The organism is Kitasatospora sp. NPDC023176 (genome assembly GCF_055560495.1).
In genome coordinates this window covers 92,287-146,506 of record NZ_JBVHIP010000020.1, presented here as the reverse complement: position 1 = coordinate 146,506, position 54,220 = coordinate 92,287, and the positions used below count along the sequence as shown (strand labels likewise).

Annotated in this window: 56 protein-coding genes and 2 pseudogenes (2 of these 58 running past the window's edge); 37 read left to right on the top strand and 21 right to left on the bottom strand. The window is 73.9% G+C overall.

From position 1 onward, the window contains the following. The 3 genes from ACZ3YL_RS25650 to ACZ3YL_RS25640 all read left to right on the top strand — a co-directional run. Positions 1-849, top strand: the 3' portion of a protein-coding gene (locus tag ACZ3YL_RS25650) for an MFS transporter (RefSeq protein ID WP_188305213.1). The gene continues 702 nt to the left of window position 1, outside the view; 849 of the gene's 1,551 nt are visible here — the last part of the coding sequence; the start codon falls outside the window, past its left edge; it ends in the stop codon at positions 847-849. A 256-nt stretch (positions 850-1,105) separates the two neighbouring features. After that, on the top strand, positions 1,106-2,719 hold the full coding sequence (gene qcrB, locus ACZ3YL_RS25645; protein WP_465659981.1) for a cytochrome bc1 complex cytochrome b subunit: 1,614 nt from the start codon (positions 1,106-1,108) through the stop codon (positions 2,717-2,719). A gap of 26 nt (positions 2,720-2,745) precedes the next feature. Next, complete coding sequence (locus tag ACZ3YL_RS25640; protein ID WP_188305211.1) at positions 2,746-3,186, top strand: PPOX class F420-dependent oxidoreductase; 441 nt, start codon at positions 2,746-2,748, stop codon at positions 3,184-3,186. A 126-nt stretch (positions 3,187-3,312) separates the two neighbouring features. Here ACZ3YL_RS25640 and ACZ3YL_RS25635 read toward each other — a convergent pair whose 3' ends face one another. Together ACZ3YL_RS25635 and ACZ3YL_RS25630 are read right to left on the bottom strand one after the other, a co-directional pair. After that, positions 3,313-3,516: a hypothetical protein gene (locus ACZ3YL_RS25635; RefSeq protein ID WP_465659980.1), complete on the bottom strand. Its 204-nt coding sequence runs from the start codon at positions 3,514-3,516 to the stop codon at positions 3,313-3,315. After that, on the bottom strand, positions 3,513-3,782 hold the full coding sequence (locus ACZ3YL_RS25630) for a DUF1876 domain-containing protein (RefSeq protein ID WP_188305209.1): 270 nt from the start codon (positions 3,780-3,782) through the stop codon (positions 3,513-3,515). The genes ACZ3YL_RS25635 and ACZ3YL_RS25630 overlap by 4 nt, the downstream gene beginning before the upstream one ends. Before the next feature lie 157 nt (positions 3,783-3,939). On the opposite strand from ACZ3YL_RS25630, the gene ACZ3YL_RS25625 reads away from it, so the two are divergent. From ACZ3YL_RS25625 to ACZ3YL_RS25610, 4 genes are read left to right on the top strand one after another with little or no spacing between them, the layout of a single operon-like run. After that, positions 3,940-4,779 carry a YndJ family protein gene (locus ACZ3YL_RS25625; protein WP_465659979.1) on the top strand — a complete coding sequence of 280 codons (840 nt, stop codon included), beginning with the start codon at positions 3,940-3,942 and terminating at the stop codon, positions 4,777-4,779. Continuing rightward, positions 4,776-5,288 carry a DUF1990 family protein gene (locus tag ACZ3YL_RS25620; RefSeq protein ID WP_188305207.1) on the top strand — a complete coding sequence of 171 codons (513 nt, stop codon included), beginning with the start codon at positions 4,776-4,778 and terminating at the stop codon, positions 5,286-5,288. The genes ACZ3YL_RS25625 and ACZ3YL_RS25620 overlap by 4 nt, the downstream gene beginning before the upstream one ends. 50 nt (positions 5,289-5,338) lie before the next feature. After that, positions 5,339-5,959 (top strand): hypothetical protein, encoded by a 621-nt coding sequence (locus ACZ3YL_RS25615; protein WP_223242351.1) that lies wholly within the window; start codon positions 5,339-5,341, stop codon positions 5,957-5,959. After that, positions 5,956-6,657, top strand: coding sequence for a hypothetical protein (locus ACZ3YL_RS25610; RefSeq protein WP_465659978.1), 702 nt, complete (start codon positions 5,956-5,958; stop codon positions 6,655-6,657). The genes ACZ3YL_RS25615 and ACZ3YL_RS25610 overlap by 4 nt, the downstream gene beginning before the upstream one ends. Positions 6,658-6,673: 16 nt before the next feature. Here ACZ3YL_RS25610 and ACZ3YL_RS25605 read toward each other — a convergent pair whose 3' ends face one another. From ACZ3YL_RS25605 to ACZ3YL_RS25595, 3 genes are all read right to left on the bottom strand, one after another. Further along, positions 6,674-7,426: an anti-sigma factor gene (locus tag ACZ3YL_RS25605; RefSeq protein ID WP_465659977.1), complete on the bottom strand. Its 753-nt coding sequence runs from the start codon at positions 7,424-7,426 to the stop codon at positions 6,674-6,676. Continuing rightward, entirely contained in the window at positions 7,423-7,980 is a 558-nt protein-coding gene (locus tag ACZ3YL_RS25600) for a sigma-70 family RNA polymerase sigma factor (RefSeq protein WP_317621099.1), read from the bottom strand. Before ACZ3YL_RS25600 ends, ACZ3YL_RS25605 begins: the two co-directional genes overlap by 4 nt. Before the next feature lie 74 nt (positions 7,981-8,054). Further along, complete coding sequence (locus ACZ3YL_RS25595) at positions 8,055-8,663, bottom strand: hypothetical protein (RefSeq protein WP_465659976.1); 609 nt, start codon at positions 8,661-8,663, stop codon at positions 8,055-8,057. 169 nt (positions 8,664-8,832) lie between these two features. On the opposite strand from ACZ3YL_RS25595, the gene ACZ3YL_RS25590 reads away from it, so the two are divergent. Then, positions 8,833-9,222, top strand: a complete 390-nt coding sequence (locus tag ACZ3YL_RS25590) for a thioredoxin family protein (protein ID WP_188305204.1) — start codon at positions 8,833-8,835, stop codon at positions 9,220-9,222. A gap of 148 nt (positions 9,223-9,370) precedes the next feature. On the opposite strand, the gene ACZ3YL_RS25585 is transcribed toward ACZ3YL_RS25590, so the two are convergent. Next, positions 9,371-10,333: a helix-turn-helix transcriptional regulator gene (locus tag ACZ3YL_RS25585; RefSeq protein ID WP_465659975.1), complete on the bottom strand. Its 963-nt coding sequence runs from the start codon at positions 10,331-10,333 to the stop codon at positions 9,371-9,373. A 102-nt stretch (positions 10,334-10,435) separates the two neighbouring features. Here ACZ3YL_RS25585 and ACZ3YL_RS25580 point away from each other — a divergent pair, with 102 nt between their 5' ends. From ACZ3YL_RS25580 to ACZ3YL_RS25560, 5 genes are all read left to right on the top strand, one after another. Next, complete coding sequence (locus ACZ3YL_RS25580) at positions 10,436-11,170, top strand: alpha/beta hydrolase (protein ID WP_465659974.1); 735 nt, start codon at positions 10,436-10,438, stop codon at positions 11,168-11,170. Positions 11,171-11,297: 127 nt separating this feature from the next. After that, positions 11,298-12,743, top strand: a complete 1,446-nt coding sequence (locus ACZ3YL_RS25575; protein ID WP_465659973.1) for a dihydrolipoyl dehydrogenase family protein — start codon at positions 11,298-11,300, stop codon at positions 12,741-12,743. Positions 12,744-12,877: 134 nt separating this feature from the next. Then, positions 12,878-13,972: a WD40/YVTN/BNR-like repeat-containing protein gene (locus ACZ3YL_RS25570; RefSeq protein WP_188305200.1), complete on the top strand. Its 1,095-nt coding sequence runs from the start codon at positions 12,878-12,880 to the stop codon at positions 13,970-13,972. Positions 13,973-14,113: 141 nt separating this feature from the next. Continuing rightward, complete coding sequence (locus ACZ3YL_RS25565) at positions 14,114-14,869, top strand: GNAT family N-acetyltransferase (RefSeq protein ID WP_317621094.1); 756 nt, start codon at positions 14,114-14,116, stop codon at positions 14,867-14,869. Positions 14,870-14,956: 87 nt separating this feature from the next. Continuing rightward, complete coding sequence (locus ACZ3YL_RS25560; RefSeq protein ID WP_188305198.1) at positions 14,957-15,094, top strand: hypothetical protein; 138 nt, start codon at positions 14,957-14,959, stop codon at positions 15,092-15,094. 17 nt (positions 15,095-15,111) lie between these two features. On the opposite strand, the gene ACZ3YL_RS25555 is transcribed toward ACZ3YL_RS25560, so the two are convergent. Continuing rightward, positions 15,112-16,065: a DUF4436 family protein gene (locus ACZ3YL_RS25555; protein WP_188305197.1), complete on the bottom strand. Its 954-nt coding sequence runs from the start codon at positions 16,063-16,065 to the stop codon at positions 15,112-15,114. Between the two features lie 155 nt (positions 16,066-16,220). On the opposite strand from ACZ3YL_RS25555, the gene ACZ3YL_RS25550 reads away from it, so the two are divergent. Further along, complete coding sequence (locus tag ACZ3YL_RS25550; RefSeq protein ID WP_188305196.1) at positions 16,221-17,255, top strand: LacI family DNA-binding transcriptional regulator; 1,035 nt, start codon at positions 16,221-16,223, stop codon at positions 17,253-17,255. Between the two features lie 8 nt (positions 17,256-17,263). Here the strand turns inward: ACZ3YL_RS25550 and ACZ3YL_RS25545 are convergent, their stop codons facing one another. Both ACZ3YL_RS25545 and ACZ3YL_RS25540 read right to left on the bottom strand, forming a co-directional pair. Further along, positions 17,264-18,301 carry a sphingomyelin phosphodiesterase gene (locus ACZ3YL_RS25545; RefSeq protein ID WP_465659972.1) on the bottom strand — a complete coding sequence of 346 codons (1,038 nt, stop codon included), beginning with the start codon at positions 18,299-18,301 and terminating at the stop codon, positions 17,264-17,266. A 232-nt stretch (positions 18,302-18,533) separates the two neighbouring features. Then, entirely contained in the window at positions 18,534-19,052 is a 519-nt protein-coding gene (locus ACZ3YL_RS25540; protein WP_188305194.1) for a GNAT family N-acetyltransferase, read from the bottom strand. A gap of 274 nt (positions 19,053-19,326) precedes the next feature. Between ACZ3YL_RS25540 and ACZ3YL_RS25535 the strand changes: the two genes are divergently transcribed. Continuing rightward, a complete protein-coding gene (locus ACZ3YL_RS25535; RefSeq protein ID WP_465659971.1) occupies positions 19,327-19,698 on the top strand; it encodes a YciI family protein in 372 nt (123 codons plus the stop codon). Positions 19,699-19,771: 73 nt separating this feature from the next. Further along, positions 19,772-21,025: an RNA polymerase sigma factor gene (locus ACZ3YL_RS25530; RefSeq protein WP_465659970.1), complete on the top strand. Its 1,254-nt coding sequence runs from the start codon at positions 19,772-19,774 to the stop codon at positions 21,023-21,025. 29 nt (positions 21,026-21,054) lie between these two features. Here ACZ3YL_RS25530 and ACZ3YL_RS25525 read toward each other — a convergent pair whose 3' ends face one another. Then, complete coding sequence (locus ACZ3YL_RS25525) at positions 21,055-21,522, bottom strand: MarR family winged helix-turn-helix transcriptional regulator (protein ID WP_188305229.1); 468 nt, start codon at positions 21,520-21,522, stop codon at positions 21,055-21,057. Positions 21,523-21,661: 139 nt separating this feature from the next. Between ACZ3YL_RS25525 and ACZ3YL_RS25520 the strand changes: the two genes are divergently transcribed. Beyond that, positions 21,662-22,444, top strand: coding sequence for a dioxygenase family protein (locus ACZ3YL_RS25520; protein ID WP_188305191.1), 783 nt, complete (start codon positions 21,662-21,664; stop codon positions 22,442-22,444). A 34-nt stretch (positions 22,445-22,478) separates the two neighbouring features. On the opposite strand, the gene ACZ3YL_RS25515 is transcribed toward ACZ3YL_RS25520, so the two are convergent. The 3 genes from ACZ3YL_RS25515 to ACZ3YL_RS25505 all read right to left on the bottom strand — a co-directional run bounded on the left by ACZ3YL_RS25515 (position 22,479) and on the right by ACZ3YL_RS25505 (position 24,257). After that, complete coding sequence (locus tag ACZ3YL_RS25515; protein WP_188305190.1) at positions 22,479-23,126, bottom strand: NAD(P)-dependent oxidoreductase; 648 nt, start codon at positions 23,124-23,126, stop codon at positions 22,479-22,481. A 155-nt stretch (positions 23,127-23,281) separates the two neighbouring features. Continuing rightward, positions 23,282-23,668, bottom strand: coding sequence for a VOC family protein (locus ACZ3YL_RS25510; protein ID WP_188305189.1), 387 nt, complete (start codon positions 23,666-23,668; stop codon positions 23,282-23,284). A gap of 4 nt (positions 23,669-23,672) precedes the next feature. Beyond that, positions 23,673-24,257: a GNAT family N-acetyltransferase gene (locus tag ACZ3YL_RS25505; RefSeq protein WP_465659969.1), complete on the bottom strand. Its 585-nt coding sequence runs from the start codon at positions 24,255-24,257 to the stop codon at positions 23,673-23,675. Positions 24,258-24,361: 104 nt separating this feature from the next. On the opposite strand from ACZ3YL_RS25505, the gene ACZ3YL_RS25500 reads away from it, so the two are divergent. The 3 genes from ACZ3YL_RS25500 to ACZ3YL_RS25490 are packed head-to-tail and all read left to right on the top strand — an operon-like array spanning position 24,362 to position 27,121. Further along, positions 24,362-25,129 (top strand): SDR family NAD(P)-dependent oxidoreductase, encoded by a 768-nt coding sequence (locus ACZ3YL_RS25500; RefSeq protein ID WP_188305188.1) that lies wholly within the window; start codon positions 24,362-24,364, stop codon positions 25,127-25,129. A 39-nt stretch (positions 25,130-25,168) separates the two neighbouring features. Further along, entirely contained in the window at positions 25,169-25,534 is a 366-nt protein-coding gene (locus tag ACZ3YL_RS25495) for a MerR family transcriptional regulator (protein WP_188305187.1), read from the top strand. 51 nt (positions 25,535-25,585) lie between these two features. Continuing rightward, the gene (locus tag ACZ3YL_RS25490; RefSeq protein WP_188305186.1) at positions 25,586-27,121 is read left to right on the top strand and encodes an AMP-binding protein; all 1,536 of its coding nucleotides are present in this window, start codon (positions 25,586-25,588) and stop codon (positions 27,119-27,121) included. A gap of 9 nt (positions 27,122-27,130) precedes the next feature. Here ACZ3YL_RS25490 and ACZ3YL_RS25485 read toward each other — a convergent pair whose 3' ends face one another. Then, positions 27,131-27,958, bottom strand: a complete 828-nt coding sequence (locus ACZ3YL_RS25485; RefSeq protein ID WP_188305185.1) for a helix-turn-helix transcriptional regulator — start codon at positions 27,956-27,958, stop codon at positions 27,131-27,133. 179 nt (positions 27,959-28,137) lie between these two features. On the opposite strand from ACZ3YL_RS25485, the gene ACZ3YL_RS25480 reads away from it, so the two are divergent. The 3 genes from ACZ3YL_RS25480 (at position 28,138) to ACZ3YL_RS25470 (ending at position 30,277) form a co-directional block, all read left to right on the top strand. After that, positions 28,138-28,989, top strand: a complete 852-nt coding sequence (locus tag ACZ3YL_RS25480) for a TIGR03084 family metal-binding protein (RefSeq protein WP_465659968.1) — start codon at positions 28,138-28,140, stop codon at positions 28,987-28,989. Positions 28,990-29,054: 65 nt separating this feature from the next. Then, entirely contained in the window at positions 29,055-29,612 is a 558-nt protein-coding gene (locus tag ACZ3YL_RS25475) for a Uma2 family endonuclease (RefSeq protein WP_465659967.1), read from the top strand. A 50-nt stretch (positions 29,613-29,662) separates the two neighbouring features. Further along, positions 29,663-30,277, top strand: a complete 615-nt coding sequence (locus tag ACZ3YL_RS25470; RefSeq protein ID WP_465659966.1) for a hypothetical protein — start codon at positions 29,663-29,665, stop codon at positions 30,275-30,277. A gap of 25 nt (positions 30,278-30,302) precedes the next feature. On the opposite strand, the gene ACZ3YL_RS25465 is transcribed toward ACZ3YL_RS25470, so the two are convergent. Genes ACZ3YL_RS25465 through ACZ3YL_RS25455 form a run of 3 tightly spaced genes read right to left on the bottom strand, consistent with a single transcriptional unit; the run spans position 30,303 to position 36,110 of the window. Further along, positions 30,303-33,602, bottom strand: a complete 3,300-nt coding sequence (locus ACZ3YL_RS25465; protein ID WP_465659965.1) for an error-prone DNA polymerase — start codon at positions 33,600-33,602, stop codon at positions 30,303-30,305. Positions 33,603-33,661: 59 nt separating this feature from the next. Further along, the gene (locus ACZ3YL_RS25460; RefSeq protein WP_465659964.1) at positions 33,662-35,368 is read right to left on the bottom strand and encodes a DNA polymerase Y family protein; all 1,707 of its coding nucleotides are present in this window, start codon (positions 35,366-35,368) and stop codon (positions 33,662-33,664) included. Position 35,369: 1 nt separating this feature from the next. Further along, a complete protein-coding gene (locus ACZ3YL_RS25455) occupies positions 35,370-36,110 on the bottom strand; it encodes a hypothetical protein (protein ID WP_188305179.1) in 741 nt (246 codons plus the stop codon). 167 nt (positions 36,111-36,277) lie between these two features. Here ACZ3YL_RS25455 and ACZ3YL_RS25450 point away from each other — a divergent pair, with 167 nt between their 5' ends. The 8 genes and pseudogenes from ACZ3YL_RS25450 to ACZ3YL_RS25415 form a co-directional block, all read left to right on the top strand. Continuing rightward, positions 36,278-37,009 carry an ArsR/SmtB family transcription factor gene (locus ACZ3YL_RS25450; protein WP_465659963.1) on the top strand — a complete coding sequence of 244 codons (732 nt, stop codon included), beginning with the start codon at positions 36,278-36,280 and terminating at the stop codon, positions 37,007-37,009. Beyond that, positions 37,006-37,743, top strand: coding sequence for an SRPBCC family protein (locus ACZ3YL_RS25445; RefSeq protein ID WP_188305177.1), 738 nt, complete (start codon positions 37,006-37,008; stop codon positions 37,741-37,743). The genes ACZ3YL_RS25450 and ACZ3YL_RS25445 overlap by 4 nt, the downstream gene beginning before the upstream one ends. A 154-nt stretch (positions 37,744-37,897) precedes the next feature. After that, complete coding sequence (locus tag ACZ3YL_RS25440; RefSeq protein ID WP_188305176.1) at positions 37,898-38,470, top strand: dihydrofolate reductase family protein; 573 nt, start codon at positions 37,898-37,900, stop codon at positions 38,468-38,470. Positions 38,471-38,668: 198 nt separating this feature from the next. Then, the gene (locus ACZ3YL_RS25435; protein ID WP_188305175.1) at positions 38,669-39,259 is read left to right on the top strand and encodes a DinB family protein; all 591 of its coding nucleotides are present in this window, start codon (positions 38,669-38,671) and stop codon (positions 39,257-39,259) included. A 432-nt stretch (positions 39,260-39,691) separates the two neighbouring features. Beyond that, positions 39,692-40,333: a hypothetical protein gene (locus ACZ3YL_RS25430; RefSeq protein ID WP_465659990.1), complete on the top strand. Its 642-nt coding sequence runs from the start codon at positions 39,692-39,694 to the stop codon at positions 40,331-40,333. A 197-nt stretch (positions 40,334-40,530) separates the two neighbouring features. Continuing rightward, positions 40,531-41,739 (top strand): SUKH-4 family immunity protein, encoded by a 1,209-nt coding sequence (locus ACZ3YL_RS25425; protein WP_465659962.1) that lies wholly within the window; start codon positions 40,531-40,533, stop codon positions 41,737-41,739. A gap of 124 nt (positions 41,740-41,863) precedes the next feature. Beyond that, positions 41,864-42,256, top strand: a complete 393-nt coding sequence (locus tag ACZ3YL_RS25420; RefSeq protein WP_188305173.1) for a hypothetical protein — start codon at positions 41,864-41,866, stop codon at positions 42,254-42,256. Positions 42,257-42,371: 115 nt separating this feature from the next. Beyond that, a pseudogene (locus ACZ3YL_RS25415) lies at positions 42,372-42,444 on the top strand (response regulator transcription factor); the annotation flags it as partial. A gap of 110 nt (positions 42,445-42,554) precedes the next feature. On the opposite strand, the pseudogene ACZ3YL_RS25410 reads toward ACZ3YL_RS25415, so the two are convergent. Beyond that, positions 42,555-42,827: pseudogene (locus ACZ3YL_RS25410) on the bottom strand (hypothetical protein); the annotation flags it as partial. 96 nt (positions 42,828-42,923) lie between these two features. Between ACZ3YL_RS25410 and ACZ3YL_RS25405 the strand changes: the two are divergent. Continuing rightward, a complete protein-coding gene (locus ACZ3YL_RS25405; protein WP_465659989.1) occupies positions 42,924-44,072 on the top strand; it encodes a DUF2332 domain-containing protein in 1,149 nt (382 codons plus the stop codon). A 215-nt stretch (positions 44,073-44,287) separates the two neighbouring features. After that, positions 44,288-45,049 (top strand): MerR family transcriptional regulator, encoded by a 762-nt coding sequence (locus ACZ3YL_RS25400; RefSeq protein WP_465659961.1) that lies wholly within the window; start codon positions 44,288-44,290, stop codon positions 45,047-45,049. 206 nt (positions 45,050-45,255) lie between these two features. Here the strand turns inward: ACZ3YL_RS25400 and ACZ3YL_RS25395 are convergent, their stop codons facing one another. Continuing rightward, positions 45,256-47,646, bottom strand: a complete 2,391-nt coding sequence (locus tag ACZ3YL_RS25395) for an FtsX-like permease family protein (protein WP_465659960.1) — start codon at positions 47,644-47,646, stop codon at positions 45,256-45,258. Positions 47,647-47,787: 141 nt separating this feature from the next. After that, positions 47,788-48,519: an ABC transporter ATP-binding protein gene (locus ACZ3YL_RS25390; RefSeq protein WP_317621431.1), complete on the bottom strand. Its 732-nt coding sequence runs from the start codon at positions 48,517-48,519 to the stop codon at positions 47,788-47,790. A gap of 273 nt (positions 48,520-48,792) precedes the next feature. Here ACZ3YL_RS25390 and ACZ3YL_RS25385 point away from each other — a divergent pair, with 273 nt between their 5' ends. The 4 genes from ACZ3YL_RS25385 to ACZ3YL_RS25370 all read left to right on the top strand — a co-directional run bounded on the left by ACZ3YL_RS25385 (position 48,793) and on the right by ACZ3YL_RS25370 (position 53,392). Next, the gene (locus ACZ3YL_RS25385) at positions 48,793-50,244 is read left to right on the top strand and encodes a sensor histidine kinase (RefSeq protein ID WP_465659959.1); all 1,452 of its coding nucleotides are present in this window, start codon (positions 48,793-48,795) and stop codon (positions 50,242-50,244) included. After that, the gene (locus tag ACZ3YL_RS25380; RefSeq protein ID WP_188309087.1) at positions 50,196-50,843 is read left to right on the top strand and encodes a response regulator; all 648 of its coding nucleotides are present in this window, start codon (positions 50,196-50,198) and stop codon (positions 50,841-50,843) included. The genes ACZ3YL_RS25385 and ACZ3YL_RS25380 overlap by 49 nt, the downstream gene beginning before the upstream one ends. A 353-nt stretch (positions 50,844-51,196) precedes the next feature. Further along, positions 51,197-52,279 carry an isopenicillin N synthase family dioxygenase gene (locus tag ACZ3YL_RS25375; protein ID WP_465659958.1) on the top strand — a complete coding sequence of 361 codons (1,083 nt, stop codon included), beginning with the start codon at positions 51,197-51,199 and terminating at the stop codon, positions 52,277-52,279. A gap of 276 nt (positions 52,280-52,555) precedes the next feature. Next, positions 52,556-53,392 (top strand): MerR family transcriptional regulator, encoded by an 837-nt coding sequence (locus ACZ3YL_RS25370; protein ID WP_465659957.1) that lies wholly within the window; start codon positions 52,556-52,558, stop codon positions 53,390-53,392. A gap of 105 nt (positions 53,393-53,497) precedes the next feature. Here the strand turns inward: ACZ3YL_RS25370 and ACZ3YL_RS25365 are convergent, their stop codons facing one another. Beyond that, on the bottom strand, positions 53,498-54,220 hold the 3' portion of the coding sequence (locus tag ACZ3YL_RS25365; RefSeq protein WP_465659956.1) for a 3-hydroxyacyl-CoA dehydrogenase NAD-binding domain-containing protein. Its footprint extends 1,509 nt past the window's final position; 723 of the gene's 2,232 nt are visible here — the last part of the coding sequence; its start codon lies beyond the right edge, outside the window — the gene reads right to left on this strand; its stop codon occupies positions 53,498-53,500.

Below are 54,220 nucleotides of genomic sequence, written 5' to 3'. Positions count from 1 at the left end.
TCCAGCGGCTGGACGGCCGGCAGCACCCTGGCGCTGTTCGCCGCGGCCGTCGTCCTGCTGGCCGCCTTCGTCCTGGTGGAGCTCAAGGTCAAGGCCCCGCTGCTGCCGCTGCGCGTGGTGCTGAACCGCAACCGCGGCGGGGTGTACCTGTCGCTGGGCATGGCCGTGATCGGCATGTTCGGTCTGTTCCTGTTCCTGACCTACTACCTGCAGGTCGTGCGCGGTTACAGCCCGGTGCTGACCGGTGTGGCCTTCCTGCCGATGGTGGCGGGCATGATCACCGGCTCCACCCAGATCGGTGCCCGGCTGATGACCCGGGTCCCGGCGCGCTACCTGATGGCGCCCGGCTTCCTGACCGCCTCGATCGGCATGTTCCTGCTGACCCACATCGGCCTGGACACCTCCTACCCGGCGCTGATCCTGCCCGGCCTGGTCCTGATGGGCCTCGGCATGGGCACCGCGTTCATGCCGGCCATGAGCCTGGCCACCCACGGCGTCCAGCCGCGGGACGCGGGCGTGGCCTCGGCCATGGTCAACACCTCGCAGCAGGTCGGCGGCGCCATCGGCACCGCGCTGCTGAACACCATCGCGGCCAGCGCCACCACCAGCTGGCTGACCTCGCACGCCGCCGCCGTGGCCACCGCCGCCACGCCGGAGGCCGCCAAGGCCCTGCAGTTCCAGGGCATGGTGCACGGCTTCTCGACCGCGATCTGGGTGTCCTTCGGGATCCTGGTGACGGCCTCCGCGGTCGCCTTCACCTTCATCAACGCCGGCCGTCCGGGCGCGGCGGGTGCGGGCTCGGACGCGGGCGCGGCGAAGGCCGACGAGGTGCCGGTGCTGGTGCACTGACCGCACGGCCCCCACGGGGTGCCGCCCGTTTCCGGGATCACGAGGGTGCGTACGCGGCCCGTCCGGTGTCTTCCACGACACCGGGCGGGCCGCTCGCGTTGTGCCACGGCTCGCACCACGGCAGTTCGCACCGCGGCGGCTCGCACCGCGGTGACCGCCACCCCTCCGATAGAAGTGGGGAGCACTCCCCGGTATGGTGATCCCAGCGTGAATCGGGGAACTATCCCCGTTTCCTTCGGACCCGAGGTGCGTGCACATGACGCGGAATCAGAACCCAGGGCGGGGGCGGCGGGCCGCCGACTGGGCGGACGGCCGGCTGGGGATCCAGACCCTGGCCAGGGCCAACCTGCGGAAGATCTTTCCGGACCACTGGTCCTTCATGCTGGGCGAGATCTGCCTCTACACCTTCGTGATCATCATCCTGACCGGCGTCTGGCTGACCCTGTTCTTCAAGCCCGGCATGGGCGAGGTGGTCTACGCCGGCTCGTACGTCCCGCTCAAGGGCGTCCGGATGTCCGAGGCCTACGCCTCCACCGTGGACATCGGCTTCGAGGTCCGCGGCGGGCTGCTGATCCGGCAGATCCACCACTGGGCGGCGATCGTCTTCGTCGCGGCCATGTTCGTGCACATGATGCGGGTGTTCTTCACCGGCGCGTTCCGCAAGCCGCGCGAGGTCAACTGGGTCTTCGGCTTCCTGCTGCTGTTCCTCGGCATGCTGGACGGCTTCTTCGGCTACTCGCTCCCCGACGACCTGCTCTCCGGCACCGGCATCCGGTTCATCGAGGGCGTGGTGCTGGCGGTGCCGCTGGTCGGCACGTACGTCCAGATGTTCCTGTTCGGCGGGGAGTTCCCCGGGCACGACATCATCCCGAGGTTCTTCACCATCCACGTGCTGCTGGTGCCCGGCATCATGCTCGGCCTGCTGGTGGCGCACCTGATCCTGGTCTTCCACCACAAGCACACCCAGCGGGCCGGGCCCGGCCGCACCGAGAGGAACGTGGTCGGGATGCCGCTGATGCCGGTCTACCTGGCCAAGGCCGGCGGGTTCTTCTTCCTGGTGTTCGGGACCATCGCGCTGATGGCCGCGGTCGCCACCGTCAACCCGATCTGGGCGTACGGCCCGTACCGCCCGGACCAGGTCTCCACCGATGCCCAGCCGGACTGGTACATGGGCTTCGCCGAGGGCCTGATCCGGGTGATGCCCGGCTGGGAGATCGGCCTGTGGGGGCACACCCTCAACCTCGGGGTGCTGATCCCGTTCACGCTGTTCCCGGTGATCCTCGGCGCGATCGCGGTCCATCCCTTCATCGAGGCCTGGGTGACCCAGGACGGGCGGGAGCGCCACCTGCTCGACCGGCCGCGCGACGCCCCCGTGCGCACCGCCCTCGGGGCGGCCTGGATCAGCGTCTACCTGGTGATGCTCGCGGGCGGCGGCAACGACCTCATCGCCACCCATCTGCACCTGTCGCTCAACGCGATCACCTACGCGGTGCGGATCGGCTTCTTCGTCGTCCCGGTGGCCGTCTTCGTCGTCACCAAGCGCTGGTGCCTGGGCCTGCAGCGACGGGACCGCGACAAGGTGCTGCACGGGCGGGAGACCGGCGTCATCAGGCGGCTTCCACACGGCGAGTTCACCGAGGTGCACGCCGGGCTCGCGCCCGCCGAACTGCACCGGCTCACCGCCCACGAGCAGCCCCGCCCCCTCGAACTGCCGCCCGCGGTGGATGAGAATGGAGTGGCCCGGCCGGCGGGCGCGCTCACCCGCACCCGCGTACGGCTGTCCCACGGATTCCACGGCGAGCACGCCCGGATCGACCGGCCCACCGCCGAGGAGTACCGCGAGATCACCGAGGGCCACGGTCACCACTGACCCGCCCCCGCCAGAGGGAGGAGATCATGCCCGACCGAACCGAGCAGCTCGCCGACAGCAGGTACCTCCTGCTGACCACCTTCGCCGACGACGGCAGCCGGCTGGACTCCCAGCTCTGGGTGGTGCCGGACGGCCCGGCGCTCGGCGTCTGGACCCCCGCCCACTCCGGCGAGGCCGAACGGATCCGCCGCCACCCCCGGGTGCTGATCGGCCCCTGCGACGCCCACGGGCGCCCGACCGGCCGCCGGCTCCCGGCCCGGGCACGGCTCTGCGACCCCGACGCGACGGCCCGCTACCGCACCTCGCTGATCAACAAGTACGGCCTGACCGCGTTGATCGTGCTGGCCCGCAGCCGGTTCCGGGTCGGACTGGCCGGGACGGTCGGGATCCGGATCACCCCGAACGAGCTGGAGCAGCGGCTGGTCGGGCCGGAGTGGCGGCCGCCGGGCACGTACTGCGTCAACTGACGTGCGCCGGGCGCCCGGGACCGTACGGCGGCCGCCCGGGGCCGTACGGCGGGGAGCCGGGGCCGTACGGCGGGGAGCCGGGGCCGTACGGCGGGGAGCCGGGGCCGTACGGCGGGGACTGACGGATCAGTCCCCGTCGTCGGGCGCCCGGGCCAGGTCCCCGGGCTCGCAGGCCTCCCGGCCCGTCCCCACGTGCACGACCTTCATCGCCCGTTCGGGGCCGCCGGGGACGACCTGCTGCTCGTGCCCGCAGCGCGGGCAGATCAGCGGGATGCGCGGGCGGCTCGGCTCCCGTCCGGCGTGGTCGCCGTCCGGACGCGGGGCGGTCACGAGAGCGGGTGGGTCGGGACCGGGCTGACGTCCTGGATCTCGGCGTGGGCCTTGGAGAGCAGCTGCGAGGCGAGGTCGTTGAGTGCGCGGGCGCCCGCGATCTCCTCGCCGACCCGCAGCTGTTCCGGGTCCGAGGGGTGGCGGCTGCTGTAGCCGTGGGCGCGCAGTTCACTCCCGTCACCGAGCCGGAGCAGGGCGGCCGCGGTCGTCCGCGGGCCGTCCTCGCGGAACTCCATGTCGATGTGCCAACCGACCAGAGTCTGCATGGCGGATCACCTCCATCGGTTACTCCTCCAGGGTGCGCCGCACCCAGCGTGAACACCAGGCCAGCCGGACCGGGGGCGAGTTGAACGCGTTCAAGTCGACGACGTAGAGTGGCGGACGTCAGGCAATTGAACGCGTTCAAGAGGAGGTGTGCCCGCCATGGGCAAGGGCACGACGGAACTGGTGAACCTCCTGGTCCTGCTCGGCATGGGCGCCGTCCTGCCGCTCGGCCTGGCACTCCTCGACGAACCCGGGCTCGCCCGGATCCGCCGGCTCTGGCCGGTCGCGGCCGTCCCCGGGGCGCTCTCGCTCTGGCTGCCGCGCGGCTCCCTCGCCACCGGCACCGCCGCCGTCTACGCCCTCGGCACGCTGGCCGTCGCCCTGCACGCACCACGACGACTGGCCCGGACCCGCTCCCTCGCCCCCGCCGAGATCGCCGTGCTCACCGCACTCGCCGCGCCCTCGGTGGCCGGGGTCGCGCTGGTCGCCGAACGCTCCGGCTACCCGCTGTTCGGCTTCGAACCGCACATCCTCGCGCTGACCGTCCCGCACTTCCACTACGCAGGATTCACCGCCGCGCTGATCGCCGGACTGGTCTGCCGCGCCGACCACGGCTCCCGGCCGGCCCGCTGCGCGGCGCTCAGCGTCCCCGCGGGCACCCTGCTGGTGCTCGCCGGGTACTTCCTCGGCAACTGGTGGCAGTTCGCCGGAGCCGTCGTCCTCAGCACCGGAATGTGGCTGGTCGGCCTGGTCAGCTGGCGCGAACTGCGCCCCCGCACGACCGACCGGACCACCGCCCGGCTGCTCGCCCTCTCCTCCGCCGTCCTGGCCCTCACCATGCTGCTCGCCCTGTGGTGGGCACTCGGCCGGGCCGCCGGACTCCCCCACCCCACCCTGGGCTGGATGGCCGCCACCCACGGCCTCGGCAACGCGCTCGGCTTCGCCCTCTGCGCGCTCCTCGCCTGGCGCCGGACCACCACCGCGAAGGACGTCCGATGAACGACTACAGCTACCCCGAACAGGGCGCCAGTCGCACCGGCGAACTACCCGCCGGTTACCGCCACCTGCGCCACCGGGCCCTCATCGGCCACGGACCCGCCGCCCTCGACGTCGCCGGGGCCGCCCTGCTCGGCTGGCGGATGCACCGCCTGGCCGGCGTCCGGATCGACGCGGAGGCCGAGGAGGCGGCCCCGGGCGTCGCCGTACACTGCGCGATCGGCGTCGGCCCGCTGCGGGCGGCCGCGCCCAACCGGGTGCTCGCCGCCGTCAACGGCCCGGACCGGTACGGCTTCACGTACGGGACCAGGCACGGGCACCTCAGCCGGGGCGAGGAGACCTTCCTGGTCGAACTAGCGCCCGACGGAGCGGTCTGGTTCAGCGTCACCGCGTTCAGCCGGCCGGTCGCCTGGTGGGCCCGGCTGGCCGGTCCGCTGTTCCCGCTCCTCCAGCACGCCTTCGCCCGGCGCTGCGGGCGGGTGCTGGCCTCGATCGCGGCGGACGCGGGGTAAATCCGCTGGTCGGCCAGGTGGGCCTGCGGCATCATCGCCGGGTGATAGCGATGCAGCCGGTCCTGGAGATCCGCACCCCCGACGACTTCACCCGGTGGCCCACGGGCACTCCCGGGCCGTGCGGATTCCTCGTGCTGGACGGGACGTTGACGCCGGAGGAAGTCGGCACGGCGGTCTGGCTGCTCGCCGACACCAATGACGTCGACCCGGACGAGGGCGAGGAACGCGGCCCGCGCCCGGACGACCCGCTGGGCGCCTTCCTGCACGGACTGCTCACCCTGGAGCACCTCTTCGCCCCCGGCGGCTTCCGGGTCACCGACTCCACCACCGGCGCCGTCTTCGAACCGGGCTGCTGCAACGGCCTGGAGGACTGGCGCGAGTGGCTGGACGTGCTCGACGGCTCGGTCGACACCTGGTTCGGACACGACCCCAGCGCACAGGCCACCCGCGTCGGCTCCGTGGCGCGGCTGACACCCGACCCCGACGCCGCCGACGGCCCGGTGATCGAACTCCCGGTGGACGAGCTGCGCCGGCTGCTCGCCGGGGCCGAACGGGATCTGCGGGACTTCGTCCGGCTGGCCGGGGGCTGGGCCGAGCGGCAACTGCCCGGGCACGCGGCCGCCGTCACCGCCGCGCTGACCCGGGCGCTGGCGCTGGAGCCCGCGCCGTGACCAGCTTCCTCACCCATCGGGCCCGCGTGCACGACACCACCCTCCCGGCGTACCGCCGCCACAGCGCGCTGCGGACCTGCGTGACCGAGTTCGCCCCGTACGGCTTCCGCGCCACCTACCACCACCTGACCCTCAGCGCCCGGATGCCCCGGCTGCTGGAGGCCGACCCGGAGTCGCTGGTGCGGGCGGTGGAGGAACTGCACGAGGCGCGGCAGCTGTGGCTGGCGCGGGCGGAGGAGTACGCGGCGCGGCGGCGGGCGGAGAAACGGGCCGGGCGGCGGTCGGTGGCGGAGCCGGCGTGGTGGAACCGGTCCTGGCAGCCCGACCATGTCTGGCTCCACGATCCCTTCCTGCACCCGACGTTGAGCCTGCCCGACTACGTCCGGCGGCAGAACGCGCTGATGGACGGGGCCGAGCTGCCGGGCTGCCCGGCCTGCGGGGAGGAGGGGCCCGTGGTGTGGGTGTCGACCGTCATCGACCGGGCCGGGCTGTGCCGCTCCTGCGCGCGGGTGCTGGTGCCATGCCCGTGCGTGCGGAGGCACAGGTTCGAACCGGAGCCGCGGGTCGGCTGGAGCCGCACCTGGCGGCGCGAGCACATGACCGGCGACGGCGGGCCCAACCCGCACTGGCCGGCCCACCTGGGCACGGCCCGCATCGAGCGGCTGACGGTGTACGACGGGCCGTACCCGCGGTTGTGAGCCGAGCCGCGCCGCGTCAGGCCTGGTGCGCGGGGACGGACACCAGCAGGGCGTCGGTGTTCTGCACCCGCACCTCGAAGTGGTCGATGTCGCCCGGCTGGAGGGCCGCGCCGCCGGTGGTGTGCAGCGTGTCCCGGTCGTCCGGCCCGCCGTAGCCGTCCGCCGGGACGCTCCAGGTGGTGACCGTCTGGTGGTCGCCGCCGTGTGAGACGGCGACCAGATGGCAGGTCAACGGGCCCTGGACGCCGGAGAGTCGCAGGCTGACCTGGCTGCCCCAGGTCCTGCCGTCGACGCCGACGGTGGCCTTGGCGCCGGTGGCCGGGTCGGTGGCGCTGAACTGTGCGGCGACGGCGACCACGGCGGGCGTGGTGTCCGCGGTGAGCACCGCGGCCGTGACGGCCGGGCCCGCCGCGACCATCGCGGTCGCGGCCAGGGCCAGCACCAGCCGCCGGATCCGGCCGCGCCGCCGGCCGGCCGTGACCTCGGCGACCAGCCGGTCCAGGAGGTGCCCGTCCGGGGTCGGCGCGGGTTCGGCCGGATCCAGCCCGGCGGCCGTCGCGGACGCCGCGTACTCGGCCAACAGCGGTTCGACGAAGCCGAGTTGTGCCATCTGCTCGGTGCACTGCGGGCAGTCCGCGAGGTGCCGTTCGAAGACGGCGCGCTCGGCGGGTTCCAGCACGCCGAGGACGTACGCCCCGACGTCCAGGTGCCCGGGGCCCACCGGCGGGCCGGTGGGCGGGCCGGGGTCGGGGGCGGGCCGGTCGGTCACGATGTCACTCCCCGTTCCTCCAGCGCGAGCCTGAGCGAGCGCAGTGCGTAGAACACCCGCGACCGGACGGTCCCGGCCGGGATGCCGAGTTCGACGGCCGCCTCCTTGGCGGTGCGGCCCTTGAGGTAGGTCTCGACGATGACCTCCCGGTGGGCGGGCGAGAGGTCGGCGAGCGCGTCGGCGACGGTCATCATCCGCAGCGCCCGGTCGATCTCGTCCTCGGCGGGCAGCTGCTCCAGGACCGCCGCGTCCACCTCGCGCGGGCGGGCGCCGGCGCTGCGGTGGTCGTCGATGACGATCCGGCGGGCGACGGTGACCAGCCAGGGCCGCAGCGAGCCGGCCCGCGGGTCGAGCCGGTGGATGTTGCGCCAGGCCCGGACCAGCGTCTCCTGGACGACGTCCTCGGCACGCTGCCGGTCCCCCGCGACCAGGTGGAGCACGAAGCCGAAGAGCGGACCGGCGTGCTCGCGGTACAGGGCCCGCATCAGCTCCTCGTCCGCGACCCCCGTCCCGTGCGCGGCCTGGCCGCCGGCGGGGTGCTCCTCGGTCACCACTTCATGGTTGCGCACCCGGGCCTCCCGGTCGAGGGCGGTGGTCGGCGGCGGTCAGCGGCCGGCGACGGTCGGTGTCAGTAGCCCGGCGCCGGCGTGCTGGGCCGGGGCGAGGGGTTGGCGGGCGCCGGCGTACTGGGCGTCGAGCTGGTGCCCGGCATCGCCTTGCCGCCGGTCGGGGTCACCGCGAACCAGCTGCCGGCCACGCCCTCGCCCTTGGTGTCACCGGGCTTGGCGTCCGGCGAGTAGCGGTAGACCGGCCAGCCGTTGACGGTGACCTGCTTGGTGCCGTCGTCCCGGGTGAAGCTGCCGACCAGCTTGCTGTCGATGCCCTTGACGGTGACGTCGCCGTCGGCGTGCTCGGGCGGCCAGAGAGTGGCGCAGTTACCGTTGCAGTAGGAGTCCGAGGGGTTGCTCTGGTCCTGGTCGAAGCGGTAGAGCGTGAAGCCCGCGCCGTCGGTGACGATGGCGCCGAGCCGGGGATCGTGGGCGGTCTGCAGGGTGACGGCGGCCGGGGCGCCGGAACCGCTCGGCGGACTGGGCGGGCTCGACGTCCCGGCCCCGGAGGACCCGGAGCCGGAGGACCCGGAGCCCGAGGACCCGCAGCCGGCGACCAGGGCCGCCGCGGCCAGGCCGGAGGCGGCGAGCACGACGGCCCGGCGGGTGCGGGGTGCGGTGCTGCGCATGGCGAGCCTCCCGCGTCGGTGATACGGACGGACTGGACACCCCTCTGTACGGACGGTGGCGGCCGGCTGCTCAATCCGGGCCGGGCTCGGAATACCCCGGCGGGCATCACCGTTGTGGCGGGCACGTGGTCTGTACCGCCACCACCTTCGGAAGGGAAGGATCCGCGAGATGAGCAACATGGTCGAGCTGACCAAGGAGAACTTCGACGACATCGTCCCGGGCCCGGAGGGCAAGGACTTCGTCTTCATCGACTTCTGGGCCGGATGGTGCGGGCCGTGCCGCCAGTTCGCCCCGGTGTACGAGAAGGCCGCGGAGCGCCACCCGGACCTGGTCTTCGCCAAGGTCGACACCGAGGCCCAGCAGGAGCTGGCCGCCGCGTTCGGCATCCAGTCGATCCCGACGCTGGCGATCATCCGCGAGGGCGTGCTCGTCTTCTCGCAGGCCGGCGCGCTGCCGGAGCCGGTGTTCGAGGACCTGATCGGGCAGGCCCGCGAGCTGGACATGACCGAGGTCAAGCGCAAGGTGGCGGAGGAGCAGGCGGCCGAGGGCCAGGCCTGAGCGTCCCGCTCCGGGGCCCGGGGAGTCGCACCTCCCCGGGCCTCCGTCATGAGGTCTCCGTCATGGGGTCTCCGGCGCGAGGCCTCCGTCGTGGGACATCCGCCGTGGGATCCCCGTCCGTCGTGGGATCCCCGCTCCGGGGCCGCCGTCAGGCCGGTTCCGCGCCCCAGTCGGCCAGCCGGGCCGCGAGCGCCCGCACCTGCGCCCGCAGTTCGGCGGGCTCGCGGACGGTGAACGGCCACCCCAGGCCGGCCAGCAGCACCGCGACGCCGTCCAGGTTCTGCGCCCGGGCGCGCAACAGCACCCGGTCCTCGGCGAGTTCGGTGAGCGTGCCGACGACGGGCGGCAGCCGGCGGCGGGCCTCGTCGAGGGAGACCCCCAGCTCCACCTCCACCCGGTGCCGCCAGGGCGCCCCGGCCAGCGACTCCACCACCCGCTGCACCGGGTCGAAGTCCTCGGGCGGCTCGAAGCCGTCCGCGCCCGGCGTGACCCGCTCGATCCGGTCCAGCCGGAAGGTGCGCAGCTCGCCGCTGCGGTGGTCGAGCCCGGTGGTGTACCAGCGGCCGGAGTGGAAGACCAGGCCGTACGGGTCGAACTCGCGCTCGCTGGGCCGGTCTTCGCGGTCCCGGTAGGCCAGCTTCACCCGGTGTCGGCGACGCGCCGCCCCGGCCAGGGTGAACAGCGCGGCGGAGGCCGGGCTGGGGCCGGCCGCGGGCGCGGCGGACAGCCCGAGGGTCTGCTCGACGGCCTCGATCCGCTCGCGCAGCGGCGGGGGGAGCACCCGCTGGATCTTGGCGAGCGCGGTCTCGGCGGCCCGCTCCCCCACCGACAGGCCCGAACTGCGCCCGGCCAGCAGGCCGAGCACCACCGAGGCGGCCTCGTCGGGGTTGAGCATCAGCGGCGGCAGCCGGAAGCCGGGCAGCAGGCGGTAGCCGCCGTAGCGGCCGCGCTCGGCCCGTACCGGGATGCCCAGTTCGGCGAGGTGGGCGGTGTAGCGGCGGATGGTGCGCTCGTCCACGTCGAGCCGGGCGGCCAGCTCGGCGCCGGTCAGGCCGGGGCGGTCCTGGAGCAGCTCCAGGAGGGCGAGCACACGGCTGACCGGGTGTTCCACCGGGGCGCTCCTTCCGGGTCGGGTCATCCGGGCGGGTTCCGTCCGGATTCGATCCTAGGGTCGGTCCCGACGCAATCCCCATCGTGGAAGGAGCGGTGCACCATGAGCACGTTCGTACTGGTTCCCGGATTCTGGCTCGGCGCCTGGGCCTGGGACGAGGTGGCCGCGCCGCTGCGCGCGGCCGGGCACGGAGTCCACCCGGTGAGCCTGCCGGGCCTTGCCGAACGGGCGGGCGAGCAGGGTGAGTTCGGACTGGAGGAGCACATCGCCGACCTGGCGGAGCTGCTGGTCCGCGAGGACCTGTGGGACGTCGTGCTGGTCGCCCACAGCGGCGCCTGCGCCCCGGTGGGCGGGGTCGCGGACCGGATGCCGGAGCGGATCCGGCGGGTGGTCTACCTGGACAGCGGCCCGATGACCGACGGCACCTCGGTGTATGACATGTGGCAGCCCGACTTCCGGGCGGAGGCCGACGCCACCGTGGTCGACGGACGCCTCCCGATGCCCTCCTGGACGTACCTGGCCGAGCACGGCTCCAGCACCGAGGGCCTGGACCCGGCCGCGCTGGTGCGGATCCGCGCCCGACTCACCCCGCAACCGGCCGGCACCTACCGGGACGCGCTGCGGCTCACCGGCGCCGGGGCGGCGCTGCCGCAGGCGCTGGTCTCCTGGTCCTTCCCGCTGGAACAGGTGCGGGCGCTGATCGCGGCCGGCCACCCGTGGTTCGCCGGACTCGACGGGCCCGGCTGGGAGTTGCGCGAACTGCCCACCGGGCACTGGCCGATGTTCTCCCGGCCGGCCGACACAGCGGCGCTGCTGGCGCAGCTCGCGGCAATCTGACCCGGTCCGCGTGTTCGCCCGCGCGGGGGCCCCGCCACGTCGCAGGATGGGGCCCATGCCGGCGGCCGTCGAAACCGCCCCGGCACGGACAGAGCACGCGGGACCGCGAGACCACGGAGGACGGGACATGACCAGCAGCACCGCCGAGGAGTACGACGTCATCGTCCTGGGCGCCGGCCCGACAGGCGAGAACGTGGCCGACCGGACCGTCGCCGCGGGCCTGCGCACGGTGATCGTGGAGGCCGAACTGGTGGGCGGCGAGTGCTCGTACTGGGCCTGCATGCCGAGCAAGGCGCTGCTGCGCCCGGTCGCCGCGCTGCACGACGCCCGCGCGGTGGGCGGCGCCCGGGAGGCGGTCGGCGACGGACGGCTGGACCCGGCGGCGGTGCTGGCCCGGCGGGACTCCTTCACCTCGCACTGGAAGGACGACGGCCAGGTGCAGTGGCTGCGGGACACCGGCATCGAGCTGGTCCGCGGCCACGGCCGGCTGGCCGGTGAGCGGACCGTCACCGTGGAGGCGGAGGACGGCACCGAGCGGGTGCTCACCGCCCGGCACGCCGTCGCCGTGTGCACCGGCAGCCGGCCGGTGCTGCCAGCCGAAGTGGCCGGGCTGGCGGAGGCGCACCCGTGGACCAACCGGGAGGCGACCGGCTCGCCGACCGTCCCCGGGCGGCTGGTCGTGGTCGGCGGCGGGGTGGTCGGGGTGGAGATGGCCACCGCCTGGCGGGCGCTCGGCTCCGAGGTGGTGCTGCTGGTGCGCGGCGACGCGCTGCTGCCGCGGATGGAGCCCTTCGCGGGCGAGCTGGTCGCCGACGGGCTGCGGGAGGCCGGGGTGGACCTGCGCTTCGGCACGGAGGTGACCGCGCTGGAGCGGACCGGGGCCGATCGACCGGTGGTGCTGACGCTCTCCGGCGGCGAGCGGCTGACCGCCGACGAGGTGCTGTACGCGACCGGACGGGCCCCGCGCACCGCCGACATCGGGCTGGAGCAGGTCGGGCTGCGGCCGGGCGGCTGGCTGGACGTGGACGACAGCTGCACCGTGCTGGGTGTGGACGGCGAGTGGCTGTACGCCGCCGGGGACGTCAACCACCGGGCACTGCTCACCCACCAGGGCAAGTACCAGGCCCGGATCACCGGGGCGGCGATCGCCGCCCGCGCCCAGGGGCGCGCGCTGGACACCTCGCGCTGGGGCGCGCACTCCGCGTCCGCCGACCTGGCCGGCGCGCCCCAGGTGGTGTTCACGCACCCGGAGGTCGCGGCCGTCGGCCTGACCCTCGCCGAGGCCGAACGGCTCGGACTGCGGGTCAAGGCCGTCGACCACGAGATCGGCGACGTCGCCGGGGCCTCGCTCTACGCCGACGGCTACCGCGGCCGGGCCCGGGTCGTCTTCGACCTGGACCGGGAGGTGATCGTCGGCGCCTGCCTGGTCGGCCCGGCCGTCGCCGAACTGCTGCACTCGGCCACCGTCGCCGTCGTCGGCGAGGTGCCGATCGACCGGCTCTGGCACGCCGTCCCCGCCTACCCGACGATCAGCGAGGTCTGGCTGCGCCTGCTGGAGGGCTGCCGGGGGTGAGCCGCCCCCTCCCCGGGGCGCGGCGCGGCGGGATGTGACCACCGGCGAACGGCGGGACACTGGCGAGGGGCGCGTCCGCCGCGCCCCGGGGGGCCGTCCCGGGGGGCCGCGCTCGTGATCAGGTGGTGTGAGGCATGACCGAGGTGCTGTTGGCCGTCGGAACCGAGAAGGGCCTCTTTCTCGGCCGCAGCCGCGACCGACTGGACTGGAAGTTCAGCGGGCCGCACTTCCCGATGAACGCGATCTACTCCGTCTCCATCGACCGCCGTGAGGAGCGGACCAGACTGCTGGTCGGCGCCGACAGCAGCCACTGGGGCCCTTCGGTGTGGCGCTCCGACGACCTCGGCGCCAGCTGGTTCGAACCACCACAGCCGGCGATCCGCTTCCCCGCGTCCACCGGCGCCTCGCTCACCCGGGTCTGGCAGCTCCAGCCCGCCGGGCCGGAAGCCCCCGGGGTGGTGTACGCGGGCACCGAACCCGCCGCGCTGTTCCGCTCCACCGACGGCGGCGAGACCTTCGCGCTGGTCGAGGCGCTCTGGAACCACCCCCAGCGGTCCGAGTGGGGCGCCGGCTACGGCGGCCAGGGCCTGCACACCATCCTCACCGACCCGCGCGACCCGCAGCGGCTGCTGGTCGCCGTCTCCAGCGGCGGCGTCTACCGCAGCAAGGACGGCGGCGACACCTGGGCGCCCTCCAACACCGGCCTGCGCGCCGAGTTCCTCCCGGAGGAGAGCCAGTACCCCGAGTTCGGCCAGTGCGTCCACAAGATCGCCCCGGACCCGGTCCACCCCGACCGGCTCTACCTGCAGAACCACGGCGGCGTCTACCGCAGCGACGACTGGGGCGAGAACTGGCGCTCCGTGGCGGACGGGCTGCCCGCCGAGTTCGGCTTCGCCGTCGCCGCCCACCCCCGCCGGGGCGACACCGCCTACCTGTTCCCGCTCGGCGGCTCGGACGACCGGATCCCGCCCGGCCGCCGCTGCCGGGTCTTCCGCACCACGGACGGCGGCACCAGCTGGCAGCAGCTGGCCAACGGCCTGCCGGGCGAGGACCACTACGGCATCGTGCTGCGCGACGCCCTGCGCACCGACGACGCCGACCCGGCCGGGATCTACTTCGGCAACCGGACCGGCGACGTGTACGGCAGCCGCGACGAGGGCGAGAACTGGTCGCTGCTGGTCTCCCACCTGCCGGACGTGCTCTGCGTCCGGGCCGCGGTGGTGAGTTGAGCGCCACCGGGCGCTGAACCCCGGCGCGGGACGCACCACCCCACCGCACGAGGACCCGCCGGTCGAAAACCTGTTGCCCGGACGCTCCGGTACTGGTGAGCATGGGCCGTCGGCGAACGATCTCGCGAAATGGGGTGGGCCATGCCCGAAACGGACTGGGTGGTCAGGCACGACGACGGCGGCGTACCGGTGCTGCGGTACCAGCCGGGCGAGCGGGAGGGGCGGCCCTGGGCCGACCTGCTGGAGGTGCTGGACGACTCGGCGGACGCCGCCGAGTACATCCGCACCGAGCTGCCCGGCTGGGTGGTCTCCGGCAGCCCCGAGCTCGGACAGCGGCTGCTGGCGCTGGGCGCGACGCCGCTGCGCCACGCCCACACCCTCCGGCGGGACCTGCGCGCCGACCCGCCGCCCGCCGAGTGGGCCGGGGCGCCGCTGCGCGAGGGCCTGCGGGCGGTGCCCTGCGACCGCTCGCCCGAGGAGATGCTGGAGTCCTGGCGGGCCGCCTTCCACCCGACCCACGTGGACCACTTCCCCGGTGACGACGCCCGGGCCCTGGCCGAGCGGATCGGCCCGCTGCTGGCCGGGAAGGTCATCGGCCCGGTGCTGCCCTCCAGCCTGCTCGCCGTGGACGCAGAGGACCGGGTGGTCGGCGCCGCCGTGCTGACCGACCGCGACGGCCTGCCCTGGGTCGCCGACGTGTTCCGCCACCCGCGGCGCGGCTACCGCGGCCTCGGCGCCGACCTGCTGCGCCGGGCGGTCGCGGACGCCGCCGGGCGCGGGCTGGCCGACCTGCACCTGGTGGTCTCCGAGGGCAACCCGGCCCGCCGGCTGTACGAGGGGCTGGGGTTCCGGCTGCGGGAGACCTCGCTGACCGTGATCGTGCCGGACGCCGTCTAGGCTCACGGACCCAGAAACCGGGGCTAAACCGGCCTCGGGCGAGGCCGCGCACGTTCAGATCCTCCAGGTACACCGCGGGTCTCCGGCGTGGAGACCACGGCCAGCCGGCCGGCCGACCTGACCGCCGTGGACGCGCTCGCGCAGACCCTGCTGGTGCTGCGCGGGCCGCGCGCGGAGCGGGCCCTGCGGCTCGCCGCAGAGGCCTGCGCGGACCACGCGGACTGAGGCTTCGGGCCGGGCCGCTACGCGGTGGGCCGGTGGGCGCCCTCGACGCGGGCGCCGCGCACCACGACCATGGTCAGGCCCACCGCGACCAGCAGCTCCGCCCAGAAGAACGCCGCGTAGTCCAGCAGTGTGCCGATCGGCGGGCTGCCGGGGGCGGCGTTGCGCATGCCGACCAGGGCGAACAGGGTGGCCGCCATCCAGCTCAGCGCGGGCCAGACGATGCCGCGCCGCTGCCGGACGATCAGCCAGGCCGCCAGCAGCACGGCCAGGGCCAGCGCCCACATCGCGGCCATCATGAACCAGGCCAGGATGAAGGTGCTGCGCGAGCGGCCGATCCGCTCGGTGACGGCGAGGCCGAGGCCCTCGGCCTCCTCCTCGGCCGGGGTGAAGGCGAAGAACGGGTCGGCCTCCTGGATCCCGATCACCACCGGGGCCGGCTTCCCCCCGACGGTGGCCCGGAAGCCGATCCGGGTGCGGTAGCCGTCGAAGGGGTAGTCGGTGACCCGCCCGCCGAACAGGCTGAACGACACCAGGCTGGAGGCGATCGGCTGGCCGGCCGGGTACTTGAGCACGGTCTGTTCCAGCGAGGTGGTCTCCAGCACCACGTCCTTCGCCGGGATCAGCTGGAGTCCGGGCGTCCCGAGCGCTCCGCGCGGCTGGACCAGGACCTTGGCGCCGACCGTCTGGGCGGCCGCGTCCACCCGCTGGAGCACCACGTCGACCTCCAGGAAGTCCGTTCCGGAGGAACTGCCCACCACCTGGGCGTGGCCGCGGCTGGAGCGCTCGTTGAAGTAGAGCAGCAGGCCCGCGGTCACGGACAGCACGATCGCCACCACCACGGCGTACGCCCGCCAGGGCCGGACCTTCGGCCGGGTGGCGCTCGTGGCACGCACCCGGGCGTGGATGCGGACCCGCGGCCGGGTGGACGGGCGCGGCGGCCGGACGGCCCTGCGGTGCGGCGGCGTACTCATCGGCCTGCTCCCGCGGTCGGTGGCGGCACCCGCTGCCGCCCGTCCCGCAAGCGTCGGCACGGCACCACCTGCCCCGCAACCGGGGCGGGCCGGTCGGGGCCGCCCTCGGATGCGGGAAACGCGCTGGTCGGAGCCGCTGTGTAGGCTCATCCGTCATGGCGAGGGTGACACGGGACGATGTGGCGCGGGTGGCGGGGACGTCCACGGCGGTCGTGAGTTATGTGATCAACGACGGGCCGCGTCCGGTGGCGCCGGCGACCCGGGCCCGGGTGCTCGCGGCGGTGGAGGAGCTCGGCTACCGGCCCAACCGGGTCGCCCAGGCGATGGCCCGGCGGCGGACCGACCTGCTCGGGATGGTCGTGCCGGACGCCCGTCAGCCCTTCTTCGCCGGGCTGGCCCACGCCGTGGAGCAGGCCGCCACCGAACACGGCCGACTGCTGCTGATCGGCAACTCCGACTACGCCGACGAACGTGAGGCGCACTACATCCGGGCCTTCCTCGGGATGCAGGTGGACGGCCTGATCCTGGTCACCCAGGACCCGGCCGCCCCCGGGCTGACCGGCTTCGACTCGGCCGACGGCACCCCCGTCGTGCTGCTGCACCACCGTACGGAGAGCGCCGACGGCGTGGCCGTGGTGGCGGACGACGAGGGCGGCGCCCGCGAGGTGGTCCGTCACCTGCTCGGCCACGGCCACCCCGAGGTGCACTGCTTCGGCGGCACCCTGGCGCTCAGCCCGCTCGACCCGGTCACCGGGCGGACGGCCGGCTGGGCCGAGGCGCTGGCCGGGGCCGGGCTGTCCACCGACGGGCGGCTCACCCCGGCGCCCTTCGACCGGGTCCGGGCGCACGCCGAGGCGCTCCTCCTGCTGGGCCGGCCCGACCGGCCGTCCGCCGTGTTCTGTGCCACGGACGACCAGGCGATCGGCCTGCTGCGGGCCGCCGACGACCTGGGCATCCGGGTGCCGGAGGACCTCGCGGTGGCGGGTTTCGACGACATCGCCGAGGCGGTGATCGCCGGACCGGCGCTGACCACCGTCACCACCGCGCAGGACGAGATGGCCCGGGCCGCGGTGGACCTGGTGCTCGGCGGGGCGGAGCGCCGCGCCGCCGGGGCCCGAACCTTCCCGGCCCGGCTGGTGGTGCGGCGCTCCTGCGGCTGCCCGGCCGAAACCGCGGCCCAACGGCCCTGAGCCGTACGTCAGTTCAGCTGGAAACTGGCCTCGACCGGGTAGTGGTCGCTGGGCGCGTTGGTGTCCGGCTGCCCGGGCGCCCAGCCGGCCTGCGGGTCGAAGTCGATCGTCACGTTGGACATCGAGGCGGGCACCGGGCGGCCCGGGGCGTTGAGGTAGCCGATGTAGTCGAGGTCGTCCCGGTAATCGGTCGGGAAGGTCTCCACGCCCGCCATGTACTGGCACCAGGAGGAGACCGGGCAGTCCATGGTGGTGCGGGCCTGGTTCGGGTCGGTGGCCGGGGTGCCGAGCACGCCGTTGACCGCGTTCTGGGCGTTGGCGTAGTCGCCGCGGCCCTGGCCGTGGAAGTACTCGACGTTGAGGTCGCCGCCGATCAGCACCGGGGCACTGCTGCCGGCGATGCCGTCGACCCAGGCGCGGATCTCGGCGAGCTGGCCGAGCCGGGTGGACTGGGTGGTGTCGGTGGAGGTGTCGGCCTCGTCGGCCTGCAGGTGGGTGCCGACCACCCAGGCGGTGCTGCCGTTCTTGTTCACCCGCACCAGCGCCGCGCCCTTGTTGGCGTGGTAGTCCCAGGTGCCGTAGGTGGAGTTGCTGAAGACGTGGGCGTACTGGGCGGTGATCGGGTACTTGGAGAGGATCATCGTGCCGCCGTTGATGACGAACCACGAGCTGGAGCAGTTGCCGCTGACACCCGTCCAGCCGCCGCCGGAGCAGGTCTGGCCGACCACCGGGGTGCGGTAGGGGTAGAGGTCGGCGAGCTTGGTGTTGATGTCGGCGGTCGAGCTGTTGTTGAACTGCTCGTCCAGGACGACCACGTCGGCGTTGTGCTGGCGGACGATCTGCTCGACCACCGGGGTGCGGCGGGCGGCCTGCTCGTTCTGGGTGCTGTCGACGATGGCGGTGCCGAGGTCGACGTTGAACGCGAAGACGGAGAGCGTGGTGGGGCCCGCCGCGGTGGCGGCGGAGGCGCTCGGGGCGATGCCGCCGAGCAGCAGTGCGGCGGCGGCCGCCGTGGTGAGGGCGGTGGCCGTACGACGCGAGAGCATGGGCGTTCTCCTGGGGATCCGTCAATCCGGTGGGGCCCGGACCGGCCGGGGTGACCGGCCGCCGGGGATTGGCGGGGGAACGCTAGCTACTGCTCGGTACTTCGGGAAGAACGCCAGCCGACCAGTTCCGATCGCTCCTGTGGCGGTGAGGTGTCTGTACAGGTCAGGGCGCTTGGCTGACAAGATGTCTGTACACCCTTGCACCGGACCCCTGGGCCCGGGCGACCCTCCGTCAGCCGTCCGACAGTTCGTCCGCGAGCAGATCCATCAGCAGGTTGTCGTGCCAGCTGCCGTCCGAACCGCGCTCGTACTGGCGCATGGTGCCGACCGGGCGGAAGCCCACCTTGGTGTAGCAGCGGATCGCGGCGAGGTTGTCCACGGCCGGGTCGATCACCAGCCGGTGGTAGTGGCGGTCGTGCACCAGGTGCCGGGCCATGGTGCGCACCGCGTCGGTGCCCAGACCCAGGCCGTGCACCGAAGGGTCCAGGAAGAGGTCCATCCCGGCGTGGCGGTACTCGTCGTCGTTCTCCGCGTACCACTGGACGGCGCCGACCACCCGGCCGCCCACGTCGATCGCGAAGGTCTCGGTGTCGGGCGATTCCAAGTCCCGCGCGACCTCGTCGACCAGGTCGTCACCGCCGCGCCAGCGGGCGAACACCTCGGGCGTGCTGCGGATCGCCACCAGCGTCGGGATGTCGTCGGCGGTGGCCGGGCGGAGGGTGACCAGGGTGCCGTGCAGAATCGTCCCCATATGGGGCATGTTGACACGGAAAGCCGCCCCGGTCGAGCGGTTTCGTCACCGCCGGGGCGGGGCGGCCGGGGCGGGCGTTCAGGGCCGCTCGGGAGAGCGGGGCGGGCCGTCCGGCGAGGTTTGGACCATTCGATCACGGACGGAGCAACCCGCGACCCCCGGTCCGGGAACCGGCGGAAAGATTCTCCGCGACGGGTGTCGATCCGGCGCCGACCCGATCGACGCAGGGGTGAGCGGCGGGGAGAGGCCCCGCCCGCACGACCGAGGAGCCACCATGCCGCGCTTCATGACGCTGATCCGCATCGACGAGAACGCCCGGGACGACTGGGAGCCCGACCCCGGGTTCGAGCAGCGGATGGGTGCGCTGTTCGAGGAGATCACCCGGGCCGGGGTGATGCTGGAGACCGCCGGGCTGACCCCCACCGCCCAGGGCACCCGGCTGACCTGGAACGACGGGAAGATCGGCTACACCGACGGGCCGTTCACCGAGACCAAGGAGGTCGTCGGCGGCTACGCGATCCTGCAGTGCAAGGACAAGGCGGAGGCGCTGGAGTGGACCCGCCGCTTCCTGCGGACCCACCCGACCCACTGGCCGGTCGAGGCAGAGGTCCGGCAGATCGAGGAGATGCCGCAGCCCCCGCAGTAACGGCCGTGGCGCCCGCACCCGCCCCGGTCGCCTCCCACCCGGTTGCCTCCCGATCCGTCGGCTGCTCTGATGGGTGGCCGTGACGGAGAGGGAGGCGACGGACGTCGTCGAGGCGGTGTTCCGGATCGAGTCCGCGCGGATCATCGCCGCGGCCGCGCGGATCGTCCGGGACGTCGGCCTGGCCGAGGAACTGGCGCAGGACGCGCTGGTGGCCGCGCTGGAGCAGTGGCCGCGCGACGGCGTCCCGGACAACCCGGGCGCCTGGCTGACGGCCACCGCCAAGCGGCGGGCGATCGACCTGGTGCGCCGCCGGGAGGTCTACGCCCGCAAACTCGCCGAGGTGGGGCGGTCGTTGGAGGACGCAGCACCGGAGCCGGAGGAACCGTCCGACCCGGAGTCCATCGACGACGACCTGCTGCGGCTGATCTTCACCGCCTGCCACCCGGTGCTCTCCGCGCGGGCCCGGATCGCGCTCACCCTGCGGCTGCTGGGCGGGCTGACCACCCCGGAGATCGCCCGCGCCTTCCTGGTACCGGAGTCGACGGTGGCGCAGCGGATCGTCCGGGCGAAGCGGACGCTGGCCACCGCGCGGGTGCCGTTCGAGGTGCCGTACGGGGAGGACCGGGCGCAGCGGCTGGCCTCGGTGCTGGAGGTCGTCTACCTGATCTTCAACGAGGGTTACTCGGCCACCGCCGGGGACGACCTGCTCCGCCCGCAGCTGTGCGAGGACGCGCTGCGACTGGCCCGGGTGCTGGCCGCGCTGGTGCCCGACGAGCCGGAGGCCCACGGGCTGGCCGCACTGCTGGAGTTCCAGGCCTCCCGGACGGCCGCCCGCACCGGGCCGGACGGGCGCCCGGTGCTGCTGGCCGAGCAGAACCGGGCGCGCTGGGACGGGCTGCTGATCCGGCGCGGCTTCGAGGCGTTCCAACGGGCGGGCGCCGGGCCGTACTCGGTGCAGGCCGCGATCGCCGCCTGCCACGCCAAGGCGCGGCGGTACGAGGACACCGACTGGGCGACGATCGCCGCGCTGTACGGGCGGCTGCTGGTGCTGACGCCCTCGCCGGTGGTGGCGCTGAACCGCGCGGTGGCCGTCTCGATGGCCCAGGGCCCGGCCGCCGCCCTGGAGTTGGTGGACGCGCTGGCGGCGGAGCCGGCCCTGCGCGGCTACCACCTGCTGCCGAGCGTGCGGGGTGATCTGCTGGCCCGGCTGGGGCGGAGGGCGCAGGCGCGGGCGGAGTTCGAGCGGGCGGCGGAGCTGACCCGCAACGAGCGGGAGCGGGAGCTGCTGCGGGAGCGGGCCGCCGCGTTGGGGGATTCAGAGCCTTAGGGGGTTTCGGGCCTCAGGGGGTTTCGGCCTTAGGGGGTTTCGTCCTGGCGCAGGCGGGCGCTGACCGCGCCGAGGCTCTCGGCGAGGACGGCGAGCTGTTCGCGGCTGAGTACGTCGATCAGCAGCTCGCGCACCAGGGCGACGTGCCCGGGGGCGGCCTGGCGCAGGGTCTCCCGGCCTTGGTCGGTGAGTTCCGCGATGACGCCGCGCACGTCGCTGGGGCAGGAGCGGCGGCCGACCAGGCCCATCCGCTCCAGCTGGGTGACCTGGTAGGTGAGGCCGCTCTTGGAGGTGACCAGCTTGTCGGCGAGTTCGGTCATCCGCAGCGAGTCGCCGGGGGCGGCGGAGAGGTGGACCAGGATCTCGTACTGCTGGTGCGAGAGGCCGGAGTCGTCCTTGAGCTGGCGTTCCAGCCGCCGGTTGAGCAGGTTGCTCGCGACGACGAAGCCCCGCCAGGCGGCCATCTCGTCCTGGTCGAGCCAGCGGGGTTCGTTCAGTGAGGACATGGGGTGAAGCCTACTCCTGTTGTTCAAATTCGAACGAAGGTGTACCGTCCCGAGATAGAGGTTCAAATTTGAACTACTCCCTCGATCCCTTCAGCTCGATCCCTTGAACTTGGTCCTTGAGGAGGACGCCATGAGCACCGCGGCCCCCGAGCGCATGCCCGCCCTGTACCTGTCGCACGGCGCGCCGCCGCTCGCCGACGACCCGATCTGGCCGGGCCAGCTGGCCGCCTGGTCCGCCGGCCTGCCGCGGCCCAAGGCCGTCCTGATGGTCTCCGCCCACTGGGAGGAGGCCCCGCTGGCCGTCGGCGCCGTCACCACCGTCCCGCTGGTCTACGACTTCTGGGGCTTCCCCGAGCACTACTACACGGTCCGGTACGACGCCCCCGGCGCGCCGGAGCTGGCCGAGCGCGTGCGCAAGCTGCTGCGCGCCCCTGGCACGCCCGTCCAGGACATCCCCGACCGCGGGCTCGACCACGGCGCCTACGTGCCGCTGGTGGAGATGTTCCCGGAGGCCGACGTCCCGGTGCTGCAGATCTCCATGCCCACCCTGGACCCCCAGCGCCTGCTGGAGATCGGCCGCCGGCTCGCCCCACTGCGCGACGAGGGCGTGCTGATCATCGGCAGCGGCTTCTTCACCCACAACCTGCGGGCGCTCAGCAGCGACGGCCGGATCACCTCGGTGATGGCCGAGTTCGACGACTGGGGCAGGCGCGCCCTGGACGCCCACGACCTGGACGCGCTGCTCGACTTCGAGCACAAGGCCCCGGCCGGACGCCTCGCCCACCCGCGCACCGAGCACTTCGCCCCGCTGTTCGTGACCCTCGGCGCCGGCGAGGCCGACCTCGGCAGCCAGCGCAGCGTGATCGACGGGTTCTGGATGGGGCTGGCCAAGCGGTCGATCCAGCTGGGCTGAACGGGGCCCCGGGCCCGGGCCCGGCCCACGGCGGTCACAGGGCGCAGCAGGTGAAGCGCTCGCCGATGTGCTCGGGCTGCTCGATCTCGTCCACCAGGGCGACCGCGTAGTCCGGCACCGAGATCCGGCTGCGCCCCTCGGCGTCGGTGAGCAGCTGTTCCAGGCCCGTCCGGTAGCGGCCGGTCCGCTCCCCCGGGCCGATCTCGGCGGCCGGGCTGAGCACCGTCCAGCGGACGTCGGAGACCGTCCGGTAGTAGTCCAGGGCCGCGCCGTGGGCGTGCATGATCTGCAGGACCGGCTCCGGCAGGCCCGGGGCGTCCCAGACCCGTACGCCCGGCGCGGTCTCCAGGCTGCCCGCGCCGCCGACCGCGACCAGCCGGGGCGCGCCGTCGGCGAGCGTCCGCAGGCCCTCGACCAGCGAGCGGGCGGCGGGTTCGATCAGCGCCAGGTGGCCCGTGCCGTCGCCGCCGCCGACGGCGCTCACCAGGACGTCCCGGCCGGCCGCCACCCGGGCCACGTCCGCCGGATCCAGCACGTCGCCGCGTTCCACGGCCGCGGCCCCGCCCCGGTAGTGGTCCGGCCGGCGGACCACGGCGGTGACCTCGTGCCCGCGGGCCGCCGCCTCCGCGACGACGGCGCTGCCGATGGTGCCGTTGGCGCCGATCACGGCGATGCTGGCCATGGAGTACCTGCCTGGTGCTCGGAGGGGTGGCCTCGTTGGTGTCAGACAGGGTCGATTATCCGGCGGACGCCCGGTGACGGCCCGGCGCCGTCGGCCCCGGGGCTTCAGGCGGCGCCGGGCGTTCAGGCGGCCCGGGGCTCAGACGGCCCGGTGGCTCAGGCGGCGCCGGTGGCGCTGCGCTCGGCCTGGCTGCGCTCGACGCACAGCTCGTTGCCCTCCGGGTCCGCCATGGTGACCCAGCCGGTGCCGTCCGGGCGGCGCTGGTCGGACAGCACGGTGGCGCCCAGGGCGAGCAGGCGCTCGACCTCCTCGTCGCGGCTGCGGTCCTGCGGCTGGAGGTCGAGGTGGATCCGGTTCTTCACCGACTTGCCCTCGGGCACCCGGATGAAGAGCAGATCGGCACCGGCGGAGTTCACCGCCACCTCCTCGTCGCCCGGGTTGTCGTCCTCGGCCACGGTGCCGTCCAGCACCTGTGCCCAGAAGCCCGCGAGCGCGTGCGGGTCGGCGCAGTCGATCGTCACGTGTCGTACCAGAGAGGCCATGCGCTCACTCTGACCTGTGCCGTCCGGCCGCGTCCAGCCGTTTCCGGGAGTGCCGGTGACCGTCCATCGGATACGGCGGGAAGGCCGGGAGGATCTCCGTGAAGGCGTAGCCGCTCTTCTCCGCGACCCGGCAGGAGGCGTCGTTGTCGCCCTCGTGCAGCAGGTCGATCCGGAGCAGGCCGTCCCCGGCGAAGACGTCGAAGGCCCAGACGGTGAGCCCCTCCACGGCGCGCGGGGCCACGCCCCGGCCGCGCGCCGCGGCCACCGTCCAGTAACCCACCTCGGCCCGCTCCCCGCCCGGGGCGCCGCGCTTGAGCACCACGTTGCCGACCAGTTCGCCGGCTTCCAGGACGGCGAAGGCGAAGCGGGTGCCCGCCCTCCGGCCCTCGTACTGCACGGCCAGCCACTGCGCGGCCTTCTCCGGGTCGTCCGGCCAGGTCCGGGTGAAGCGGCGCAGCGTCTCGTCCCGGTAGGCCTCGATCAGGGCCGGGGCGTCGGCGTCCTCGAAGGGGCGCAGCAGCAGGCCGTCCGCCGTCGGACGGGTGGACGTCGAGCGCATGGTCGTCGGACGGGTGCTCAGGTGGCTCACGGGCGGTCTCCCCCTCTGGTCGTTGCGATCCCTACGGACGACCGGCGGCACCCCGCGGTTGCGACTTGACCCTGACGCTGGCGGCAGGGTCGGAGGGTGTGCGCATGAGCAACGAGAACGAAGCGGGAATCGGCCGGGTCGTGGTGGTCACCGGGGCGGGAACGGGGATCGGACGGGAGACGGCACGGGCCTTCGCCGCCGGTGGCGCCCGGGTGGTGGCGGTCGGGCGCCGGCCCGGGCCGCTGGCGGAGACGGCCTCGGCCCACCCAGGACTCATCGAGCCGCTGGTCGCCGACATCACCGGGCCGGACGCCCCCGAGCGGATCGTCGGAACGGCCGTGGAGCGGCACGGGCGGCTCGACGTCCTGGTCAACAACGCCGGCATCGTGCACGGCGACCAGCACCTGGGCGGCTTCCACCGGGCCGGCATCGAGGCACTGCTGTCCACCAACCTGGTCGCCCCGGTGCTGCTCGGGCAGGCCGCGGTGCCGGCGCTGGCCGAGAGCCGGGGCGTGGTGGTCAACGTCAGCACCGCCGTCGGGCAGCGCGGCTGGCCCACCAACTCGGTGTATGCGGCGGGCAAGGCCGCACTGGAGACGATCACCCGCAGCTGGGCGGTGGAACTCGCCCCGCGCGGCATCCGGGTGGTGGCGGTGGCGCCCGGCGCGATCGACACGCCCATCGGCGAGCACTCCGGCTTCAGCCCCGAGCAGTCGGCGGCGATCCTCGAGTGGCAGTTGCGGATCACCCCGCTGGGCCGGATCGGCCGGCCCGCCGAGGTGGCCTGGGCGATCACCCAACTCGCCGCGCCGCAGGCCTCGTTCGTGACCGGCGTAGTCTTGTCGGTGGACGGGGGCGCGCTGGTGGCCTGAGCGGCCTGGCGGCTTGAACGACGGACGAGACGGGCAGCGGTGCGGATCGGGGAACTGGCACGGCGGACGGGCAGCACCGCCCGGGCACTGCGGCACTACGAGCAGGCCGGGCTGATCGCCTCCGAGCGGGCGGCCAACGGCTACCGGGAGTACGCGGACCCGGCGGTCGTGCGGGTGCGCAACATCCGTGCCCTGGTGGCCGCCGGGCTCACCCTGGAGGACATCCAGCCACTGCTCGGCTGCCTGGACGGGGACGTGCTCTCCCGGCGGCCCTCCGAAGGGGTGCTGGAGATCATCCGGGAGCGGCTGGCCGTCCTGGAGCGCCGGATCGCCGCCCAGACCGAGACCCGGGACCGGCTGGCGGCCACCCTGGCGGCGTCCGAGCGGATCCGCTCGGACGGGTGACACCCCCGATCGGGGGTGTGCAGCGCCACTGCCGGAGAGGACAGTGGGCGCATGCAGATTCCACTCTCCGTGATGGACTTCCTCGACCGGGCCGAGCTGGTCTACGGCGACCGGATCGGGATCGTCGACGAGCCGGTGCAGCCGGCCGAATCCTGGGGCGAGCTCGGCTACCGGCGGGTCGCCGAACTCGCCCGCGCCCAGGCGGCCGGGCTGGACCGGCTCGGCGTCGGGCCGGGCGAGCGGGTCGCGATCGTCTCGCACAACTCGGCCCGGCTGCTCACCTCCTTCTTCGGGGTGAGCGGCCACGGCCGGGTACTGGTGCCGGTCAACTTCCGGCTGCGGGCCGAGGAGGTCGCGTACATCGTCGAGCAGAGCGGCGCCTCCGTGCTGCTGGTCGACCCCGAACTCGCCGACGCGCTGCACGGAGTGGTGGCCAAGCACACGTTCGTACTCGGCGCGGACAGCGACGCCCTGCTGTACGACTTCGCCAACCCGCCCCGCCGGTACGCGATCTCCGAGAACGACACCGCCACCATCAACTACACCAGCGGAACCACCGCCCGCCCCAAGGGCGTTCAGCTCACCCACCGCAACCTGTGGCTGAACGCCACGCTGATGGGCCTGCACTACGGCGCCAACGACCGGGACGTGTACCTCCACACCCTGCCGATGTTCCACGCCAACGGCTGGGGCCTGCCGTTCTCGCTCACCGGGCTCGGCGCCCGGCACATCGTGCTGCGCAAGGTCGACGGCGCGGAGATCCTGCGCCGGGTCGAACGGCACGGGGTGACCTTCCTGTCCGGCGCGCCCGCCGTGGTGCAGATGGTGCTGGACGCGGCCGCCGACTGGGACGGCCCGGTGCCCGGCCGGGACCGGGTGCGGATGATCGTGGCCGGCGCGCCGCCGCCGACCTCCGTGGTGCAGCAGGTGGAGGAGCAGCTGGGCTGGGAGTTCATGCAGCTCTACGGTCTGACCGAGACCGCCCCGATCGTCACCGTCAACCGCTCCCGCGCCGAGTGGGACGCCCTGCCGGCCGCCGAACGGGCCGAGAAACTGGTGCAGGCCGGCGCCCCGGCGCTCGGCACCCAGCTGCGGGTGGACGCCACCGGCGAGGTGCTGGTGCGCTCCAACACCGTCCTGGACGGCTACTGGCAGCAGCCGGAGGCGACCGCCGAGGCGCTGCGCGACGAGTGGTTCCACACCGGCGACGGCGGCACCCTCACCGACGGCCAACTGACCATCTCCGACCGGAAGAAGGACGTCATCATCAGCGGCGGGGAGAACGTCTCCTCGATCGAGGTGGAGGACTGCCTGTACAGCCACCCGGCGGTGGCCGAGGTCGCGGTGATCGGGGTGCCGCACGAGAAGTGGGGTGAGACGGTCAAGGCGCTGGTGGTGCTCCGGGAGGGCCAGGAGGCCGTCACCGAGGCCGAGTTGATCGCGCACTGCAAGCAGCGGCTGGCCGGCTACAAGTCGCCCACCTCGGTGGAGCTCCGGGAGGAGCTGCCGCGCACGGCCACCGGGAAGCTACAGAAGTTCCGGCTGCGCGAGCCGTACTGGAGCGGGCGGGAGCGGCAGGTCAACTGACCTCGGGGCTCAACCGACCAGGCCCGACTCCTTGGCGGTGAGGGCGAGTTCGGTCCGGTTGCGGACACCGAGCTTGTGCATCGCGGACTTCAGGTAGCCGGTCACGGTGTTGCGGGTCAGGCCCAGGTGGGCGGCGATCTCCGGGTTGGTCCGGCCGGTCGCCGCCCAGCGCAGCACCTCGTGCTCGCGGCGGGTCAACGGCCTTGCCGGGGGCGCCGGTCGGGGCCGCTCGGCCGAGCCCGGTCGGGGCTGCTCGACCGACCCCGGCCGGGGATCCTCCCGGCTCCAGGCGGCTGCCCCGACGAGCGCCCGGGTGGCCGCCGCCGCCAGCCTGCCGACAGCGGAGATCCGGACGTCCCCGAACGGCACCACCGCGCGCAGCGAGGCGTACACCACGCCGTACACGGTGTCGCCGTCCAGCAGCGGGACGGTGAGCATCGCGTACAGGTCGTCGGCGGCCACGGCCGCGTCGTAGTGGTGCGAAATGGTCGTCGCCGCACGGTAGTCGGGCACCCAGGTGGGCGCGCGCTCGGCCAGCGCCCGGCCGCCGAGGCCCAGGCCGGCCGGGACGGGCACGTCGTGCAGCAGGTCCGCCCGGGTGCCGGCCCAGTGCCGCAGCACCATGCCCTCGCTGCCGGGGCGGCTCCCGGGCAGCGGCTCGGGCACCCCGACCAGACCGACGTCGACGCCGCACTCGTCCACCACCCGGCGGGCGAGGTCGCCGAGCACGGCGCACCGCACCAGTTCGGCGGCGCGGACGGCGAGTTCGGGGTCGTCGGGCCGCACGGCGTCGTCGACGGATCGCGCGGCGGTGGGGGTGTCCGCAGCCCTGGTCATCGCGGAATTGTCACACGTGGTGCGACCGGTGGCGAGAGTCCTGACGTGCGTGTTTCGTGGAGTGGCGGGCGCCGGAAGCCCGCCGGGCGTAGGGTGCGGCCGTGCGCTACCGGCGGGTAGCAACTGCCACGGTTCCTGTTCAACCGCATCGTGTCCAACCGCAGTCGGAGGGGAAGCCGATGACCGACCCGAACGCCCCGGGCGACGTCCCGCCCGCACCCCACGTGTCGCCCGTCCTGCACGGCCTGCTGGCCGACCTGCGGGCCGAGAGCGCCGTCCTGGACGCACTGGTGGCCGAACTGCCGGCCGCAGGATGGGCCTCGGCCACCCCGGCCGAGGGCTGGACGGTCGCGCACCAGATCGCCCACCTGGCCTGGACCGACGACTGGACGGCGCTGGCCGCCCGCGCCCCGGAGGACTTCACCGCCTCGCTCGGCGGCCGCTTCACCGAACTGCTGGCCGCCGGGGCCGACCCGGTCGAGGAGGGCGCCCGGGAGGGCGCCGCCGCCGAACCCGCCGCCCTGCTCGCCCGCTGGCGGGCCGGCCGGGAGGAGGTGCTCGCCGCGCTGGCCGCCGCCCCCGCCGACACCCGGCTGCCCTGGTTCGGCCCGCCGATGAAGCCCGCCTCGATGGCGACCGCCCGGCTGATGGAGACCTGGGCGCACGGCCAGGACGTCGCCGACGCGCTCGGCGTGACCCGGGAACCCACCGACCGCCTGCGGCACATCGTCCACCTCGGCCTGCGCACCCTCGGCTTCGCCTTCACCGCCCACGGCCTGCCCGCCCCCGAGACCCCGGTCCGGCTCGAACTGACCGCGCCGGACGGCGACTCCTGGCCCTTCGGCCCGGCCGACGCGACGGACCTGGTGACCGGCCCGGCACTGGACTTCTGCCTGCTGGTCACCCAGCGCCGCCACCGCGACGACCTGGCCCTGACCGCCACCGGCCCGGTCGCCACCGCCTGGCTGCCGATCGCCCAGATCTTCGCCGGTCCCCCCGGCAAGGGACGGCAGCCGGCCGCCGGCGGCTGAGCCGCCCTGGGCGGGTCTTTGCATAGACTGCGAGTCGGCCGAACGCACAGACCGGAGGAAGCGCCATGAGCTTCTACGAGCAGCACCGCGAATACGTCGCGGAGGTGCTGCGCACGGCCCCCGAAGGCGTCCGCGTCGAATGGTCCGGCGACACGCTGATCATGCAGGCGGTCCCCTCCAACATCCACCAGTTGAACATCGCACTCGTCCAGCGGCAGTTCGAGCGCCATGTCCCGGACGGCTACGTTTACAGCGGTTACAGCGCGCTGACCACCCCCGACGTGACGAAGGAACGCAACCCCGATCTGACCTACCTTCCGATCGCCGCCCTGACCCGGGGTGGCAACACCACCCCCGCCGAGGAGGCCCTCGTCGTGGTCGAGGTGGTCTCGCCGTCCGACTCGGGGAACGACTGGGTGGACAAGCTCCGCGACTACGCGGTGATGGGCATCCCGCTCTACCTGATCGTCGATCCACGGGAGGGCACGGTCACGCTGTTCTCCGAACCGAACCACGACCGCTACCACGTGCGGCACGACCGGAAGTTCGGCGACAGCATGCGCATCCCCGACCCGTTCGACTTCGACCTGGACCTGAGCGGGCTCGTGCGCTACCCCGAATGAGCGGCACCGGCGGTGAGCGAACTGTCGGACCGTCGGGGAGAATGGCGGGCATGAACGACCTGCTCAGTCGCCTGCCCGCCGTCACCGACCTGCGTGACCGCTGCCGCGCCCTCGCCATGCTCGACGCCATCCTCAGCCCGGAGGACTGGGATTCGCGGTACCACTCCTTCGACTCCCACTGGGACGAGGGCGAGGAACTGGCGTCGATGCGCAACGGCCAGGGTGACGACTGGTGCGTGATCTTCTCCCCCGTCGGCGCCTACGGACGGGCCTTCGACCACGAGGCGCCCAACGCCCCGGAGCTGCTCGCGGCCGTACCCGAGGAGTTCCGCCGCTTCGCCGAGGAGCCCGCCCTCGGGGACGAGGACGGCCCGACGGTCACCCGCTGCTTCTGGCGCGGCCAGGGTGACGACGCCTGGCGGGGCGCGGCGGCCGAGCACGGCGCGGAGCACCTGGTCGAGCTGCTCGCCGACGGCTCGGCCGAGGCCTACCTGGCCTGGGCCCAGGACTACTTCGAGCCGGAGCAGGAGCTGGACCTCGCCGCGATCGGGCACGTCCTGGCGCTGCGCCCGCTCACCCCGGCCGTGATCACGGCGCTCAACGCGGAGACGGACCTGGACGAACTGGCCGAGGACCTCGCGGAGATCGGCTATCCGGTGGCCTGAGCCGGTGCCGCGCCGGCGGTCACCCTCAGAGGCCGATCAGGAGCGGGGTGAGCCGGGTGGCGATCAGGTTGGTGGCACCGCGGTCGCGTTCGATGTGGCCGTGCACCAGCAGGCCGGCCCGGTCCAGGGCGGTGCGGCGCTGGGACTCCCAGACCGGGCGGTTGCAGATCACGTTGATCAGTCCGGTCTCGTCCTCCAGGCTGAGGAAGAGCACCCCGCCGGCCGTCGGCGGGCGCTGCCGGTGGGTGACCAGGCCGCCGACCACCACCGCCGTTCCCGGTGGCACGTCCGGGAGTCGGGCGGCGCTGAGGGCGCCGCCGCGGTCCAGGTGGGCGCGCAGGTGCTGGAGCGGGTGGCTGGTGGCGGAGGTGCCGGTGGCCCACAGGTCGGCGATGGTCTCCTCGATCGGGCTCAGGCCGGGCAGCTCCGGCGCCTCGGTGCCGGGCGTGGTGCCGGGGAGCAGGTCGGCCGAGATCCCGGCGAACGCGCCTGCTGCCCACAGCGCCTGACGTCTCGTCAGGCCGAAGCAGTCGAAGGCCCCGGCGGTGGCCAGCGCCTCCAGGGCGGGTGCGGGCAGGCCGGTGCGGCGGGCGAAGTCCTCCAGGTCGGCGTAGGGCTGCCCGGCCGCGATCGCCTCGGCCTGCGGGGTGCCGATGCCGCGCACCGTCTCCAGGCCGAGCCGGATGGCCGGCTGCGGTCGGCCGGCGGTCAGCGGGGGCGCGGGCGTCGGGCCCCGGTAGGGCTCCAGGGTGGGGCGCGGCCCGCTGGCGTTGACGTCCACCCCGCGCACCCGGACGCCGTGCCGCCGTACGTCCGCGACCAGGCTGAGCGGCGAGTAGAAGCCCATCGGCTGGTTGGCCAGCAGGGCGCAGGTGAAGGCCGCCGGGAAGTGGTGCTTGAGCCAGGCGCTGGCGTACACCAGGTAGGCGAAGCTGATCGCGTGGCTCTCCGGGAAGCCGTAGTTGGAGAAGGCCTCGATCTTGCCGTAGACGTCCTCGGCGACCTCGGGCGGGATGCCGCGCTCGGCCATCCCGGTGAGCAGCCTCGTCCGCAGCCGGGCGACCCGTTCGTGGGAGCGTTTGGCGCCCATCGCCTGGCGCAGCCGGTCGGCCTCGGAGGGGGTGAACCCGGCGCAGTCGATGGCGAGTTGCATCATCTGCTCCTGGAACAGCGGCACCCCGAGGGTCTTGCCGAGGGCGTTCTCCATCAGCGGGTGCGGGCAGCCGGGCGGCTCCACCCCGGCGCGGCGGCGCAGGTACGGGTGGACGGAGCCGCCCTGGATCGGGCCGGGGCGGATCAGCGCGACCTCGACCACCAGGTCGTAGAAGTGGTCCGGCTTGAGCCGGGGCAGGGTGGCCATCTGCGCCCGGGACTCGACCTGGAACACACCCACGGTGTCGGCGCGGCGCAGCATCGCGTAGACGCCCTTGTCGTCGTCCGGGATGCCGGCCAGGTCGTAGCGCAGGCCGTGGTGTTCGGCGATCAGGTCGCAGGCGTCGTGGAGTGCGGCGAGCATGCCGAGGCCGAGCAGGTCGATCTTCACCAGTCCGGCGCCGGCGGTGGACTCCTTGTCCCACTGCAGGACGGAGCGCCCCGGCATCCGGGCCCACTCGGTAGGGCAGATCTCCCCGATCGGCTCCCTGGTGAGCACCATGCCGCCCGAGTGGATGCCCAGGTGGCGGGGCAGGCCGTGGAGTTGGGCGGCGAGCGAGAGCACGTCGGCGGGGATGACGGCGTCCGCGCCGGGGGCGGAGCGGAAGTCGGTCTGCCGGCTGAAGGCGTCCACCTGGCCCTGGGGGTACCCGAGCACCCGGGCGGCGTCGCGGATCGCCAGCCGGGGGCGGTAGGTGATCACATTGGCGACCTGGGCGGCGTGCTCGCGCCCGTAGCGGCGGTAGACGTACTGGATGACCTCCTCGCGGCGGCGGTTCTCGATGTCCAGGTCGATGTCGGGCGGGCCGTCCCGGGCGGCGGAGAGGAAGCGCTCGAACAGCAGCTTGTAGTGGATCGGGTCGACGGCGGTGATCCCGAGGGCGTAGCAGACCGCCGAGTTGGCGGCCGAGCCACGGCCCTGGCACCAGATGTCCTGGCTCCGGCAGAAGTCCACGATGTCGTGCACGATCAGGAAGTAGCCGGCCAGCGCCAGGTCCTCGATCACGTCCAGTTCCTTGGCGAGCTGGCGGCGGGCGGCGGCGTTGCCGGGGCCGAAGCGGGCCGGGCCGCCGGCCGCGACCAGGGCGCGCAGGTGGCCGATCTCGGTCCCGCCCTCGGGGACGGGGTAGCCGGGCAGTTCCGGGTCCAGCCTGGCGAAGTCGAAGGCACAGGCCCGGCCGAGTTCGGCGGTGGCCCGCTGCACGCCGGGGAAGCGGGCCAGCCGGGCGGCCATCTCGCGGCCCGAGCGCAGGTGCGCGGTGCCGGACGCCCGCGTCCAGCCGGCCGCCTCCTGGAGGGTGCGGCGCTCCTGCAGGGCGGCCAGGCTCTGGGCGAGACGGCCCTGGGCGGGGCCGGCGTGGTGGGCGTTGGTGGAGGCGACGGTGGGGATCCCGAGTCCGGCGGCGAGCGCGGCGAGGGCGTCGTTGCGCCGGTCGTCGCCGGGCAGCCACTGGTCGATCAGCTCGACGTACACGTTCTCGCGGCCGAACGCCTCGGTGAGGGTGAGGAGTCGCCGCTCCGCGTCACCGGTCGCCAGGCCCGCCGGGACCCGGCCGAGGCGGCAGCCGGTGAGCACCGCCCAGTGGCCGTCGTGCGCCCCGGCGAGCGTCGCGAGGTCGTACGCCGGGCGGCCCTTGGCACCGCCGGCCAGTTGGGCGGCGGCGATCGCGGCGGAGAGGCGGCGGTAGCCGGCCGGGTCGCGGGCGAGGACCAGGAGGTGTTCGGTGGAGCCTTCTTGACGGAGTGTCAGTTCGGCACCGAAGGCGGTGGCCACGCCCGTCCCCCGGGCCGCCTCGGCGAGCCGGACGGCGCCGTAGAGGCCGTCGTGGTCGGTGATCGCCAGGGTCTCCACGCCCAGCCGGGCCGCCTCGGCGACCAGGTCCTCCGGGTCGCTGGCGCCGTCCAGGAAGCTGAAGGCGGAGTGGACGTGCAGTTCGGCCCAGGGTTCGCCGTTCTCCGCCTTCGCGACGGGGGGTTCCTCGGCGGTGGGCTGCTCTGCGGTGGGCTTCTCTGCGGTGGGCTGCTCGGCAGATGGCCTCCCGGCGGTCGGCTGCTCGGCAGAGGGCTTCTCGGCAGGGCGGCGCAGCGGGACGACCGTGCGGTCCGGCCCGGCGCCGGTCAGCCGGCGGTGCAGTTCGCTCCAGGGGAGGGTGGGGTGGCTGGTGAAGCCCATCGGGGTTGCCTTCGTCGGTCTCGTACTGGTCCTGCTCCCCCCGGGGCCCGGATCGCCGGTCAGTCGTAGCCGGCTTCCAGGTACCACCCACCCCCCTCCACGGTGAGCAGCAGCGCCCGGCCGCCGTCCACCAGCACCTGGAACCGCGCCCGGCGGCGGGCGAGCGACTGGTCCCACCAGTACTCGACCGCCGGCCAGGGCCCGGTCCAGCCCGCCACCCGCTCCTCGCGGCCCCCGACCACGACCAGCGCCGGCCGGGCCGACACCCCCGCCCGGCCGTCCACCGTGACCGGCCGGCCGGCCTCGTCCAGCACCCGCACCGGTGCCGGCTCGCGCAGCACCACGGACGGCCAGAGGTCCGCCGAGCGCTCCGCCAGCCGCCCCGGCCAGGGCGCGTCCGCCGGGGCCGCCGCCTCGTACGGCTCGCCCCACGGCACCCGGACCTGCTGCTCGCCCGGCCCGCGCCCGCCGGCCGGCTCGATCCGGCGCAGCCCGGCATGCCCCAGCACCGCCTGCACCCGGGCCACCGCCCGCTCCACCCTGTCGTCCGCGACCGCCTGACCCCACAGGGCGAGCTGGCGCCCCTGGTCCGGGGAGAGGCCGTCGGGGGCGAGCCGGAGCAGGGCGAAGCCCTCGCCGCCGTCGGTGAAGGTGCCCGCGCCCTGCCAGGCCTGGAGCTGCCAGCGGACCCGTTCGGCCAGCGCCGTCGCGGACAGCCGACCCTCGTGCCGCCACAGCCGCGAGACCGTCCGGCCGTCCGCGCAGGCCACCTCGACGGCCACCCGGCGGCAGGTCAGCCCCGCCCCGGCCAGCCGCTGGTGCAGCTGCTCGGCCAGTGTGCGGGCGACGAACACCAGCGGCTCGGCCAGCGGCTCCGGCGGGTCGAAGCGCTGCTCGACGGCGAGGTCGGGCTCCTCGTCGCGCGGCACCAGCGGGCGCGGCTGCAGGCCCCGGGCCAGCCGGTGCGCGAGCGTCCCGGTCGGGCCGAAGCGGTCCGCGACCGCCTCGGGCGGCAGCGCGGCGAAGGCCCCGACGGTGGGCAGGCCGAGCCGCCCGAGCAGTTCGGCCAGCGGCTCGTCGCCCAGCGTGCCCACCGGGTAGGGGGCGAGGAACTCCGCCGTACGCCCGGCGGGCACCAGTACCCCGGCGCGGGCGGCGAGCACGGCGGCGAACAGGCCGTCGGCGACGCCGATCCGGGCATGGGGGGTGGTGGGCGCTCCGGCAGGCGCCGGCCGGTCAGTGGCGGGCGCTCCGGCAGGCGTCGGCGGGTCTGTGGTGATCGGTCCGGCAGGCGCCGGCCGGTCAGTGGTGGTTGCGCTGGGCACCGTCACCGCGCCGGGGACGGCGTCCGGGACGGGCGGTCGCCCGAGGGCGTCCGCCACCGCCGTACCGATCAGGGCCGCCAGCGCCTCCTCGCCGCCGAAGTAGCGGCCCGGGCCCTTCACCGGGATGGCGCACAGGCCCGGGCGGATCACCTCCACCCGGGGCGTGAACGCCTCCACCGCCGCGACCACCGGCTCGAAGCGGCGGGTCTCCGCCTCCGGGTCGCGGTCGCGCAGCTCCAGCTCCGGGCAGAGCCGCTGGGCCAGCTTGAGCCGCTGCCCCTGCCGGACCCCGGCCGCCCGGGCGCCCGCCGAGCAGGCGAGGATCCGGCCGCCCTCGGTCACCGCCACCGGGTCGTCACCGGTGACGGCCACCACCGGCCAGTCCGGGCACCAGACCACCAGCACCCGGGGGGTCCGGTCGTCGTCGGTCGTCGTCGCCACGTCACACCACCGCCGCCACGAGCGGTGCCGCCGGGCCGGTGACGGAATGCGACTGCTCCCGGACCGGGCGCACCGCGCCGTGCTCGTCCGGCAGCCAGAGCCGGGCCGTCCGGCCGCGCACCGCCGAGCCCCGACCCTCGGCCACCACCTCCACCTGCCGCCCGGCGAGCTGCCCGTAGCCGTCCCCCAGTCCGAACCAGCGCCCGGACCGCACCCCCAGCCGCAGCACCGCGCCCGGCCACGGCCCGGCCACCAGCAGCACGCAGCCGCTGCGCCGCAGTACGGCGGCCAGCCGGGTGGCCAGCTTGGGCGGCACCGGTCCGTCCGGGCGCAGCATGATCAGTTCGACCGCGCCGGCCAGCACCGACACCACCTCGGGCCAGTGCCGCCCCGGGTCGTCCGCGACCAGCAGACGGCGCAGGTCCAGCCCGTAGCCCTCGGCGGCGGCGAGCCCCAGGTCCGGCAGTCCGACCGCCGCCGCCCAGCCGCCGCCGGCGTCCCGGACCCCGGCGGCCAGTGCCAGCAGCAGCCCGGCGTCCCCGCCCGCCACCGACACCGCCGTGCCGCGCCGCAGTCCGCCGTCCGGCAGCACTTCCCGCAGTGCGGGCGGCACCGGTACCAGCCCGCGTCCGGTCGCCGGCCGCCCGTCCTCGGGTGCGGCAGCCGGGAACGCCACCGGCCGCAGCGCGGGGCGTTCGGGCTGCTCGGCGGCAGATTCGAAAACAGATTCGAAAACGGACACAGCCCCAGGATCGAACATCCGTTCGCAAAGATTCAAGTCCACTCCTCGCCCCCACCCGTCACACTCCGTGTCGGATGCGCCGAACGCCTGAACTCCCTTGGGCCGACCGGGCTACCGACAACCCTTTTTTCCTTGACAAATTTTTTTGTCGGTTGGAGGCTGGAACGGTGCTGGACGTCGCTGTGATCGAAGAACCCGCCGCCGCCGAGGCCTCCCTGGACCCGATCCGGTCCCGGATCCTCGCCGCCCTCGCCGAACCCGGCTCGGCCGCCATGCTGGCCACCCGCCTGGGGCTGCCCCGGCAGAAGGTCAACTACCACCTCAAGGAACTGGAACGGCACGGACTCGTCGAACTCGCCGAGGAACGCCGCAAGGGCAACGTCACCGAACGGGTGTACCGCGCCACCGCCTGCTCCTACGTGATCTCCCCCAGCGTCCTGGCCGCCGTCAGCCCGGACCCCTCACGCGCGCCCGACCAGCTCTCCGCCCGCTGGCTGCTGGCCCTGGGCTCCCGGCTGGTGCAGGAGGTCGGGGCCCTGCTGACCGGCGCCTCCCGAGCCGGACGGCGGGTCGCCACCTTCGGCATCGACGCCCAGGTACGGTTCGCCTCCGCGGCCGACCGGACGGCCTTCGCCGAGGAACTGGCCCAGAGCGTGGCCACCCTGGTCAGCCGCTACCACGACGAGTCCGCCCCCGGGGGCCGCAGCCACCGGGTGGTCGTCGGACTGCACCAGATCCCCGCGGCGAGTCCCTCGGCGATCCCCGCGGCCATCCCCGCGGCACCGCACCCCGGCGCCGAGACCCGGCCCCAGGACAATGCGGCCGGGCCCAAGGACGCCGCGGCCCGACCCAAGGCCGGTGGGGTCGCAGTCACGCCCGAGCAGGAGGACCGGACATGACCCACCCGTTCGAGATCGAGCTGGAGACCACTCTCCCGGCCACCCCGGACCAGGTCTGGGAGGCGATCGCCACCGGACCGGGGATCGACTCCTGGTTCATGGGGCGCAACGAACTCGACCCGCGCGAGGGCGGAACCGCCACCATGGAGACCGGGGGCCACCGCGCGGAAGCCGCCGTCACCGCCTACGAACCCGGCAAGCGCCTGGCCACCCGCACGACCACCACCGAGGACGGCCGGTTCATGGCCTTCGAGTACCTGGTCGAGGGACGGGACGGCGGCAGCACCGTGCTCCGCGTCGTCCACAGCGGCCTGCTCGGCGACGACTGGCAGGACGAGTACGACGCGCTGCGCCGCGGCTGGCCGTTCCACCTGCACACGCTCCGCCAGTACCTCGTCCACTTCCCGGGACGCACCGGCGCTCCCGTCTTCGCCGTGGCCCCGGCAGCCGGCCGACCGGACCCGGAGGTCCGGAGCACCCTCGCCCACGCCCTGGCACTGCGACTCCCGGTCACCGTCGGCGCACGGGCCCACGCCGAACCGGCCGGGCTGCCGCCGCTGGACGGCGAGGTGGTCTGGGCGGACGACGAGCGCTTCGAACTGCGCACCACCGACGGGCTCTACACCTTCCACCACGGTGCAGGAACGGTGCTGATGTTCCATCACCTCTTCGGAGAGGGGACGGACGGGGCCGAGGCCGCGTGGCAGCGGTGGCTGGCCGGGCTCCTCGGCTGACGCCCACGCATTCCCCGCCGTCCTGACATCTCCGCTGTTGTCCAGACCTCCGCAGAGCCGCAGCCCCGCCCGAACCACAGACCCGCCCGAACCACAGACCAGCAGGCTCACAGACCCACCAGAACCGCAGACCACGAGAACCGAGGAACCACTCATGCGCACCCTGATCAGCACCGCCTTCATGTCGCTCGACGGCGTCGTCGAGGCCCCCGGCGGCGAACCCGGCTACCGGAACTCCGGATGGACCTTCAAGGACATCGAGTTCCTCCCCGAGGCGTACGAGATCAAGGGCCGGGAGCAGGAGGAGGCCACCGCCATGCTGATGGGCCGGGTCAGCTACCAGGCGTTCAGCCCGGTGTGGCCGGACATGCCGGAGTTCACCCGCTACAAGATGCTGCCGAAGTACGTCGTCTCCACCACCCTCACCGAGGACGACCTCGTCCCGAACTGGGGCGAGACCACCATCCTGCGCTCGGTCGACCAGGTCGCCGCCCTGAAGGAGACCGAGGGCGGCCCGATCATCCTCCACGGCAGTGCGGCCCTGAACCACAGCCTCTCGGACGCCGGCCTGATCGACCGCTACCACCTGCTCGTCTACCCCCTGCTGCTCGGCGCCGGCAAGCGCCTGTTCAGCGCCACGGACAAGGACGCCCAGAAGCTGAAGCTGGTCGAGCACGAGGCCTACGGCAACGGCCTGCAGAAGCAGGTCTTCGACATCGTCCGCTGACCGGGGGCTTTCGCTCCGCTCCCCCGGCGGCCTTCGGCCCGTTGCGAACGGGCCTGTCGCGAACGGGCCGGTCGTGAACGGCCGGTCACGCACGGGCCTGTCGCGGACCGTCGGGGGCGCGGACCCCCGACGTCGCCCGGCGCTCCGTCAGGACACCAAACCAGTGGACAGGTCCACACAGGTCAACAGACTGGTCCCATGACAGTGAACGACGACAAGAACGACCTGCGGATCTACGTCCAGGACGCCCGCGACGCCCTGCTGTGGAAGCTGGACGGCCTCTCCGAGTACGACCTCCGACGGCCGCTCACCCCCACCGGGACCAACCTGCTGGGCCTGGTCAAGCACGTCACCGGGGCCGAGGCGCTGTACCTCGGCGAGACCTTCGGACGTCCCTTCCCCGAACCGACCCCGCTGTGGATCATCGGCACCGCCGAACCCAACGGCGACCTCTGGGCCCGGGCGGACGAGAGCACCGAGGAGATCCTCGGCCGCTACCGCCGGGTCTGGGCCCACTCGGACGCCACCATCGAGGCGCTGCCGCTGGACACCGTCGGCCGGCTCCCCTTCGGCGACCGCGTGGAACAGACCCTGCACCGGGTACTCGTCCACGTGATCGCCGAGACCCACCGGCACACCGGTCACGCCGACCTGGTCCGCGAACTCATCGACGGCGCCACCGGGCAACGCTCCGACGGCGCCAACACGGCCACCGGCGACGCGAATTGGTGGCGGGCCCACTACGACCGGGTGGAACGGGCCGCCCGGGAGGCGACCGGGCGGGCCTGACGGGTGCGGCGGAGATGACGGGGTGCGGTGGAGATGGCGGGTGTGGTGGGCGTGGGAGGTGCGGTGGGCGTGGCGGGTGTGGGGCAGGGAGCCAGGACGGCCGTCCGGTGCGAGCAGTGCGGGAGCGCCGCTGTTCGGAGCGTCGGGCAGTTCCTCCACCGTGGGCGGGAGTTGTGGTGGGACGCCGAGTGCCACTGCCCGTCCTGCGGTCTGAACACCTGCGAGCACTCGGGTCCGGGAGCAACGCCGGAGGACGTTCGCACGGCACTCCTGGCCGCCCACGGGCCGGCCCGACTGCGGCTCTCCGGGCCGCTCGGCGATCCGGTGGCGGCGCTGCGGGCGCTGCGCGAGGGATCCGGGGGCTCACTCCAGGCGGCGCGCGAACTGCTCGATGAGCTAGGGGAGTTCGGGCTGAGCGGGACGGCCGTCGAGATGGTGTGGTGGCGGGTGCGGCTGGGCGAGCGGGGTGTCGCAGCGGAGGTCGAGGAAGGTTTCGGGCGGGCGTACCGGTACGTGGGGCCGCCGGAGCTGCGGGAGGCTGCGGTACGGGAGTTCTCAGCGGCGCGGGAGTCTTTGGCGGCAGGAGGGTCGGCGGCGTCGAATGGCGGGACGCCGGGCGGTCTGCCGGTCCGGACGGCGGACGAGTTCGCCGACTGGGCGGGCGTGCGGACGGCGGCCGAGCTCGCGGAGCCGTTCACCTTCGTGGTCGACCTGGGCGGGGTGCTGCGGCTCGCTCCGCGTCGCAGTGAGCATGTGGCCTGCGCGGGCGGGGAGTCGGTGTCGAGCGCCGGGGAGGTCGGGTTCCGGCGAGCGGGCGGCGGGGCCTGGGAGGTCTGGACGGTCAGCAACCTGTCCACCGGCTACTGCCCCGACGTCACCTCCTGGCCGGCCGTCGCCGCCGCCCTCGACCGGCTCGGGCTGCCGCACCCGGGCGGCTTCACCCACGCGGTGGTGTTCCGCCGCTGCCCGGGGTGCGGGCGCTGCGGCATCGTCCGGGAGGGGCACTACGTCTGCGTGTTCTGCGACGGGGACCTGCCGGAGCGGTGGAACGTGGACGACCCGGTGCCGGCGTAGGACCGGTCGGGGGCGTCACCCGGCCCAGCGGGGACGTCACCCGGCCCAGCGGGGACGTCACCCGGCCCAGCGGGGACGTCGCCCGGCCCGTCCGGCGGCCGCCGGCCCGGGGAAACCCCGGTGGCACTGTCGGATCGGCCCGCTAGGGTCAGGGGGTCAGGGAACGGTGAAGGGCGGGGCACGTGGGGTGTGTGCGAGTGGCCGGAGTTCCGGGCGGGGTGGTGCACGAGGGGAGCCGGGAGTTCCTGGTGCGGGAGGGGTTGCCCGCGACCGGGGCGTTCCTGGACTTCGGGGTGCTCGGCGACGGCTCGCTGAAGGCCTTCCCCAGCGCCGGAGCGGAGCGGCTCTTCGTCCTCGGGGAGACGGACTACCGCACGCCCTTCGCCGCCCTCGGCAACCTGGTGCTGCTGGACGGGACTACCGGCGAGGTGTTCCTCGGCAACGGCGGCCCCCGGCGGGATCCGCTGGCCTCCGACCTCACCGCGCTGGCCGCGCTGATCCGCGAGGTGGAGGCGGTGAGCGAGGCGGCCCGACGCCCGGACGCGCTCGACGGGCGGCGCGGGCCGGCGGTGGTGGCCGAGGTGCTGGCCAGGGCCGAGCAGCGGATGCGGAACATCGATCCCACGCTGTTCGGGCGCGCTGCCACGCCTGGCGCCGACCCCGACGCCGAGCCTGATGCCGGACACGACGCCACGCCCGATGCCACGCCGGGCGCCGTGCCGGCGCACTGGGGGACGGCACTGCTGGTGCGGGCGCTGGCCTGGGGTGCGCTGCCCGGCGGGCCGGACGGGCCCGCGTACGAGATCGGCGCGGAGCTGGTGGCCGAGCTCGCGTCGCTGACCGACGAGGACGGCGGTGCGGGCCTGGTGCACCGGTTCCGGCCGGAAGGGCTGCCCGCCGCCCTGGTGCACGAACCCACCCGACGGCTGCTGACCGAGGTCGGGCTGCCGCTCGGCGGGGCGATGTTCGGGGCGTGCGAGGAACCGCTGGTCACCATGGCGGAGGCCTACCCCGAGTACTTCGACGGCGAGGAGGAACGCCCCTACCAGCGGGACTACCTCGCGCTCGGCGACTGGCCGACCGACCTCACCATCGCCCTGGACGGCGCCACCGGCCGGCTCGAACTGCCCGACTGGTACGACGACGGCCAGCCCGAGGCCTACCTGAACCGCGACCTGTCCGCCCTGCTCTACGCCCTGTGGACGTACGAGCGGCTGCGCGCCGAGTGGGAGCGCTGGGAGTACGGCCGGGGCCGGGACACCTGGGCCGTGTTCGACCCGCAGTCGCTGCTGAGCACCGTGGTGGACCGGCTGGTCGAGGGCGTCGACCCGGACGCCTTCGCCTCGCCCGGCCGCTCCTGGCGGCTGCTCGCCGAGGACGGACACCTGGGCGGGCTGCTGGGGTGATCCGGGCCGGGGTCGCGCCGGGCCGGGGACGGGGTTACGCCGGGGTCGCGCCGGGCCGGGGACGGGGCTGTGTCGGGGTGTGATCCACGCCCGGCCGGGGCGGCCACGCCGGTACGCTGCCCCGGTGACGAACATCCGTACGGCGGCCGGGCGAAGACGGGCGACGCTCCTCGGCATCAGCGCCGCCCTCTCCCTCGCGTCGGCGGGCGGGCTGTACACCCTGCTGTACGTACGGTCGCTGGACTACGGGGAGCGCTGCGAGCGCGGCCTGGTCCCGGGCAGTGGGCGGCTGCTGGAGACGGGGGCTTCCTGGCTGCCGCCGGACGCCTGGTGCCGCTTCGAGGACCGGAGCCTGTCCACCACCCCGTTCTGGGCGCTGCTGCTGTTCTACGCGCTGCTGACCGTGGTGGTCTGGTCGGTCACCTCGCTGCTGCACACCCTCCGTCCGCGCCCCGACCCGGGGCTGGACTGGCAGCCGGGGCACGGCGTCGGTCCGGGGCGGCAGCCGGGGCGGTAGGGGCGCCTTCCGGTGGTGTGGCGGCCGAGGCGACCGAGGTGGCCCCGGCGGCCGAGGTGGCGCGGCGGCCGGAGCCGGTGTTCGAACGTACGGTGCAGGTCAATAGGGTGCCCCCGTGCGTGTATTGCTGGTGGAAGACGATGAGCCGGTCGCCGAATCGCTGCGGCGCGGGCTGCTGCGGGACGGACCTTCTCGCCCCGGGGCCTCTTCGCCGGGAAGTGCTCGAAGTAGCTCGACGAGCCCGGCCCGGTCGGTGCGGATCACCGACGAGGCGGTGGGTAAGCGGCACCGCGTCCGGGGCGTAGCGGTCGGCGACCTTCTCGGCGTCGCCGGTCTGCAGCGCCGCGTTCCACTGATCGAAGAGCGCGGCGATCTCACGCTCGGAGGCCTTGCCGCGCCGGTTCTGCTCCTCCTCCGCCTGAGCCGCCCCGACCCCGGCGGTGACGGTCCCGACGGCGAAGGTCCCGACGGTGAAGGTCTCGGCGGTGAAGGTCCCGGCGGTGAAGGTCCCGGCGGCGGCCAGCACGGCGGCGGTGCCGAGCGCGGCACGGGTACGGAGCTTGGACTTCATCGGTCCTCCTACCACGGGGAGTTGTGCACTCTTCCGGCACTTCGTCCGCCGACGGACCCACTCTCCCGGGCAGCGGGGTTAGCACCCGTACAGCAGATGGCAAAAGGCATGGCCAAGGCCGAGCCAAATTCGGTTGGCAGAAAGGAAGTACGGAACATGGACAGCACTACGGGGAGCCGCTACCTGGCATTCGCGGAACGGGAGGCGCGCGGCAACTCGCCGATGTACCGGGAGCTGGCCGAACGGACCGCCGGGGATCGGGAGTTGATCGACCTGCTGGACGGACTTCCGACCGCGAAGCGGCAGCCGAACCTGCTGTTCGGTGCGGTACGGCACCTCGGCGGACCGGTGGCGAACGGCTGGCCCGCCTTCCGCGACTGGACTGTGACGCGGTGGGCCGGGGTCTCGGCGACGATGCTGGAGCGGCGCACCCAGACCAATGAGGCGGGCCGCTGCGCCACCCTGCTGCCGCTGCTGGCCTCGCTGCCGCAGCCGCTGGCGCTGATCGAGGTGGGCGCGTCGGCGGGGCTCTGCCTGTACCCCGACCGGTATCGGTACCGGTACCACCACGGGCGCCCGGGTGGGGCCGATAGCGGTGGCGCGGTCGATTCCGGCGGCGTGGTCGATTCCGGCAGTGCGGGCGGGGAGTTCAGGGCGGGCGATTCCGGCGGTGTGGTCGGCGAATTCGGGGCCGAGGGGAGCCCGGTGACCCTGGACTGTTCGGTGAGCGGGCCGGTGCCGATGCTCGGCACCCTGCGGGAACGGCTGCCCGAGGTCGTGTGGCGGGCCGGGATCGACCTCAACCCGCTGGACGTCCGTTCCGAGGACGACATGCGGTGGCTGGAGTCACTGGTGTGGCCGGAGCAGACCCACCGTCTGGAGCGACTGCGCGGCGCCGTCCGGATCGCCCGGGCCGAACCTCCGCTGCTGGTGCGCGGCGATCTCAACGAGACCGTGAGGGAGTTGGTGGCGCAGGCGCCGGCGGGCTCGACGCCGGTGGTGTTCCACAGCGCGGTGCTCGCGTACCTGTCGCCGGAGGCACGGGAGGAGTTCGCGGCGACCATGCGGGAGCTGCCCGCCCGCTGGATCTCCAACGAGGCGGTCTCCGTCCTGCCGACCGTCGCCGAACGCCTCCCCCGCCCGGTCCCCGCCGGCTCCGGGTTGTTCGCCCTCGCCTTGGACGAGCGGCCGGTTGCCTTCACCGGGCCGCACGGGCAGTCGCTGGAGTGGTTCGCCGAGGGGTGAGCCGGCGTAGGGCGCGCGCGAGGGCCGGCCCTCGGGCCGCCCGGGCTTGAAGCTGTCGCAGCGGCAGCTTCTACCGTCGTGACCGGGGCCGGAGGAACCGGCCCCGGTCCGAGCGAACGTGCACACGTCGATGGACGGGGGACCAGACCCTGGAGACGGGGAACGGGCGACCAAACCCTGAAGACGGGAGACGGGAGACGGGAGTGGGGACGGCAATGGCCTGGCCGATCGCGGAGGTCGCCCGGATGTCGGGCGTGACCGCCCGGACCCTGCGGCACTACGACGAGATCGGGCTGCTGCCTCCCGCCCGGATCGGCTCCAACGGGCACCGCTACTACGAGGAGCGACAGTTGCTGCGGCTGCAGCAGATCCTCGTCCTGCGGGCCCTGGGCGTGGGGCTGACCGAGATCTCCCGGATCATCGGCGACCAGGTGGACGAGCTGGAGGCCCTGCGGGGCCACCACCACCGGCTGGTCGCCGAGCGCGACCGGCTCGACGCCCTCGCGACCACCGTCTCGCGCACGATCGCCGACCTGGAACGCTCCCGGAAGGACGGCACGCCCATGACCGCCATCAACCGACCCGAGAACCTGTTCGAGGGCATCCAGCCCGCCGACATCGACGCCAGCCTGCGCGACTTCCCCGAGCACGCCGAGGCGGCCCGGCACGCGACCGCCGCGATGACCCCGGCCGAGATCGAGGCCGGCCAGCGCGAGCGGACCGCACGGATGGTCCGCCTGGCCGAGTTGCTGGCGGCCGGCCACCCGGCCGACGCCGAGCCCACCCAGTGCATGATCGACGAGGAGTACCGGATGCTCAGCGGGCTCCGCACGGTCTCGCCGGAGGAGTACCTCGCCATCGCGCGCTCGTGCACGGAGAACGAGCAGTGGCACGCCGCATACGAGGCCATCACCCCGGGGCTGGCCGCCTACCAGCGCGCCGCCATGGAGGCGTACGCGGCGGCACGGCTCTCCTGAGCCAGGGGCTGGGCTCGGCCGGCGGCTGAGCCCGACGGCTGCTCGGCTTGGCGGTCGGCGGCTCGGCGGGAGGCTGGGCCCGAGGGCGGCTCGGGCCCGACAGCGGCTCGGGCCTGGCAGCGGCTCGGGCCTGACGGTCTCCGCGCCCGAGCCGCGCTCCCCGGCCGCAGCGCCGGGCCCGGAGACCGGCGCCCTCTCCCCCGCCGTCACTCCGTCCGCAGCGCCGTGACCGTCCGGGTCCGGGCGGCCCAGGTGGCCGGTAGGAGGGCGCCGAGCAGCGCCAACACCAGGCCACCGAGTATCAGTGGGCCCACCACCGACGGGGCGAACACGGTGAGGTCCTGGTCCGGCACCCCGATCCCGGCGGCGCGGGCCATCGCGGGCATCACCAGGTGGTGCACGGCGATCCCGATCGGGACCCCGATCAGCCCGGCCAGCAAGCCGCTGCCGCAGACCGAGGTGAGCACCATGCCGATGGTCTGCCGGGGCGACATCCCGAGTGCCTTGATCACCCCGAGGTCGTGCACCCGTTCCCGGGTGTCCAGCAGCACCGTGTTGAGCACCCCGAGCCCGGCGACCACGGAGAGCAGCAGGGTGAGCGTGCCCGCCAGGGTGTTCATCGCCAGCACCACGATGTTGAGGTGCTCCTCTCCGGGGTCGGCGCTCAGCCCCATCGGCTCCACCGCCGCGTCCAGCCCGTCGGCGTAGGCCTTGACGTCGGTGCCCGAGGTGAGGTCGATGTGGAAGGAGAGCGCTTCGGCGTGGATCGCGCCGCCGAGCGGATCCAGCGAGGCCCGGTCCAGGAACACCAGGTCCTCGGTGGTCAGGACCTCCCCGCTGATCCGCGCCGGAGTGCTGCGACCGTGGTCGGTGAGGGTGACGGTGTCACCGACCTTCAGCTGGTTGGCCCGTAGGAAGGCCGCGCCGACCGCCACCTCGCCGGGGCCGTGGAACCAGCTGCCCTTGACCAGTTGGAAGCCGGCCCAGGAGGCGTCACCGGTGAAGGCGACCACCTGGGACCGCCCGGTGTTCCCCGCCACGGTGACCGGGGTCGGCACGCTGCTGTACCAGGCCCGGGTGCCGGGACGGGACTCGATCGCCTTCCGCACGGCCGCCTCGTCCACGTGGTCGACGGGCTTGGAGCCGTCGAACGGGGCCTGGACCACGACCTTGCCCCCGCGATCGGCCGTCAGGCCCTGCTGGAGCGAACCCAGGGAGAGCGTCAGACCGACGCAGAGGGTGACCCCGACCGTACCGAGCACCACTGCGGCGGCGGTGGTCGCCGAGCGGCCGGGCCGGTTCAGCGGGGACGCCAGCCCGAGGCTGAACGCGCGCGACACCGGCAACCGACCGATCAGGTTCTGCAACCGGGCCGGCAGACCCGCCGCGCCGGCCCGGCCCGCCGCGCCCTCGGCGGCCGCCCGCCTGGCGCCCGGTGCCGTCCGGCCGACCGCGAGCGCCTCCACCGTGCGCAGCCGTCCGGCCCGCAGTGCGGGCACCAGCGCGGTGCCGGCCACCGCGCCCAGGGCCGCCACCGCGACCACCACGTCCACCCAGAGCGGAATACCCAGCAGCCCTCCACGCAGGGCCTTGTGGGCGATTCCGAGCACCGGCACGGACAGCAGGTTGCCCCCGGCCACGCCCAGCGCGGTGCCGATCCCGGCGGGGATCAGCGCTTGGCCGACGTAGGCGCGCGCCACCTGGGCCGGCGTGAAGCCCAAGGACTTGAGGATGCCGATCCGCCGGGTGGCGGCGCTCACCGCGCCGCTGACCACGACGCCGATGATCAGCACCGACATGGCCAGGCCGAGCACCCCGAAGGCCGTGACGAACGGGACGAAGGTCGAGGCCGTCCGGTTGGCCTCCTCGCGGGCGGGCTGGTAGCTGGTCGCCTTGGTGAGCGCACCGCCTGGCACCGCGGCGGCGATCGCCACGTGGTCGGCGTCCACCTCGGCGTTGCTGTCGGCATGGGCGAAGCGATAGAGGTACTGGGCGGCGGGTGTCGTGCCCGGGGCCGTCAGTCCGGCCACCTGCTCGGGGGCGACCCAGCCGTCCGCGCTCCAGGAGACCGAGTCGGCCAGGCCGACGACCTTGAGCGTCGGGTGCCCGGGCAGGTCCGGGAACTGCGCACTGTCCCCGACTGTCAGCGGGGAGTGCCCGTTCAGGAAGACCACCTCGCCGGGGCCCGCGATCCAGCGGCCCATGGTGATCCGCAGGTCGTCCATCGGGCCGTCCTGGGCACGGCCGACCAGCGTCATCGGCGGCAGCAGGCTGCCGGGCGGCGGGATCTTGGTGTCCGGGCCGGAACGCGGCTGGAGGGTGACCGCCGCGTAGGGACCGGCCGAGGCCGTCACCCCGGGCGCGTGCGCGGCCGCGGCGAGTTGGGCGGGGCTCGCCTTGGCCTGGTCGTACAGCACGTTGAGGTGCGCGCCGTGCTGGTCGGCGAAGGAGCGCTCGTACGGGGCCTGGGCGGCCACCAGCAGCCCGAGTGCGAGGATGCACGCCGTCACGGACATCATCGTGGTGAGCACCATCACCAGGGTCTGCACCCGCTTGCGGCCGACCCCGGCCCGGACCACCTTTCCCATCGCACTCATGCGCCCACCTCGCTGCGCTCGGCAGGGGCATTCGCCCACACGCACCTCTTGATGACTCGCTCGCTCCGCTCACTCATGCGCCCACCCCACTGCGCTCGGCAGGGGCATTCGCCCACACGCACCCCTTGATGACTCGCTCACTCATGCGCCCACCCCGCTCCGACCACCTGACGCCGACGCCGGCACCGCCGCCGTGTCCCGGACCAGGCGGCCGTCGAGCAGCTCGATCGTCCGGTCGGCGCAGGCCTCGGCGAGCGTGGTGTCATGGGTGACCAGCAGGATCGTCTGGCCCTCCACGTTGAGCTGGCGGAGCAGGTCGCGGACGTCGGCGGCGGAGGTGCTGTCCAGCGCCCCGGTGGGTTCGTCGGCCAGCAGCAGCGGCGGGCGGTTCATCAGCGCCCGTGCCACGGCGACGCGTTGGCGCTCACCACCGGAGAGCCGACCTGGGAACGCCTTGGCGTGCCGGGCCACTCCGAGCCGCTCCAGCAGCTCCCCGGAGCGGGCCCTGGCCTGCTCCCGCCGCACCCCGGCGAGTTGGGCCGGGAGCAACACGTTGTCCTCCACGTTCAGGTCGTCCAGCAGGTTGAAGAACTGGAACACCATGCCGATCCGCCTCCGCCGGTACTCGGCCAGCGCGGCCTCGCCGAGCTCGTGGACGGCCACGCCGTCCACCTCGACGCTGCCCTCGCTCGGGCGGTCGAGGCCGGCGATCAGGTTCAGCAGGGTGGACTTGCCGCTGCCCGAGCGGCCGAGCACGGCCAGCGCCTCTCCGGCCCGCACCTCGAGGTCGAGTTCGGCCAGGGCGGGACGGGCGGCGTCGGATCGGTCGTACGTCTTGCTGACGCCGCGGATCCTGATGATCGGCGCGTTCACGGGCCCTCCACTGTTCGGGGTCCGGCACCGGGGGGGACCGGGCCGGCTGACGGAACATCACGCTACGAATCCGGGACCGGGTGCAGACAGCCGTCTAAGCGGCGTCCTCGGGGTGTATCCAGATACACCCCGAACTGGGTGTTCAGACCTAGAGCGTCGGGCTTTCGAGCGGGGCAGACTGACTCAGCGAAAGATCGGGACGGAGGCCGACGGGGGCTCCGGAACCCAGGCTTCGAGCCCTCGGACGGGGGCTCAGGACGGAGGGGGCGCGACATGAGGGCACGAGAAACCGGCCGGGCGGCCCGGCGGGTGGGCCGGGCCTGTGTGGACGGCGTGCGCGCCTGGTACGTGGTGACGTTGGCCGTGACGGGTTTGATCTCGCTGCTGGCCGGACCGGTCGTGCTGGGCGCCGCGCTGCTCGGGCCCGACGAGTCCCGGCCGTTCGGCCTGGGCGGGCCACTGATCCTGGCGGTGCCCCTGGGCCCGGTCGCCCTGTGGGCGCTCTGCTGGGCCACCGGCGGCGGCGGCCGGGCGGTCGGGGCCGTGCTGTTCGCCCCCGGCTCGCTCGCGGTGACGGCGACCCACCTGTACGGCGGCGCCGCACCCGGCGGGCGGTCCGTCTCGCTCTGGCTGGCACCCTCACTGCTGGTACTCGGGCTGTTCGGCGCGCGCTGGATCGCCACCGAGACCCGGCGGGTCGTCGACCGGTGGAACGGGCGGCCGATCCCGGCGCCGTACCGCCACCCGGCCGGCGGGGGCGGATCCTGGCAGCGGCTGCGGTCCGGCGGCTGGCTGGCCGACCCGGCTACCTGGAGGGACCTCGCCTGGGCGCTGCTCAGCGGACTCACCGTGCTGTTCACGGCCGCGATCGTGCTGCTGACTCCGGTCGCCATGGAGATCTTCGGGCGGAACGGGCTGCTGTTCCCGCTGGTGATCGTCTACGGCATGGGTGTCTGGGTGGCCCCGTTCGCGATCCTGTGGGCCGCCCCGCCCGTCCTGCGGATGCACGAGAAGGCCGCGCGGTCCCTGCTCGGACCGTCCCAGCGAGCCGAACTCACCCGCCAGGTCAGCCACCTGGCACGCACCCGGGCGGACACCATCGACGCCGGTGCGGCCGAGCTACGCCGGATCGAGCGGGACCTCCACGACGGGGCGCAGGCCCGGCTGGTGGCGCTGGGCATGCTGCTGACCGTCGCCGAGCAGGTGAAGCACGACCCGGAGGCCCTCGGGCCGCTGCTGGTCGAGGCCCGTACCTCCTCGGTGAAGGCGCTGAGCGAGCTGCGGGACCTGGTCCGGGGCATCCACCCACCCGTGCTGGCCGACCGCGGCCTGGCCGACGCGGTGGAGGCGACCGCGCTGGACCTGCCACTGCCGGTCACCTTCGCCGGCAGCCTGCCCGGCCGGGCCCCGGCCCCGGTGGAATCGGCCGCCTACTTCGCGGTGAGCGAGCTGCTGGCCAACACGGTGAAACACGCCGGGGCCTCGCACGTATGGATCGAGATAGGGCACAGTGACGGGCTGCTGCGGATATCGGTCACCGACGACGGGCGCGGAGGAGCGGACCCGTCCCGGGGCACCGGCCTCAGCGGAACCGAACGCCGACTGGCCGCCTTCGACGGGGTGCTCGCGATCAGCAGCCCGTCCGGTGGTCCGACCATCGTGAACCTGGAGATCCCGTGCGCGTTGTCATCGCGGAAGACCTCTTCCTCCTCCGAGACGGGCTGACCCGGCTACTGGAGGCCAACGGCATGAAGGTCACCGCGGCGGTCGAGAACGGCGAGCAGTTGCTCGCCGCGGTGGCCGCGGACCGACCCGACATCGCCGTGGTCGACGTGCGGCTGCCGCCGAGCTTCACGGACGAGGGGCTGCGCGCGGCACTGGCGGCCCGGCAGGCCCACCCGGGCCTGCCCGTGCTGGTGCTGTCGCAGTTCGTGGAGCAGCTCTACGCCCGCGAGCTGCTGGCCGGCAGCTCGGGCGGGATCGGCTACCTGCTCAAGGACCGTGTGCTGGACGGCTCGCAGTTCCTCGACGCCGTCCGGCGGGTCGCCCAGGGCGGTACCGCGATGGACCCGGAGGTGATCACCCGGCTGCTCACCCACAACTCCTCGGCCGGCCCGGTCTCCACCCTCTCCCCCCGAGAACGGCAGGTGCTGGCGCTGATGGCCGAGGGCCGCTCGAACGCGGCGATCGCCCAGCAGCTGGTGATCACCGAGCGGGCGGTAGCCAAGCACACCGCGTCGATCTTCGTGCGGCTCGGCCTCCAGCCCTCCGACGACGACAACCGCCGCGTCCTGGCCGTCCTGGCCCACCTCAACAACGCCTGACGACCCTCGATCCCCCATGCCACCCGACATCGCCCCACACCGAACGCGTGCAGACTGACACATCCCTGACAAATGACGAGTGACTTTCCGCCCCAGGGGGCTCGCCCGCCACCGAACGGGTCCTCTACCCTGGTGAGGTGCTCATCCTTGTTCGCCGTCGCCACGTGGACCTGCTCCGCGTGACGAGCATGTCCTGTCGACGCTCCGGCTGAACCTCGCGCCAACCCTCATGGCGGCCCAGAGCGGCCGCCACCACCTCCCGGCTACCGGAGCACCCGCCGCACCAGGCGCGGCTCCGGCCTCCCCTGGTCGACCACCGGGACCAGCCGGGACGAGACCAGCGGATGTCACAGATGATGCAGCAGCACGCCCCCATATCCGGAACCGGCTCCACCGCGGCGGCCCACCCCGAGGTCCTCGCCGAGAACCGCCCCGAGGCCCATCCCGAGGCCCTCCCGGTGATCGACCTCTCGCTCGCCGACGGCAGCCCGGAGGACCGCCGCCGACTGCACGACGAGCTCCGCTCCGCGGCCACCGGCGTCGGCTTCTTCCAGCTCGTCGGCCACGGCATCACCCCGGAGGAAACCGCCGCGCTCACCGGAGCCATGCGCGCCTTCTTCGCCCTCCCCGAGGCCGACCGGCTCTCCGTGAGCAACCTCAACTCCCCCCACTACCGCGGCTACACCCGTACCGGCGACGAGCGCACCGGCGGCAGCCAGGACTGGCGCGACCAGCTGGACATCGGCGCCGAGCTGCCCCCGCACACCCCCGGCACCGGCGAGCCCCCGTACTGGTGGCTGGAGGGCCCCAACCAGTGGCCGGCCGCGCTCCCCGAGCTGCGCACCGCCGCCCTCGGCTGGATCGACCACCTCGGCACGGTCGCCCGGCGCCTGCTGCACGAACTCCTCACCTCGATCGGCGCCCGCCCCGACTTCTACGACGACGCCTTCGCCGGCCACCCCCACCTGCGCCTCAAGCTGGTCCGCTACCCCGGTACCGCCCCGGACGGCGCCGGTCAGGGCGTCGGCGCCCACAAGGACTACGGCTTCATCACCCTGCTGCTCCAGGACACCGTCGGCGGACTCCAGGTCGAGCGCCCGGACGGTACCTTCCTGGACGTCCCGCCGCTCGACGGCGCCTTCGTGGTCAACCTCGGCGAGCTCCTGGAGGTGGCCACCGACGGTTACCTCAAGGCCACCAACCACCGCGTGGTCAGCCCGGCCGGGGCCCGCGAACGCTACTCCGTCCCGTTCTTCTACAACCCCCGCCTCGACGCCCACATCGAGCCGCTCGACTTCCCCCTCGCCCACCACGCCCCCGGCGCCACCGAGGACCCGGCCAACCCTCTCTTCGCCGACTTCGGCTTCAACGAGTGGAAGGGCTACACCCGGGCCCACCCCGAGGTCACCCGCCGCCACCACGCCGCCCTCGCCTGACCGGACCGCTGGACGGCCAGACCACCGGACTGCCGGACCACCAGACCACCGGCCAACCAGCGCCCGACCGAGTGCCCGACCCACCGGTCGACCCAGCGACCGACCCAGCGACCGACGGCTCGAACGAGAACGACCGGACCAGCACGCCCCCGTACACCGGTGCGCGGGCCGGTCCGGTCGTTCGGGCTGCCGTCACGCCGTCCGATGGACCTGATCGCACTGCACTGTCACACTGCTGCTGTCACAGCAGGAGTGTGCCAGCGCGGGAGGCAGCAGATGGGGGAGCACGGCGCCGGGGTGGGCGAGGTGCGGCTGACGGTGGACGAGTTGGCGGCACGGGCCGGGGTGACGGTGCGGACCGTACGGTTCTACGGGACGAAGGGGCTGCTGCCACCGCCCGAGTTGGGGCCGCGGCGGGTGGGCCTGTACGGGGCGGCGCACCTGGACCGGCTGGGACTGATCGAGGAGTTGCAGCGGCAGGGGCTGACGCTGGCCGCGATCGAGCGGTACCTGGCCCGGCTGCCGGAGGACAGCACCCCGCTGGGCCTGGCGATCCACCGGGCGCTGGTGGCGTCCTGGACGCCGGAGGCGGCCGAGGAGGTGGGCCGGGCGCAGTTGGAGCGGCGGGCCGGTCGGGGGCTGTCGGAGGAGCAGGTGGAACGCCTGGTCGCGATGGGAGCGCTGGAGCGCACGGCCGACCCGGAGGTGTTCCGGGCGGACCCGGGCCTGCTGCCGCTGGGCGTGCGGATCCTGGACGTGCCGATCCCGCTGGAGACGCTGCTGGCCGCCCGGGCGGTGGTGGTGGAGCACAGCCGGGCGACAGCGCGGGAGTTGCAGCGGCTGTTCCGGGAGACGGTGTGGAAGCCGTACCGGGAGAGCGAGCCGGACCCGGCGGAGCTGGCCCGGATGAAGGAGCTGACCGACCACATCCAGCCGATGGTGGCGCAGGCGCTGGTCACCGCGTTCCAGCGGTCGCTGCGCGAGGAGTTGCGCACGGAGTTGAGCGAGGAGTTGAGCGAGGAGTTGAGCGAGGAGTTGAGCGAGGAACCGGGGCAGAAGTCGGGCGAGGAGCCGGGTGAGGCCGTGCACGCACACGGCACGACCTCACCCTGATCCCTCGGCCTGCCACCGATAGCCCGACCGCCACGGCCGACCACCACGGCCGACCACCGCCGGCCAGCCGACGACGGTCAGTCGCCGAAGGTCAGTCGCCGGCGGTCAGTCGCCGAAGGTCCGCCCCTCCGCCGCGATCCGCTCCAGCAGTGCCGGCGGTGCGAACCGCTCGCCGTACGCGGCGGCGAGTTCGCGGGCGCGGGCCGCGAAGCCGGCCGGGCCGCCCTCGTACCCGTTGATGTACTGGAACACGCCGCCCGTCCAGGCCGGGAAGCCGATGCCCAGGATGGAGCCCACGTTGGCGTCGGCGACCGAGGTGAGCACCCCCTCCTCCAGGCAGCGCACCGAGTCGAGCGCCTCGCTGAACAGCATCCGCTCCTTGAGGTCCTCGAACGGAACCGCGGACGAGCCCTCGAACGGGGCCCCGGCGGCGGCCCCGGCGGCCTTGGCGGCCGCGCCGTCCGCGCCCGAAGCCGAGAAGTGCTCCAGCAGCCCCGGCCAGAGCCGGCCGCGCTTGCCGTCCTCGCCGTACTCGTAGAAGCCCGCGCCGCCGCTGCGCCCGGGGCGGCCGAACTCGTCGACCATCCGGTCCACCACCGCGTCGGCCGGGTGCGGGGTCCAGCTGCCGCCGGCGGCCTCGACCGCGCGCCGGTACTCGTCGCGGATCTTGCGCGGCAGGGTGAGGGTGAGCTCGTCCATCAGGGAGAGCACCTTGGCGGGGTAGCCGGCCTGGGCGGCGGCCTGCTCGATGGAGGACGGGTGGATGCCCTCGCCGACCATGGCGACGCCCTCGTTGAGGAACTGGCCGATCACCCGGGAGGTGAAGAA

What these genes read in the sequence shown, in the direction of transcription:
- qcrB (WP_465659981.1), top strand. Translation starts at nt 1,106, where the DNA reads ATGACGCGGAATCAGAACCCAGGGCGGGGGCGGCGGGCCGCCGACTGG.
- ACZ3YL_RS25640 (WP_188305211.1), top strand. Translation starts at nt 2,746, where the DNA reads ATGCCCGACCGAACCGAGCAGCTCGCCGACAGCAGGTACCTCCTGCTG.
- ACZ3YL_RS25630 (WP_188305209.1), bottom strand. Translation starts at nt 3,782, where the DNA reads ATGCAGACTCTGGTCGGTTGGCACATCGACATGGAGTTCCGCGAGGAC.
- ACZ3YL_RS25625 (WP_465659979.1), top strand. Translation starts at nt 3,940, where the DNA reads ATGGGCAAGGGCACGACGGAACTGGTGAACCTCCTGGTCCTGCTCGGC.
- ACZ3YL_RS25620 (WP_188305207.1), top strand. Translation starts at nt 4,776, where the DNA reads ATGAACGACTACAGCTACCCCGAACAGGGCGCCAGTCGCACCGGCGAA.
- ACZ3YL_RS25615 (WP_223242351.1), top strand. Translation starts at nt 5,339, where the DNA reads ATGCAGCCGGTCCTGGAGATCCGCACCCCCGACGACTTCACCCGGTGG.
- ACZ3YL_RS25595 (WP_465659976.1), bottom strand. Translation starts at nt 8,663, where the DNA reads ATGCGCAGCACCGCACCCCGCACCCGCCGGGCCGTCGTGCTCGCCGCC.
- ACZ3YL_RS25590 (WP_188305204.1), top strand. Translation starts at nt 8,833, where the DNA reads ATGAGCAACATGGTCGAGCTGACCAAGGAGAACTTCGACGACATCGTC.
- ACZ3YL_RS25580 (WP_465659974.1), top strand. Translation starts at nt 10,436, where the DNA reads ATGAGCACGTTCGTACTGGTTCCCGGATTCTGGCTCGGCGCCTGGGCC.
- ACZ3YL_RS25575 (WP_465659973.1), top strand. Translation starts at nt 11,298, where the DNA reads ATGACCAGCAGCACCGCCGAGGAGTACGACGTCATCGTCCTGGGCGCC.
- ACZ3YL_RS25570 (WP_188305200.1), top strand. Translation starts at nt 12,878, where the DNA reads ATGACCGAGGTGCTGTTGGCCGTCGGAACCGAGAAGGGCCTCTTTCTC.
- ACZ3YL_RS25565 (WP_317621094.1), top strand. Translation starts at nt 14,114, where the DNA reads ATGCCCGAAACGGACTGGGTGGTCAGGCACGACGACGGCGGCGTACCG.
- ACZ3YL_RS25555 (WP_188305197.1), bottom strand. Translation starts at nt 16,065, where the DNA reads ATGAGTACGCCGCCGCACCGCAGGGCCGTCCGGCCGCCGCGCCCGTCC.
- ACZ3YL_RS25550 (WP_188305196.1), top strand. Translation starts at nt 16,221, where the DNA reads ATGGCGAGGGTGACACGGGACGATGTGGCGCGGGTGGCGGGGACGTCC.
- ACZ3YL_RS25545 (WP_465659972.1), bottom strand. Translation starts at nt 18,301, where the DNA reads ATGCTCTCGCGTCGTACGGCCACCGCCCTCACCACGGCGGCCGCCGCC.
- ACZ3YL_RS25540 (WP_188305194.1), bottom strand. Translation starts at nt 19,052, where the DNA reads ATGGGGACGATTCTGCACGGCACCCTGGTCACCCTCCGCCCGGCCACC.
- ACZ3YL_RS25535 (WP_465659971.1), top strand. Translation starts at nt 19,327, where the DNA reads ATGCCGCGCTTCATGACGCTGATCCGCATCGACGAGAACGCCCGGGAC.
- ACZ3YL_RS25520 (WP_188305191.1), top strand. Translation starts at nt 21,662, where the DNA reads ATGAGCACCGCGGCCCCCGAGCGCATGCCCGCCCTGTACCTGTCGCAC.
- ACZ3YL_RS25515 (WP_188305190.1), bottom strand. Translation starts at nt 23,126, where the DNA reads ATGGCCAGCATCGCCGTGATCGGCGCCAACGGCACCATCGGCAGCGCC.
- ACZ3YL_RS25510 (WP_188305189.1), bottom strand. Translation starts at nt 23,668, where the DNA reads ATGGCCTCTCTGGTACGACACGTGACGATCGACTGCGCCGACCCGCAC.
- ACZ3YL_RS25500 (WP_188305188.1), top strand. Translation starts at nt 24,362, where the DNA reads ATGAGCAACGAGAACGAAGCGGGAATCGGCCGGGTCGTGGTGGTCACC.
- ACZ3YL_RS25490 (WP_188305186.1), top strand. Translation starts at nt 25,586, where the DNA reads ATGCAGATTCCACTCTCCGTGATGGACTTCCTCGACCGGGCCGAGCTG.
- ACZ3YL_RS25485 (WP_188305185.1), bottom strand. Translation starts at nt 27,958, where the DNA reads ATGACCAGGGCTGCGGACACCCCCACCGCCGCGCGATCCGTCGACGAC.
- ACZ3YL_RS25480 (WP_465659968.1), top strand. Translation starts at nt 28,138, where the DNA reads ATGACCGACCCGAACGCCCCGGGCGACGTCCCGCCCGCACCCCACGTG.
- ACZ3YL_RS25475 (WP_465659967.1), top strand. Translation starts at nt 29,055, where the DNA reads ATGAGCTTCTACGAGCAGCACCGCGAATACGTCGCGGAGGTGCTGCGC.
- ACZ3YL_RS25470 (WP_465659966.1), top strand. Translation starts at nt 29,663, where the DNA reads ATGAACGACCTGCTCAGTCGCCTGCCCGCCGTCACCGACCTGCGTGAC.
- ACZ3YL_RS25465 (WP_465659965.1), bottom strand. Translation starts at nt 33,602, where the DNA reads ATGGGCTTCACCAGCCACCCCACCCTCCCCTGGAGCGAACTGCACCGC.
- ACZ3YL_RS25445 (WP_188305177.1), top strand. Translation starts at nt 37,006, where the DNA reads ATGACCCACCCGTTCGAGATCGAGCTGGAGACCACTCTCCCGGCCACC.
- ACZ3YL_RS25440 (WP_188305176.1), top strand. Translation starts at nt 37,898, where the DNA reads ATGCGCACCCTGATCAGCACCGCCTTCATGTCGCTCGACGGCGTCGTC.
- ACZ3YL_RS25435 (WP_188305175.1), top strand. Translation starts at nt 38,669, where the DNA reads ATGACAGTGAACGACGACAAGAACGACCTGCGGATCTACGTCCAGGAC.
- ACZ3YL_RS25430 (WP_465659990.1), top strand. Translation starts at nt 39,692, where the DNA reads ATGGTGTGGTGGCGGGTGCGGCTGGGCGAGCGGGGTGTCGCAGCGGAG.
- ACZ3YL_RS25405 (WP_465659989.1), top strand. Translation starts at nt 42,924, where the DNA reads ATGGCAAAAGGCATGGCCAAGGCCGAGCCAAATTCGGTTGGCAGAAAG.
- ACZ3YL_RS25400 (WP_465659961.1), top strand. Translation starts at nt 44,288, where the DNA reads ATGGCCTGGCCGATCGCGGAGGTCGCCCGGATGTCGGGCGTGACCGCC.
- ACZ3YL_RS25395 (WP_465659960.1), bottom strand. Translation starts at nt 47,646, where the DNA reads ATGAGTGCGATGGGAAAGGTGGTCCGGGCCGGGGTCGGCCGCAAGCGG.
- ACZ3YL_RS25385 (WP_465659959.1), top strand. Translation starts at nt 48,793, where the DNA reads ATGAGGGCACGAGAAACCGGCCGGGCGGCCCGGCGGGTGGGCCGGGCC.
- ACZ3YL_RS25375 (WP_465659958.1), top strand. Translation starts at nt 51,197, where the DNA reads ATGATGCAGCAGCACGCCCCCATATCCGGAACCGGCTCCACCGCGGCG.
- ACZ3YL_RS25370 (WP_465659957.1), top strand. Translation starts at nt 52,556, where the DNA reads ATGGGGGAGCACGGCGCCGGGGTGGGCGAGGTGCGGCTGACGGTGGAC.